The sequence below is a fragment of the Neisseria weixii genome (assembly GCF_042658245.1).
Lineage (GTDB): Bacteria > Pseudomonadota > Gammaproteobacteria > Burkholderiales > Neisseriaceae > Neisseria > Neisseria weixii.
In genome coordinates, this window is sequence record NZ_JBHSPY010000002.1 from 1 (window position 1) to 56,387 (window position 56,387).

The window sequence follows — 56,387 nt, forward strand, 5'->3', positions numbered from 1 at the left end:
ATGATTCGGGCTTGTTGGTGGAAGAAGCTGCTCATAAAAAAACGCCTCTGAATTCTTTAGGGGGAATTTAGGGGAGTTTTGGTTTTTTTGCAAAGGTTTCAGGCCGTCTGAAAATAATTTTTTCAGACGGCCTTTTTATTAAACGATTATTTCAAAATCGATGAAGAATTTTTATTTCCTTCCACAATCTTCAAGCCTGCAGAAACCAAGCTACCGATATCTGCCACGTTGGCCGGCATAATCAAGGTATTGTTTTCTTTAGCCAGTTTGCTGAAGGCTTCGACATATTGTTCGGCCACTTTCAAATTCACCGCTTCATTGCCGCCCGGGTGTTGCAACGCAGCGGCGACAGCGCGGATGGCATCGGCGTTGGCTTCGGCCACCAAGCGCAGGGCTTCGGCTTCACCTTGGGCGCGGTTGATTTGCGCTTCTTTTTGGCCGCGTGATTCGTTAATTGCCGCCTGCATTTCGCCTTCGGATTGTTGGATTTCGGCTTCGCGCTGACCGCTGGCCAAGTTGATTTGCTCGATTTTGCGGCCTTCTGATTCGGCGATGCGGGCGCGTTTTTCACGCTCGGCGGTGATTTGCGCCTGCATAGAGCGCAGAATTTCTTGCGGCGGAACCAAGTCTTTGATTTCGTAACGTAACACTTTTACGCCCCAAGAAGTGGCTGCTTCGTCCAGCGCCGCCACAACGATGCTATTGATTTCGTCGCGCTCTTCAAAGGTTTTATCCAATTCCATGCGGCCGATGACCGAGCGCAGGGTGGTTTGCGCCAATTGGGTGATGGCTATAACGTAGTTGCTGGTGCCGTATGAAGCCAATGTCGGGTCGGTGACTTGGAAATAGATGATGCCGTCGACAGTCAGCTGGGTATTGTCGCGCGTGATACAGACTTGGCTCGGCACATCCAGCGGAATTTCTTTTAACGTATGTTTGTAGGCCACGCGGTCGATAAAAGGAACCAGAATGCTCAAACCGGGATTGAGCACTTTGTGAAAACGCCCCAAACGCTCGACCACATAGGCTTCCTGCTGCGGCACGACCACAAAGGCTTTGAAGCCGAATACAATTACCGCTGCCAAAATCAGAATCGGGAAGCTGTATAAAATTTCCATATTTTATTCCTTAATGTGAATGGATTAATGTAAGTGAATCAATAAAATATTGCCGTTTTTGCCGGTAATCACGCCGGTTTGCGCAGTGGTGGCGGCCAGTGCATTTAAGGCCTGCGCCTGCCAATGTGTGCCGCGGTATATCACTTCGTAATAATCGGTGTGTAAATGGCGCGAAATCTGCACGGTTTGGCCGACATCGAGATCATTGGCAAGGTTTTCAATTTCATCCGGTTTGCGGTGTTTTTGAATCCAACCACGCGCCCACCAAATGCCTAAAGCAGATAAAACGGCGGCGGTTAGAATCGCGGCTACGGTGTTGGCGGTCAACCATGCCACCAAACCTGCGCCGAATAAAGCAGCGCTCACCACCATCAGATAAATCGTGCCGATGAAAAGCTCGAGTATCAGCAGGGTGGCGGCTAAGATAAACCAAATCATTGCGCGTCTCCTTATTATTGTTGTGGTCAAATCAATTAAATGTATCAAATAGCTTTGGAAATTCAAAGTTTTATAGCATATCTTTACATATTCATTCGAAATAAAAAGGCCCTCTGAATGTTTCAGACGGCCCCGTTTGAATCAGTTAGGGAAATAAAGCCTTATAAATCAAGTAGCCACCGAAGCATAGGAAAAAAAAACCGGAAAAATTATCCAAATAGCGGCTGTAGCGGCTGTAAAACCGTTTCACGGCTTGGCCGGAAAACAAAACCGCCAAACCGCTGAAGAAAACGATGGTTTCCACCCAAAGCAGCAGCAAGACACCGGCGATTTGCCACGTTTCGGTGATGTCTGCCAACACCGCCGACATCACGCTGCTGAAATAGACCACGATTTTGGGGTTGGAAAGGTTTATTAGCAATCCTTTTTTCGCTTCGTTTAACGGAGTGGCAGGCTTAGCAACCGCAGCGGCTTCGGCATTGCTGAAATCGGCGTTTTGCCGCACATTCACCATTTTCCATCCCAAATACATCAAATAGCTGCCGCCCAAACACATCAATACGCTGTTGAACATGGGGAAGGTTTTCAGCAGCAGCGACAAGCCGAGCATGGTAGCGCTGGCCCAAAACATCACACCGGTGACGATGCCCAATACGGCAAACACGGCATTTTTGCGGCCGTGTAAAGCGGCGGTGCGGGCGATGTAGAAAAAATCGGGGCCGGGGCTCATCATGCCGAGCAGGTGGATGATAATAATGTTCCAAATCATGGGGTTTTTCGTGGGCTTGGTGGGTATCAAAACCATTACAGGGTGGCTATAATAACATTTTCCGAATCATTCCGAATCGTTAGGATAAAAATCATGCAGAAATACGCCTTATTGTTATTGCCACTGCTGCTGGCGGCCTGTGGCGGCCAGCCTGATAAACCGGCCGATGAAGCCCAAGCCGGTGTGCCGCCGAAGCCTGTGTTTAAAGTGAAATATATTGATGAAGCTGCGATTAACGGTTTAGCATTGGGGGCAGCTCAATCGGGTAAAACGGTTGACGGCAAGCCCAACGCGGTTTACCCGATTGACGGTATGAGTGATGGCAATCAAGTCGGACTCGTCGGCGAGCGCAGCAACGATTTGGAGATGATTCGCGGCAAATGTATGGAAACCGATGGCGGTAAAAACATCGGCTGGCCCAAAGGCGGAATTTGCCATACTTTATTCGCCAAGCTGGTGGACAATGTGGCGGAAGACAGCGCAAAGCTGACCGATTATCTGATTGGTCATGCCGGTTTGAAATCATATTCCGAAAACAAATCAGGCTATGCTGCCGTACAAACCGGCCGCTATATTTTGGAAGCCGACAGCGATGGTGCATTTTTCTTCCGCCGCCGCAATTATTAATTTATTTTTCAGACGGCCTTAAAGTCAATGATCAGGCCGTCTGAAAACATTTTGAAAGGAGTCTTATGGAACAGCGCAAACTCGGACGCACCGGCATTGAAGTGAGCAAAATCTGTTTGGGTACCATGACATGGGGCGAGCAAAACACCGAGCAAGAAGCCCATGAGCAGCTGGATTACGCTTTGGCCAACGGCGTGAATTTCATCGATACGGCGGAAATGTATCCCGTACCGCCGGGTAAGGAAACGTATGCCACCACCGAGCGTTATATCGGTTCATGGATCAAAGCACGCGGCAAGCGCGATGATTTTGTGTTGGCCAGTAAAATTGCCGGTCCGACCGGCGCCAACCGTTTGGGAAGCTATATCCGCAACGGCAATGATTTTTCGCGCGCACAAATTTTGGAAGCCTGCGATGCCGGTTTGCAGCGCTTGAACACCGATTACCTGGATTTGTACCAATTGCATTGGCCGGAGCGCAAGGTGAATTTCTTTGGCAAATTGGGCGTGGCCGACTTGCCGGATAACGAAGCGTTTACCCCGATTGAAGAAATCGTCGACGCTTTGGGCGAATTGGTGAAGCAAGGCAAAATCCGCGCCTTCGGTTTGTCGAACGAAACGCCGTGGGGCACCATGCGCTATCTCAACCGACACGAGCAAAACGCTGATTTGCCGCGGGTGGCTTCGGTACAAAATCCGTATAACCTGCTCAACCGCAGCTACGAAGTGGGCTTGAGCGAAATTTCATTGCGCGAAGACATTCCGCTGCTGGCTTACTCACCACTAGCGTTTGGCGTGTTGACCGGAAAATACCGCCACGGCGCGAAACCCGAAGGCAGCCGCTTGGCCTTGTTTGAACGTTTCCAACGCTACACCAAGCCGAAAGCGGAAGAAGCGGTCGAACGTTACGCCAAAATCGCCGGAGATGCAGGTTTGACGCTGACGCAGTTGTCTTTGGCGTTTGTGACGCAGCAAGCATTTGTCGGCAGTAACATCATCGGCGCGACCACAATGGAACAATTATGCGAAAACATCGCCACAGCTGAGGTGGTGTTGGGCGAAGATGTATTGAATGCGATTAATGGCGTACATGCGGAAATAAGCAATCCTTGCCCTTAAGTATTAAGCAATGTCGCAAGGCCGCCTGAAAACAAATTAGGTTTTCAGACGGCCGAGACCGTTGCAAAACTTCGGATTTGAGTACGGTTCGAAGTTAGGGCAGCACAGAAAGCGCAGGCATCATGAAGACAGGCAAGCTTTCGAGCAGCGAATAACGGAGAAATGTGCCAAAGATGAAGATTTTGCAAGATCCCGGTCTTGATTACGTTAATATGAGAATGGCAGGCCGTCTGAAAATAATCGGAAAATAAATAGAATCATCACAAAGGAGAAATCATGGCATACCTGACTTACCGGTTAGTGCAAATCAGTTCGGCGGCGATTAAAGCGGCCGATGTTTATTATCATGATGCCGTCGGCTTGAAAATCCGTGAATTGCGTGTTTTGCGTTTGCTCCACGACATGCCCGGCAGTACGCCGACGGAGCTGCTGGAAAATTTGGAGTTGGATAAAACGCTGTTGTCTAAAAATTTGGCTGCGTTGGAGCAGCGCGGTCTGATACCCGCACGGTAGATGAGCGCGATAACCGCCGCCAATGTCTGCATTTGAGTAAACGCGGCGAAGAAGTATGGTTGGTGGCGGAAACCATCGGCCACAATTTGGAAAAAGAAATGTTTGCCGATTTATCCGATGAAGAGTGGATGCAATTGCAAAACCTGCTTGAGCGGGTATTGGAATCGTTTAATAAATGGCAGAAAAGTCATTCTAGAATGAAAATATAAAAAAGCCGTCTGAAATTCAGACGGCTTTGATTCTTTCAAACTTGAAAATGTACTGCTTTAAGCCAAATTTTACAAAGGTCTCGACTTGCTTATTTGATTTACAAAGTTTGCACATCAAAAGGTTGGTTGATTTTGTTCCATTGCTGGCTTTCGTATTCCAATGCCGAAGCAATCAAAGGATGCTTATCGAGCCAATCGGCACTGATGCGCAGCAAGACGCTTTGCTTGTCTTTATTGGTGCGGAACTGAAGTTGGTTCGGTAATTCGAGCGGCAGGCGTGCGCGGCAGAAGAGTGCGGCCAAGCGCAGCGATAAAATGGCGTACCACAGCATTTGATCGTCGCCGACAATGTCGGCCATTTTTTTCAAATCACCACGATGGCCGAGCACCAATTTCGACAAGATGATTTGTTCTTTGCGCGAAAAACCGGGCATATCGGCGTATTCCAAAATATAGGCCGAATGCTTGTGGTAGCCGGTGTGCGCGATGTCCAAACCGATTTCGTGCAGCAAACCGGCCCAGCACAGGAATTGCTTCCAATTGGCCAAATCCTGCACCGGCACATTCAGCGCCAAACACATATTTTCCATAAACGCTTGCGCCGTTTCCGATACGCGCTTGGCTTGGTTTTGGCTGACATGGTAGCGTTTTTGGAATTCGGCCGTGGTTTGGTCGCGCATATCGGCGTTTAATTTACGGCCGATGAAATCGTAGAACACGCCATCGCGCAATGCCGCTTCGGTAACCATCATTTTTATGATTTCCAGCTCCTCAAAAGCAGCCATCATCACGGCCAAACCGCCGGCGAATACTTCGGCGCGTTCAGGTTTCAAATCGTTCAACTTGGCTTTTTTCACCGAGCCGGCATCGATGATGCGGTCGGCAAGCTTTTTCATGCCTTCGTAAGTGATGTCGGATTCTTGCGGATATTCGGCAGCCAACACGTCACGGATGGATTTGGCCGAACCGGAAGTGCCGACGGCGAAATCCCAGCCGGTACGCTTCATTATTTTGCTGATGCGCTGGATTTCGTTGCGTGCGGCGGAAATGGCGGCTTGGAAATCTTTGGCAGTGATTTTGTTTTGGAAAAAACGCATGCTGTAGGTGACACAGCCTAATGCCAAACTTTCGGTGTTGGTCGGTTTCAGGTCTGATCCAATGATAAATTCAGTCGAACCGCCACCGATGTCGATAACCAACATGCGGTCGCCATTGGGCGGCAGGGTGTGCACCACACCGGTGTAAATCAAACGCGCTTCTTCGCGGCCGGCAATCACTTCAATCGGAAAGCCCAAGGCGGCTTCGGCTTTCGGGATAAATTGGGCGATGTTTTTGGCTACGCGGAAGGTGTTGGTGGCCACCACACGTACTTGCTCGGGCGGGAAACCTTGCAGACGCTCACCGAATTTGGCTAAGCATTCTAAGGCGCGCTCTTGCGATTCTTCGCTGAGGATTTTCTGCTCGTCCAAACCGGCGGCAAAGCGCACCATTTGTTTAAAAGAATCAATTACTTTCAGTTGGCCATTGTTGTTCTCACAGATTTGCAGGCGGAAGCTGTTGGAACCTAAGTCCACAGAAGCAAGAAGATTTGAGCTGGGAGCTGTCATAGGAGAGTGAATAGGGTGGGTGTGGAATGAAGACATTATGTTACATGGTGCAAAAAATACTGTCATCCCCTAATGTGGATATCCTTTGATTCAATGCAAAGATACTCATATAATAGGCCGTCTGAAAAAATAAACCGGAGATTCAGACGGCCTGTTAAAAGGTGCAAATCCTATATTCATAACATCTTTAAACACAATACGTTAGCTTATGGAAAAAACTGCTCATCTGATTGTCGAACCCTCTTTGTCACGCCGCCGCTTGCTGGTTGCGGGCGGCGCGTTGCTTTTTAGCCCTGCTTTGGCCGTTGCCGGTGCGCAACGGGAAGAAACTTTGTCGGATGACGTGGCTTCGGTGATGCGCGGCTCGATTAATAATGTCAACCCGGCACGTTTGATATTTGCTAATGCAGCTGAGGGCGAGCGCTGGCTGCAAACCATGTCGTCACGCATGGCCAGATTTGTGCCCGATGGCGTAGAACGCCGCCGTTTACTCATTAATATCCACTACGAAGCCAGCCGGGCCGGATTGGATCCGCAAGTGGTATTGGGCTTGATTGAAGTGGAAAGCGCATTTCGCCAATATGCCATCAGCGGCGTGGGCGCGCGCGGTTTGATGCAGGTCATGCCGTTTTGGAAAAACTATATCGGCAAACCTTCACACAATCTTTTCGACATCCGCACCAATCTTCGCTACGGTTGCACCATTTTGCGCCACTACAATAATGTGGAAAAAGGCAATTTGACGCGTGCTTTGGCGCGGTTTAACGGCAGCTTGGGCAGCAACAAATATCCCAATGCCGTTTTGGGTGCGTGGCGCAACCGCTGGCAATGGCATGGCTGATGGATTTCACATACGAAATCAGGCGGCTGCGATAAAGCAAATGCAAAGAAATTTGAATCCTGTATAATCTTTCCGTTAACGACAACGACTTTTTAGGTTTCAGACGGCCTGATGCTTCATGAGGCCGTCTGAAAAATAATGATGGCTAGAGATAACCGCATACAAATGTTTCCACACGAATGGCGTGCCAGTACGACGCTTTCGGGTGTTTATGCGCTGCGCATGCTGGGCATGTTTTTGGTGCTGCCAGTGTTGGCTTTGTATGCGGCAACCTTGCCCGGTGCAGAAAACAACAAAGCCTTAATCGGCTTGGCGATGGGCATCTACGGCTTGACGCAGGCATTATTGCAATTGCCGATGGGTATGGCCTCGGATAAGTTTGGCCGCAAAAAAGTGATTTACATCGGCCTGATTATCTTTGCTGCCGGCAGTTTCATGGCTGCAGTGGCCGATTCTTTACCCATGCTGGTGGTGGCACGCGCTTTGCAGGGGGCGGGTGCGGTGAGTGCAGCGGTGACGGCTTTATTGGCCGACTTGACGCGAGATGAAGTGCGCACCCGTGCTATGGCGATGATCGGTTTGAGCATCGGTTTGACTTTCTCTGTGAGCCTGGTGCTGGCACCGATGATGGCAGCCTGGGTTGGCGTGCAGGGTTTGTTTGCCCTGACCGGTGTGCTGACAGTAAGCAGCATAGGCGTGGTGGCATGGATGACGCCTAATCCCAAGCAGTCCCGCGTACACGATGATGCGCAGGCACAGCCGGCTCGGGTGGCCGAAGTATTGAAAAACCGCCAATTATTAAGTTTGGATTTCGGCATTTTCGCGCTGCACGTGGCGCAAATGGCGCTGTTTACTACCTTGCCGTTTGCCATGGAGGCATTGGGCTTGCATAAAACCCAACATTGGAAAGTGTATCTGCCGGCGACCATCATCGGTTTGGTATTGATGGTGCCTCTTATTATCGTGGGTGAAACACGCAATAAACTGAAACAAGTGTTTATTTTTGGTATTGCGTGTATCGCTTCGGCACAAATCGCTTTGATGTTCGGCTTGAGCTCCATTTGGCTCATTACGGCGTTTATGATTATTTATTTTATCGGTTTTAATGTGTTGGAAGCCAGTCTGCCGTCGATGGTGTCGAAAATCGCGCCGTCGGATTTGAAGGGTACGGCAATGGGAGTATACAATACCATGCAATCCATCGGCCTGTTTGCCGGCGGTATGGTTGGCGGGGTCTTGTTTCAGCATTACGGCTTCAACGGCGTGTTTGCCTTTTGCAGCGCGTTGATGTTGCTATGGTTGCTGGTTGCTTGGGTGTCACCTGCGCCCAAGCCTGTGAAGAATATTGCTTATGCGGTACAGCCGCAATGGCAGGGGCGAACCGACGCGCTTTACCATGCGCTGACCGGATTATCCGGTGTGGAAGCAGTGACGTTCAGCCAAGACAAACAAACCGTTTATATTAAAGCGCTGCAAAAAGGTTTCGACCTGCCGGCAGTGGAAAAAATCATTTCAGGAGATTGATATGTCATTGAATAAAGTCATCCTTATCGGCCGCTTGGGACGCGATCCGGAAGTCCGTTACATGCCCAACGGTGAGGCGGTGTGCAACTTCAGCGTGGCCACCAGTGAAACCTGGAACGACCGTAACGGCCAGCGCCAAGAACGTACCGAATGGCACAACATCACCATGTACCGCCGCTTGGCTGAAATTGCCGGCCAGTATCTGCGCAAAGGCAGCCAAGTGTATTTGGAGGGCCGCATTCAAAGCCGCAAATACCAAGGCAAAGACGGCATTGAGCGCACTGCTTACGACATCATCGCCAGCGAAATGAAAATGCTGGGTAGCCGAAATGACAATTCAGGCGGCGTACCTTATGATGACGGAGGCTATGATCAAGGCGGCTATCAAGGTTCTCAAGGCGGTTACCAACAATCTGCACCGCAGCACTCTTACCAATCTGCTCCGGCTCATCAGCAAGAAGCACCAAGCGCGCCACCGGCTGCACAGGCACGCCGCGCGCCAACTGCACCGGCTGCTCCGGTTGACGATATTGACGACGATATTCCGTTTTAATGATTGGCACAAGCAGACAGCCCGACAAGATCGATTCAATTTGTTTCAGACGGCCTGTGCTTGTGTGACCAATAAGCCACGAATCACCTTGAAATCCCTTTTTAGCATTGCGGTTTTCAGGTTTGGTGGTACAATAACACTATTCAATTTTTACGAACAAGCCGCCGAACACAGGCGGCTTGTATTTTTATTTTGCGCCCGCGGTCTGACCGACCGTGGGCGTGACACCATCAATGAAGAAACGTATAAACGCTTTGCGGAGAACATACCATGCAAAAAATTCCATTGACCGTGCGCGGTGCAGAATTATTGAAACAAGAATTACAATACTTGAAAAGCGTTGCCCGTCCGGAAGTGATTGAAGCGATTGCCGAAGCGCGTTCGCACGGTGATTTGTCGGAAAACGCGGAATACGAAGCCGCCAAAGAACGTCAAGGTTTCATCGAAGGCCGTATTTCCGAATTGGAAAACAAACTTTCTTTGGCACACATCATCAACCCGGCTGAAATCCATGCCGAAGGCAAAATCGTGTTCGGCAGCACCGTGACTTTGGAAGATTTGGAAACCGAAGAGCAGGTTACCTACCAAATCGTCGGTGAAGATGAAGCCGATATTAAAGAGCGCAAAATTTACGTCGGTTCGCCGATTGCCCGTGCTTTAATCGGCAAAGAAGAGGGTGATATAGCAGAAGTACAGGCGCCGGGCGGTGTGCGCGAATACGATATTATTTCGGTGCAATATATTTAATTAATCAAAGATTCGATTACGGATTATCAGGCCGTCTGAAAGGATTTGTTTTCAGACGGCCTGAGACCTTTGGAAATCCTCAGGTTTGAGTGCTGTTCGAAGTTATAATAGTGCAGAAAGTGAAGATATATCAATCGGATAGGCAAGCTTTCGAGTAGTGCATAACGAAGAAATGCGCTAAAAATAGAGATTTTGCAAAGGTCTTGGTCTGAATCAAAGGAGGGCAGTATGAATAAATCGGTTGTTGCGTTAGCCGGCATATGGCTGGGCATGCAAATGATGGCGGGCTATATCGCTGCGCCGGTGTTGTTTGAAATTTTGCCTAAATTACAGGCCGGTGCGATTGCGGGAGAGTTGTTTAATGTGGTGTCTTGCACGGGTTTGGTGGTTTGGGCGCTGGTGTATTTTGCCGGTAAACGTGTAGCAGCGGCGCACAATATACGCTCGATAAACGGCAAGTTGATTGCAGCATTGTGGCTCGGTTTGGCTGTCAATCAATTTTTGGTCACGCCGGTGATTGAAGCGCATAAAACCCAAACTACCAATTGGCTGCTTAGCTTAACTGGCGGTTCATTCGGTATGTGGCACGGTATTTCCAGTTTGATTTATATGATTTGCGCGATTTTGGCATTGGTGCTGATTTGGCGGATTTCTGCTCTTGAATGGAAATGAATTAATGAATTGGAAAATCAAAAGGCCGTCTGAAAATCATTTTTTCAGACGGCCTTTATAATGCAATTGTTTAATCGGCTTACATTTCTAAGTTTTTACGCCATAAAACCAATAATTTGCCAATGTGTTGCACCAATTGTGCGTCCACTGCTTCGCACAATGCATTGCAGATTTCTACGCGCTCTTGACGGTCGTCACCCAATACGCGCACTTTAATCAATTCGTGGGCGGTGAGCGCGGCATCGGTTTCTTTGATTACAGATTCTGTCAAACCGTGTTGGCCGATCATCACCACCGGATTCAGGTGATGCGCGCGGGCTTTGAGTTCCAAAATTTCTTTGGTGCTTAATTTATCGTCAGACATGTTTGTATTGCTTAAATTAAAAAATAATAATCTGATATTGTACGCGATTTAACGGCGGGCTGCGAGAAAATAACGTACAATAGCGCCATTCAATTTTCACATTCACACACTATGGCAGTACGTTCCAAATCCTCCAAAGCATGGCTCAACGAACATGTGAACGACCATTATGTCCACATGGCACAAAAAGACGGCTATCGTGCGCGTGCAGCTTATAAGCTTTTGGAAATCAATGAAAAAGACAAGCTCATTAAGCCGGGCACGATTTTGGCTGATTTAGGCAGCGCACCGGGCAGTTGGTCGCAGGTGGCGGCCAAATTAGTTGGTAAAAACGGCCAGGTATTTGCTTTGGATATTTTGCCGATGGATGAAATCGACGGTGTTTCATTTATTCAGGGGGATTTTCGCGAGGACGATGTGTTGGCGCAATTTGAGTCGCTGTTGGATAATCGCCCCTTAGACCTTGTAATTTGCGATATGGCACCCAATATGTCGGGTAATGCCGTGACCGATCAGGCCAAGAGCTTTTATTTATGCGAATTGGCTTTGGATTTTGCTGTCAACCATTTGAAAACAGGCGGTGATTTTTTGGTTAAAGTATTTCAGGGCACAGGCTATCAGGAATATCTGGCGGCCATGCGGGAAATTTTTGCCGTGGTGCAAACGCGCAAGCCTGAGGCTTCCCGCAATCGTTCCAGTGAGATTTATTTATTGGGCAAAAATAAACGCTGACAATATGGGCAGCGTGCATTAAAATCGTTTCTTTCGTTTACCTTTATATATGGAGCCTGATTCAGTGGGGAATACCATTAAACATGTATTGGTCTGGTTGGTGCTGGGTGTCTGCCTTATGGCGGCATTCAATGCCATTAATGACAAGCAGGAAAATAAACAACAAATCGAATATTCGCAGTTTATCCAACAGGTAAACAACGGTGAAGTGACCAGCGTGAATATCGAAGGTTCGGTCGTGAGCGGTTATCTGATCAAAGGTGAGCGCGCCGATAAAACTTCGTTTTTCACTAATGCGCCGCTTGACGATAAGCTGATTCAGACTTTATTGGATAAAGATGTCCGCGTCAAAGTGACACCTGAAGAAAAACCGAGCATGCTCGGCAGCTTGTTCTTCAGCCTGTTGCCGGTATTGCTGTTGATCGGTGCATGGTTCTACTTCATGCGTATGCAAAGCGGTGGCGGTGGTAAAGGCGGTGCGTTTTCATTCGGTAAGAGCCGCGCCAAATTGTTGGATAAAGATGCCAACAAAGTGACTTTTGCTGATGTGGCCGGTTGCGATGAAGCCAAAGAAGAAGTTCAGGAAATTGTTGATTACCTCAAAGCGCCAACCCGCTATCAAAGCTTGGGTGGCCGTGTGCCGCGCGGTATTTTGCTGGCCGGTAGTCCGGGTACAGGTAAAACCTTGCTGGCCAAAGCAATTGCCGGTGAGGCAGGTGTGCCGTTCTTCAGCATTTCCGGTTCGGATTTCGTGGAAATGTTCGTCGGTGTCGGTGCCAGCCGTGTGCGCGATATGTTTGAACAAGCCAAGAAAAATTCGCCTTGCATCATCTTTATTGATGAGATTGATGCCGTAGGTCGCCAGCGTGGTGCCGGTTTGGGTGGTGGTAACGATGAACGCGAACAAACTTTGAACCAGTTGCTGGTTGAGATGGATGGCTTTGAAAGCAATCAAACCGTGATTGTGATTGCCGCAACCAACCGTCCGGACGTATTGGACCCTGCTTTGCAGCGCCCGGGTCGTTTCGACCGTCAAGTCGTGGTGCCGTTGCCGGATATCCGTGGCCGCGAGCAGATTTTGAAAGTGCATGCTAAAAAAGTGCCTTTGGATGAGTCGGTTGATTTGACTTCATTGGCGCGCGGTACCCCGGGTTTCTCCGGTGCCGATTTGGCCAACTTAGTGAACGAAGCAGCTTTGTTTGCCGGTCGCCGCAATAAAATCAAAGTCGATCAAAGCGATTTTGAAGATGCCAAAGACAAAATCTACATGGGTCCTGAGCGCCGCTCAATGGTGATGCATGAAGATGAAAAACGTGCGACGGCTTACCATGAATCGGGTCATGCCATTGTTGCCGAGAGCTTGGATTTCACCGATCCGGTGCATAAAGTCACCATTATGCCGCGCGGCCGAGCCTTGGGCTTGACTTGGCAGTTGCCGGAACGCGACCGCATCAGCATGTATAAAGACCAAATGCTGAGCCAAATCGCGATTCTGTTTGGTGGTCGTATTGCCGAAGATATTTTTGTCGGCCGTATTTCTACCGGCGCTTCCAATGACTTCGAGCGCGCTACGCAAATTGCCCGCGAAATGGTTACCCGCTACGGCATGAGCGATAAAATGGGTGTAATGGTTTATGCAGAAAATGAAGGTGAAGTGTTCTTGGGCCGCAGCGTGACCCGTTCGCAAAACATTTCCGAGAAAACCCAGCAAGATGTGGATGCCGAAATCCGCCGTATTTTGGATGAGCAATACGCCGTGGCCTATAAAATCTTGGATGAGAACCGAGATAAAATGGAAACCATGTGTAAAGCACTGATGGATTGGGAAACCATCGATCGCGATCAGGTATTGGAAATCATGGCAGGCGAGCAGCCTAGTCCGCCAAAAGATTACAGCCACAATTTGCGTAAAGATGAGTCTGAAGAAGAAAAAGGCGAGCCGGAGCAGGTGATGGTGATTACGCCTGAAGGTCCGCAAACCGAAGTGCAAAATGTGAAACCTGAGCATTCTTCCAGTAATGATTCGGGTGTGAGCAAGCCATAACCGGTATATGAAACGGCAGCGTCAACGCTGCCGTTTTTTTCATATCCGAAACAATCGAGGCGAAGTAAAAATAACATAAATATTGAAGATTATTCCTTCAGGCCGTCTGAAAAGACCGGCAAATTCGTTTATAATGGTACTTTTGCTAAGCTTAATTCCACCATGAAAACAGTAGAAAAAAGCGTGTTGGTGTTACACAGCGCCAAGCAGATGTTTGAGTTGGTTGACCGGGTGGAGGATTATCCGAAATTCCTGCCGTGGTACAGCAAAACCGAAATCATCGGGCGCACCGATACCGAATTGAAAGCGCGCCTGTTTATGGACTATATGGGCGTTCGTCAATCGTTTGCCACGCATAATCACAATGTTCCCGGTCAAGAAATCAAAATGGATTTGTTGGAAGGGCCGTTTAAAACCCTGCGCGGGACATGGCGGTTTGTTGATTTGGGTGATGATATGTGCCAAATTGAATTCAAATTAGAATACGAATTCAACAGTTCGATTTTATCGGCGATGATTTCGCCGGTATTTAATCATCTGTCCGGCACCTTGGTGGACGCATTTGTTAAAGAGGCTGACCGCCGCTATGCTTAACATTGAAATCGTGTACGGCTTGCCCGACAAGCAAGTGCTGAAAACCATGCGGGTAGCCAAGGGCTCCACCATTCGTCAAGCTGTCTTGCAAAGCGGTTTGGAAAAGGAGTTTCCCGATTTGGATTTGCATTCGGCCAAGCTCGGCATTTTCGGGAAACTGACCAAAGACGATACCCTATTGCGCGATAAAGACCGCATTGAAGTGTATCGACCTTTGTCGATTGATCCGAAAGAAGCGCGAAGACAGCGTGTACAAAATCAGGAAGATTGAAGTTTGAGGCCGTCTGAACCATTCAATTTCAGACGGCCTTCGTAAGAAACACACACCAACGAGAAAATTATGTCTACCCCAATCAAAATGATCGTCGGTCTGGGTAACCCCGGTAAAGAATATGAAGCAACCCGTCACAATGTCGGCTTTTGGCTGCTGGATGAATTGGCGTGGCAATGGAAGGCGACGTTTAAAGAGGAGAAAAAATTCTTCGGGGAAGTGGCGCGGGTGAGCCGTTCGGAAGGTGATGTTTGGCTGATTAAGCCGATGATGTTTATGAACCGTTCCGGTCAGGCGGTGGCGGCCTTGGCACAGTTTTACAAGATTGAACCCGAAGAAATTCTGGTGGTGCACGATGAACTCGACATCGAATGCGGCCGCATTAAATTCAAGCTCGGCGGTGGTAATGGCGGCCACAACGGCTTGAAAGACATTCAAGCCCGATTGGGTACGCCGAATTTCTACCGCCTGCGTCTGGGCATTGATCATCCGGGCGATAAGGCGTTGGTGCCGGCTTACGTGTTGAACAAACCGAGCGCCGAACACCGCCAGCTGATTGAAGATTCAGTCAATAAATCCATCAAAGGCATACCGCTGCTGACTGCGGGTGAATTTGAAGAAGCTCAGCGTTTTTTACACAGTCGATAACCCTATATTTCAGACGGCCTAAACCATGAGAGAATTGATTGATTTGATTGAAACCGAAAGCGTTGGCACAGTCGAAGAAACGCTTGATTTTTTATTATATGAGTGCAGCTTGGATGATGCCCCAAGCCGAGAAGAAGTGGTGCAATGGTGTGATTTGCTAAACGGGCGCGGTGGTAAATTCGTGCGCTTGGCCAAAATCTGCCAAATATGGCTGGACGAAGAGGGTGAAAATGACCTTGCCGCGCAATAAATTTACCACATTGGCCGCGCTTTGGTTTGCCGCGATCATTTATTCACTGCTGTTTCGTGAATCAACAGGCGGTGTGCCACCGTTTCCGAATTTCGATAAAGTGGCGCATTTTGCTTTGTTTTTCGCACAATTTTGGCTGCTGGCCAAAGCATATATGACCGATAAACGGCCGATTCCGTATCGAGGCCTGATGATTTTTGCTGTGGTGTTTGCCGCAGCCAGTGAGTGTGGACAGGCAATGTTTACGCAAACACGCGAAGGCTCGTTTTGGGATGCGGTCGCTGATGTGTGCGGCGCAGCGGCAGCTTTGTGGTTTGCCCGAAAAATCAAGCAGGCCCAAACTTTGAAATCACCTGATTAGTCTTTGATTGTAAATCATATTAATAATAATGAGGCCGTCTGAAGGGCTTTAAAAATTTCAGACGGCCTTAAGGAAACATGATGAACAATACTCCGTTTATCCAACGCCGCCAGCTCGTGCTGCAACAAATCGGCAGCGAAGGCGTGGCGGTTTTGTTTGCTTCGCCGGAACAACGCCGCAGCAACGATACTGAATTCCCGTTCCGTCAAGACAGCTATTTTCATTACCTGACCGGATTTGACGAGCCGCAAGCGGTGTTGTTGTTGGATGGTGCGACGCAAAAAAGCATTTTGTTTTGTCGCGAAAAAGATGCTTTAAGCGAAATTTGGCATGGTTTCAGATATGGGCCTGAAGCGGCGCTGGAAGTTTTCGGTTTTGATGAAGCCTATGCCAACAGCGAATGGCCGGCGAAACTAACCCAAGCACTGCTGAATAAAAAGAGCCTGTATGCCTTGTGGGGCTTATATCCCGAACACGATAAGGAAGTGATGGCCAACTGGCACAGCGTGCAGCAAAGTGCCGGCCGCCGTATTCAAACCAATACTTATGCACCGGAAAATTTGGCCGATTTGGCGACGCTATTGGACGGTATGCGGCTGATCAAAGACGAACATGAAATTGCACTCTTGAAAAAAGCAGGTGAAATCAGCGCATTGGCGCATATCCGAGCCATGCAGAAAACACGCCCGGGTATGAATGAGCTGCAAATCGAAGCGGAAATCCTGTACGAATTCATGTGTCATGGTGCGCGCTTTCCGTCTTACAACAGCATTGTGGCAGGAGGTAAAAACGCGTGCTGCCTGCACTATGTTGACAACAAAGATGCGTTGCAAGACGGTGATTTGCTGCTGATTGATGCCGGTGCCGAATACGCTTTTTACGCCGGCGACATCACGCGTACTTTTCCGGTAAACGGTAAATTTACCGCGGCGCAAAAAGACATTTACGAAGTCGTGTTGACCGCCAATGAAGCGGCTATTGCCGCCGTGAAACCGAATGTCGATTGGCGTGAGATTCACCTGATTGCGTTGAAAATTTTGGTACAAGGCTTGATTGATCAAAAATTATTGCGCGGCACGGTTGACGGCAACATTGAATCGCAAGCCTATCAGCGCTTCTACATGCACGGCTTGGGTCATTGGGTCGGCTTGGATGTGCATGATGTCGGCAAGCGCTGGCATGATGGCAAGCCTTTATTGCTGCGGCCGGGCATGTGCAGCACCATCGAGCCGGGCTTATATATTGCCGCGGCCGATGATATTCCTGAAGCCTTCCACAATACTGGTATCCGCATTGAAGACAATGTGTTGGTAACCGAAAGCGGTTGTGAAAATTACACTGTGTTGGCACCGAAAAGGGTGGCGGATATTGAAGAAGTGATGCGCGAGTAGGTCGAAACCTTTACAAAACTCCTTCAAAAGCTAGCACACAAAAAACCGACGTCATTCCCGCGCAGGCGGGAATCCATTTTAAATCATAGCAAATTGTTGAATAAAATAGGTTTCTTGGATGGTGCGATGGATTCCCGCCTGCGCGGGAATGACGGCTTTAGGGTTTTATTGGTGGTTCTTGAGGTTTTGCACGTATCTCAGACCATCCGAAATTGAATACCGCGGAAAAGGCCGTCTGAAGCATTAAGTTTCAGACGGCCTCATTTTGATTAATTCATTTACAAAATCATTTTCCGAATCGATTCAGCTACCGCATTGCCTAATATTTCATTGCCAAATTCATTGAAATGCAGCCCGTCGCAGACAGTCAGCGCGGTTAAGTCCTGTACAAACATCAACCCATATAAATCATTAATGGCAAAACCGAATTCATGTGCCAAGTCTTGGGCTATTTGGTTATAGGTTTGAACATCTTTCAGATAGCGGCGCGATGATTTGGTGACATTGTGTACGCTTTGCAAAAAAGGTGTGCTTGCCCAATAATTTGTGCCCCGGCTTGCCGCAAGCGGCTAAAAATGTGTCGCAGATTGGCTTGGTAGGTTTGGAGATTGGTTAAGGGCTTGTGGCTTCCGACATTGTAGCGGATGTCGTGCAGACCGCAGTTTAGGTGAATAATATCCCCGGCCTGTGCGCCTTGCGTCCATTGTTCGATATGCCGCAACACATCATGTGATGAGCGGCAATTGTTGACCGGTGAGAGAACAGCGACATCGGGTAGGGCAGCTTGCACCGTAGCTTCATAGCCCAGTCGGATTGAGTCGCCAATAAGATAAACCGTCATGTTTCCCCCCTGCTGTTAAGGCCGTCTGAAATAATTAACATTATAATATTAATTATTTCAGACGGCCTTAACATGGGTTAAATCACCAGGCCGGGTTTTGTAAAGCTTATTTGGCTTGATGATTTTGACGATAAAAATCAATTAATTGTTTGGCTTGCAACATGGGCAGACCAAAGCGGTCGGCCACGGCTTTTAAATCTTTGATTTCTACGCCGGTAAGGTTTTTGCTGATCCATTCAAATGTATCCGGTTTGCTTTTGATGTGTTCCAAATAAGCCTGTTTGCGTTTCCAATTGCGCGACCATACCAATAATACGGTAAAAATCAACAACGCAATTAAAAAGATATTCATTGCGGCCATCATTTCCATGGTCGGGTTTCCATCAAAAAATAAAAGCGATTATAAACGAAAAAAGGCCGTCTGATACACACAGTGTTCAGACGGCTTCCGACCTTTTGGATACGGCATCAGTCAATTTTCACGTGTTTCAAACGTAAAGCACTGGTTAATACCGATACCGAGCTCATTGCCATGGCCGCACCGGCAATCACCGGGCTGAGAAAACCCAAAGCGGCCAGCGGGATGCCGAGAATATTGTAGAAAAAGGCGAAAAACAGGTTTTGCTTGATGTTCTTCAAAGTGGCGCGGGAAATGAGCAGGGCATCGACCAATTGGTTAACCGAATACTGCATCAGCGTGGCCGAAGCGGTGTGTTCGGCCACATCGGCGCCGCCTTTCATGGCAAAGCTGACATTAGCGGCAGTCAAAGCAGGGGCATCGTTGATACCGTCGCCGACCATGGCGACAACTTTGCCTTCGTCTTTGAGTTTTTGCACCGCCGCCGCTTTATCGCGCGGACTCATGTTGCCGAACGCGTGTTCAATGTCCAGTTGCGTGGCGATGTATTCGACGGTATTTTGATTGTCGCCACTCATCACATACACCTCGATATCATGTGCTTTCAGACGGCGTATTGCTTCGGCGGTGTCGCTTTTCAGTGCATCAGCTAAGGCGAATGCGCCGACAGGGCGGTCGTCAACCGATACCGCTACCAGGCTGGCAATTGGCCATACGCCGTCTAAATCAGCCGGTAAGGTCAAATTGGCGTAATTGGTTTTGCCGACTTTCACCAAGCCCAAACCGCTGATTTTTGCGGAAATGCCGGCGCCGACTACCGTTTGTGCCTGACTGGTTGGCGGTAAATCCAAATTGCGCGCTAAGGCAGCCGAAACAATCGCGTTGGCAAGCGGATGAGTCGCATTTTGCTCGACGGCAGCGGCGATGCGGAACAAATCATCTTCGTCAAAACCGCTATCCAGCATCAGATAAACCGCCGCCACTTGCGGTCGGCCTTCGGTGAGCGTGCCGGTTTTGTCGAACACCACGGCGTTGACATGTGCCGATTCCTCCATCGAGGCGGCATCTTTAAACCAAATGCCGTGTTTCACCGCTTTGCCCATGCCGACCATAATCGCTGCCGGTGTGGCCAAACCCAGTGCGCAGGGGCAGGCAATCACCAACACGGCCACCGCATGCATCAAGCCGGCCTGCCAATCGCCTTTTAGGCTCCATGTGAGCGCGAACGTAAGCAGCGAAATGCCGACCACCACCGGCACAAACACCGCCGCTACTTTATCGGCCATGCGCGAAATCGGCGCTTTGCTGCCTTGCGCCTCGGAAAGCGCGTTCATCATGTCGCCCAGTAAAGTGTGGCTGCCTAATTGCGTAGCGCGGTAAATCAAGCTGCCGTCGGTGACCAGCGCACCGGCCAAAACCTTGCTGCCTTGTTGTTTCATTTCGGGATTGGATTCACCGGTCAGGTGGCTTTCGTCTGTCCAGCCGCTGCCGCTTTCGACCACGCCGTCAGCGGCAATGCGCTCCCCATGGTTGGCGCGCAGCATATCGCCGGTCTGCACTTGGTCTAAAGACAATGAGTGCCATGTCCCGTTGCGCTGAACATTCACTTTGCTTGGCGTGAGTTTCAGCATCAGCGATAAGCTGTTGAGGCTGGATTTTTTGGTACGATGTTCCAAAAATTTACCCAGCGACACAAAGCCGATTACCATCACGCCCGCTTCAAAATACACATGCGCCATGCCGTCGTGCCCCATGCCGCGGTGTTGGAACATCATATACACCGAATAAAGATAAATCGACACCGTGCCGGTGGTGACCAGCACATCCATGTTGGCCAAGCCGCCCTTAATCGAAGCCCATGCGCTTTTGTAGAACGGAATCGCGAGCCAAAGCTGCACAATGCTGGCTAAGGCAAATTGCCACATGACAGGCATCATCCAATCGTGGCGGCCAATCATCATGCCTGACATGCCGATGAGGAACGGGGCATTAATGGCCAGCAACAGCCACAAACGCCATCCGATATGCACTGGTTCGCCGCTGTCGGCTTTAGGCAGCGTATCAGTTTTTTGTTGCGCGCCGAAACCGGTTTTTTCGATGATTCGCGTGATGTCGGCTATTGAACTGCGGCTGTCGTCAAAGACGACCTGCGCTTCTTCGCTGGCAAAATTCACACCCGCGCTTTCGATAAAGTCTTTTTTGTTCAATACTTTCTCAATGCGTGAGGCGCAAGCTTGGCAGGTCATGCCTTCGATTTGGAAACGGACTTTTTGTTTCATTTTCGTTGTCCAGTTAATGACGAGATATAGAAAGCTTAAACCTTAATGATGGGTTAAAGTCAAGCATTCCCAAAGATAAAGGCCGTCTGAAAATCCTGTTTTCAGACGGCCTTGAGCATATGATCAAAGCGAAGCATCAAAGCCGCCGTCTTCAATCGCTTCGATTAAAGCATCGACATTGGTTTTGGTGGCATCGAATTCAATCACGGCGCTTTTGTTTTCCAAGCTCACTTCGGCTTTGGCAACGCCGTCGGTGTTTTCCAAAATGCGGGTTACGCTTTTCACGCAGCCGCCGCAGGTCATACCTTCTACGTTTAAGGTGATGCTTTCCATGATTTTTCCTTTCGTTTGCTTGTTAGGTTATCAAAATATAAACCTTAACATGGGGTAAGGGTCAAGTGTTGTTTCAGACGGCCTATCTATCTTATAAAGATCATATGAAATATTTGAAATCAAAATAAATATAGGCAATTGTTATTGTTTTAATTATTGTGTGAAGGGAGTAGAATAACGCCCCTGTTTTGATAGGGAAGATTAAGATTATGTCGGCAGCAAAAGAGAAAAAACAATGGCTGAGCGTGTTGGCCTTGGCGGTGGGGGCGTTTATTTTCAACACCACCGAATTTATTCCGATTGCACTGTTGAGCGACATTGGCCAAACCTTCGGTATGGCCTCCACCGAAGCCGGTATTATGCTGACCGTGTATGCGTGGATCGTGGCGTTGTTGTCACTGCCGCTAATGCTGGCCACCAAAAATTTTGAACGCCGCAAGCTTTTGCTGGTTTTGTTTGCTGTGTTTGTAGTCGGGCATTTGTTGTCTTTTTTCGCATGGAATTTCAGCGTGTTATTTGTCAGCCGGATTTGTATTGCTCTGACGCACGCGGTGTTTTGGTCGATTACGGCGTCTTTGGCCGTGCGGGTTGCGCCGCAAGGCAAAAGCACACAGGCGCTGGGTTTGTTGAGTACCGGTACGGTGATGGCGATGGTGATGGGTATTCCGCTGGGGCGGGTGATTGGACAGTTTTATTCGTGGCAAATCAGCTTTTTGCTGATCGGCGTTTGTGCTGCGGTGGTGATGATTGTGCTGGCGAAAAATTTGCCCTTGCTGCCGAGTGTGAATTCCGGCTCATTGAGCAGCCTACCTTTACTGGTAAAACGCAAAAATCTAATGCTGCTGTACGGCTTTACCATTTTGATTATTACTGCGCATTTTACCGCGTATAGCTATATCGAGCCGTTTGTGCTGCAAATCGGCGGCTTTAAGCCGGAGCAGGTAACGATTGTGTTGGGCCTGTATGGTGCAGCCGGTTTTGTGGCTTCGTTTGTGTTCGGTAAATGGTTTGCCAAGTTCCCGCGCCAATTCTTTATCGGCGCAGCGGCCTTTGTGGTATTGATGACGGCTTTGCTGTGGCCGTTGGCCGGCTCGGCATGGGCGGTGTATGTGTTGTGTTTTGTCTGGGGATTGGCCATCAGTATAGTCAGCTTGTCGATGATTGCCAAAGTGTTGAACTTTGCTTCTGATGCCACCGATGTTGCCACGTCGATTTATTCGGGGCTGTATAATGTTGGTATCGGCGACGGTGCGCTGTTGGGGCATTATGTCACCGTTTGGCTGGGTTTGGGCAGCATTGGATTTATTGGGTCGGGCACGGCATTGTTAGCGGTGGTATTGGCTTATATTTTGATCAAACGCGATGATTTTATGAATAAATCGGTTTGAAACCCACACAATAAAGGTCTCAGGCCGTCTGGAAAGGATGAACTACACCCCAAAAGTTGGAACCCAACTTTTGGGGTGTAGTTCACTAATCTTTAAAACGGCCTGATTACTGCTATACATATTTGCGCATTAATTCGCATTTGACTTTGACATGTTCGTTTAAAGGCAGCACCGCTTCGCCTAAGGATTCGTAGCCGTTTAAGCGGTAAAACGGCACGGAATTGAGCGAAGCGTAAAGTTTTAAAAAGCTCAAGCCTGCGTCGTGCGCCAATTCCTCGGCACGCTGCAGCAGCGCCGTGCCTAAGCCTTTGTTGTGCATTAAAGGATGGACATAGAGCGCGTCAAGTTGGGCTTCTTTGAAATCGACTTGGAAAAAGCCTTGAATTGCGTCACGGTATTCCACCACCCACAAGGCCTTGGTTTTATCGGCCATCGTGGCGTGATAGCTTTCCATACCGAGCAATTTTTCCCATGCCTGCAATACGCGTTCGTTGTAACTGCGGATACAGGTATATTGAACGGCATGCAGATGCGCGCTGTGAATGAAAGGGCAGTCTTTTTCGGTAGCGGGGCGGAGCACGGTGAAGAGATTCATGGCAGGGTTCACATTACAACGTTCAGACCGCCTGTAATACCGAAAGGCCGTCTGAAAAATCAACAATCGGTAGGATGATTATAGCAGGAACACGGCATATTCAGACGGCCTTGCGGCAGAAATTTTTGTCAGCGCCATTCGCTTTTGAAATGCTTGCGCAACACGAAAAACATAATGCCCATGCAGCTGAGCATCACAATCAAATCACCGAATGCGGTGAATTCGCCCCAATACCGGCCGCCGGCAAACACAAAGGCAAAAAAAGCATGCAGCGCGGCCAGCAGGAAAAACATGCCCGCCCAAGCCCAATTGAGTTTCTTCCAGCCATCGGCCGAGAGCACCAATACCGAATCAAACATTTTTTGCACGGCAGAGCGGCGGTCGTTGAAGAAAAAGTGCGACACCAGCATGCCCAGGCCGAATGCGGCATTGAGCAATACGGCTTTCAGGCGGATATAGTAATCATCGCTTAACGCCAGCGTCACACCGCCGAACACCACCGTCATGGCCAATACAAGCCATTGCTGGCGCTCCAGACGGAATTTCTGTTTCACCAGTTGATAGCCGTACACCAACACTGTGGCGATAATCAAACCGGCGGTAGCGGCTAAAACGTGGTTATTGTCGCTGCCCGCCGCGCCGGTAAGTTGCAGCAGCGGATGGTTGGTATCGGTCGGCTCGACGGTTTTATAAAGGTAGAAAAAAACAATCAGGGGCAGGAAATCAAGTAAAGCTTTCATAAGATGGGGGAACTTAGGGTTCAGACGGCCTGAGACCTTTGCAAACTCCCCATCTTTGGTACATTTCTTCGTTATGCGCTGCTCGAAAGCTTGCCTATCTTCATGATATGTCTTCGCTTCCTGCTCTGCTCTAACTTCGAACTGTACTCAAATCCGGGGTTTTGCAAAGGCCTCAGTCTTTGGTTTAAATCATGGACAAAAGATTTAAGGCCGTCTGAACAGTCAATAAAAAATGTCGGATATAGAATCAGACCCGATGCAGACGTTTTCAGACGGCATATTGTAGCGCAAATGCCGTCTGAAAACAGAAAACGATTGTAAAGCCCTTAAGCGCGTTTCAATGTGGCGTGTAAGGCTTGGGCTTTTGCAAAAGCCGCATCGGCATCCTTGGCTAAAGCGACAAAATGCCCCATTTTGCGGCCTGCACGCGCGGCTTTCTTGCCGTAAAGGTGCAGGAAAGAAGCCGTATCACTTTGCAGCGGCAGCCAATCCGGTTCGCTGCCGTCGTCGCCCCACACATCACCCAAAATATTCGCCATGCAGCAGGCCGAGAGCAGGCGGGTGTCAGCCGGCGGCAGATTGCACATTATGCGCACTTGCTGTTGAAATTGGCTGACCGCACAAGCGTCGATGGTGTGGTGACCGGAGTTGTGCGGACGCGGTGCGATTTCGTTGACCACCAATTCATGCGTGTCGCCGACGACAAACATTTCCACCGCCAACACACCGATATAATCCAATTCATCGGCCAAACGCTGCGCCATCCGCCGCGCCTGTTGCTGAATGTCGGCACTCAAACGCGCCGGAACAATAGAATAGGCCAGAATGCTGTTCTCGTGAATATTTTCTGCGGGGTCGAAGGTTTGCACATTGTCGCTGCTCAGACGGCAGACCACCACTGAAATTTCGCCGCGCAAATCAACCATTTTTTCCAACACACAATCTACGCCGCCATGCTCGGCAAAAGCGGCTTTCAGCTCATCCAAGGTTTTCACGCGGATTTGGCCTTTGCCGTCGTAACCGAGTGTGGCGGTTTTTAAAATACCCGGCAAAAATGCTGCGCTCTCTTCAGTAATGTCTTCTGTTTTACAGACGGCCTGATACGGCGCAGTTTTCAAACCGGCCTTTTGAATCCACGCCTTTTCCTGAATACGGTTTTGCGCCACCGCCACACAATCGCCGCTCGGGGAAACATTGGTGTGGTTGGCTAAAAAGCGCATGGCATCGGCATTGACGTTTTCAAATTCAGTCGTCACCGCCGCGCATTGGGCCAATTCGGCTAAGGCAGCCTGATCATCAAATGGTGCGCAAAGATGGAGGTCGGCAAATTCTGCTGCCGGTGCATTGGGATCAGGATCAAGCACGGTGACTTGATAGCCCATGGTTTTGGCAGCGATGGTGAACATACGGCCGAGCTGGCCGCCGCCGAGAATACCGAGCATAGCAGGAGGAAGGATAGGGTTGTTTTTCATAGCAGGGTTGTTTGATAAAAATAAGATTAAAATCGGCTGAAACAGTTTAGATGCTATCAGCTGACAATATTGTCCAAGCCCAACAGTTTATCCGTACTGCCGGCCACAGGTTGGAACGCAACGCCCAAGCGGTTCCATGCGTTGATGGTGCCTGAAACCGCTTATTGTTCAAATGTCGCAGCAATTCATTCTGCCGGGCGATTATCGTTTTACCATCGGGCTACTTACCACCGCACCGACAATTTGACCATCATGCAACAATGATACCTGCCTTACAAAGGCAAAATATTCGGCGTTGCCAGCATGGGCGGAGTACCTTGATTCACAAAACCTTCAAATCATTTTGACGGTGCTTTGAGATAAGCGGCGGTTTCAGGCTTTGTCCCCGGCGACATCGTATGTGATGAAAGTGGTGCCGTTTATCCGCGCAAATGCAAGCAAGTGACCACTGCTTTTGACAACGGCAATAGCCAGATTAAAGCTTCCCAGCCTGACTTACAATAATTGTTGTGCGACCTTAAGGGGGCAATGTCGGGGTGAGGTTGAATTTTTGTTTCGTGAGTGAATCCCGCAGATAAAATTTTAATGATAGGCTCGGTTGAGACGGACTGAAAATGCACGACATTTTGTGTAACTCTCCCAATCAGTTTGCAACATTTAATTATCCAAGCCTTCCTGTACCATTTGCGCGGCACGTATCACGGCGCGCGCTTTGTTTTGTGTTTCCTGCCATTCGGATTCGGGCACGGAATCCGCCACTACGCCTGCGCCGCTTTGTACATAAAGCGTATCGTTTTTAATCACGGCGGTGCGGATGGCGATGGCTAAGTCCATGTCGTTGTTGAAGCTCCACACGCCCACGGCGCCGCCGTAGATGCCGCGTTTGCTCGGTTCGACTTCTTCGATGATTTCCATGGCGCGGATTTTCGGTGCGCCGGATAAGGTGCCGGCAGGGAAGGTGGCGGCGAGAATTTCCATATTGGTGATGTCCTCTTTCAGACGGCCTTCGACATTGGAAACGATGTGCATCACATGGGAATATTTTTCCACCACCATTTTGTCGGTAACACTGACTTGGCCGGTTTGGCTGATGCGGCCGACATCGTTGCGGCCGAGATCAATCAGCATGACGTGTTCGGCGATTTCTTTGGCATCATTCAATAAATCTTGCTCGTTGGCCAAGTCTTCGGCAGGGGTTTTGCCGCGCAGGCGGGTGCCGGCAATCGGACGCACGACCACGGTGTCTTGTTCGCGGCGCACGAGAATTTCCGGCGAAGAGCCGACAATATGGAAATCGTCAAAATCGTAATAAAACATATACGGTGACGGATTGAGCGTGCGCAGGGCACGGTAGAGTGAGAGCGGGCTGTCGGTATAGGGCATGGTCATGCGCTGGCTGGGCACGACCTGCATGCAGTCGCCGGCAAAGATGTATTCTTTGATTTTATCGACACAGGCTTTGAAAGGCGCCTCGCCGAATTCGCTGGTCGGTTGGGTGGTGGCGCTGCCTAGAGATAAGGGAATGGCGCAGCTTTGGCGCAATTGGGTGCGCAAGTCTTCCAAGCGTCCGCGTGCGGCTTCGTAGCCGTTGGTTTGGCTTGGGTCGGCATAGACAATCAGGTAGATTTTGCCGGAAAGGTTGTCGATTACCGCCAATTCTTGCGACAGCATCAGCAAAATATCCGGTGTGCCCAGTGGGTCTGCTTTGGGCGGATGTTTCAGGCGGTGGGCAAAATGTTCGAAATTATAGATGGTTTCATAGCCGAAATAGCCGACCAAACCGCCGGTAAAGCGTGGCAGGCTTGGAATTTCAGGCGTTTTGAAACGTGCATGGAAGGCTTCGATAAAGGGGAGCGGGTTACCATCGTATTGTTCGACAATTTCGCCGTTGAGATACACACCGACATGTCTGCCGCCGGCTTTTAAATAATGATGGCAAGGCAGACCGATGAAGGAATAGCGGCCGAAACGTTCGCCGCCGACCACGGATTCCAGCAAATAGGTAAAGGGTTTGTTGGCCAGCTTGAGATAGAGCGACAAGGGCGTGTCAAGATCGGCGAGGACTTCCTGCACTAATGGAATGCGGTTGTATCCTTGTGCGACTTGGGCTTGATATTCTTGTTTGCTGATCATGTTCAGACGGCCTTACCTGAAAAATGCGATGCGTGTATGCAGCGAAATGGTTGATGTTAAAGAGTGCAAAGAGTATAGCAGCTTATGGGGGTATTGTTAACCGATTTGCCGATGCGGCAAAGGCCGTCTGAAGCAAAAAAATAAACACCGTTTTGATGGAAAACGGTGTTGGTTAAAATCAGAAACTGGAAGCCGTATCGATTTTGGTTTGGCGTGCGCGCTTGAATTTAATGAAATAGCCGAGGGCAACCGGAATCAGTGCCAGAATGATTTTAAATGTCCAGCTTGCATACCAAGGCTTGGCCACCACAATTGCATGGCTTTCCGTGCCCGGTACGATGAAATCCTTAATCGCAAACCAATCGAGAAACGGCCACCAGCAAGCCACCAATAAGCCTAAGAACCAAGGCCATATCATGCGGCTCAAATCACGCTGCCACAAGACGAAACACACCACTGCCCAAAGCAGGGTAAAGCCGGTAATCACTAAAGAGGTGTAGGTGTCGGCACCGAAATAGGTGGTGAGAAAATAGGTAAAAGCGACCCACAATAATCCTAAAACGAATACGATGAATTCTTCAGGACGTTTGAACATTCGGTTTCTCCAAAATAGCGCATATTGTATCAACTTGATGAGTAGAGAATACTATACCTGAAAAGCGTTTTTGTGAAGATGATTCTGGCGCGCGTTTCAGACGGCCTGATTTTTCAGATAAAAAGAACTATGGCAAAATATTGCTACTTTGAATACCTCAAACGGAACCTGTCATGCGCCAAAAAATCATCACCACCGGACACTCAAGCGGTTTAGGCAAAGCCTTGGCCGCACATTATTTGAATACCGGTGCGGCCGTATTGGGGATTACCCGACGCGGATTGCCTGCACAAAACGGTTTGCAGCAAGCGGCGTTGGATTTGGCCGACACGGAAAAATTAAACACATGGCTGCAAACCGGTGAGATTGAAGGTTTTATGCAGGATGCCGATGAGTTGGTGCTGATTAATAATGCCGGTACGGTTCCGCCAAGCGCGATATGTGGCAGGCAGAGGCCGTCTGAAATTGCGGCAGCGGTGAGTTTGAACATTACTGCGCCTTTATTGTTAAGCAACCATGTTTTGGCGGTAAAAGCAGAAAGCCAGACGGTTAAAATGGTGCACATCAGCAGCGGCGCAGGGCGCAATGCTTATCAGGGTTGGAGTATTTATGGTGCGGCCAAAGCGGCTTTAGATCATCATGTACGCTGTGTGGAAGCGGAAAATCACTACAATGTGAAGGTGTGCAGTATTGCGCCCGGTGTGGTCGATACCGACATGCAGGCGCAGATTCGGGCTCAAGACGGTGATGACTTTCCGATTTTGCCGCGTTTCCAGCAACTTCATGCTAAGCAGGAATTGAGTTCGCCCGAATCCGCAGCGAAAATCATTGCCGAAATGATTGCCGATGTAGATTTCGGGGATGAAATTATTCAAGATGTCCGCACATGGCAATCATTGAAACAGACTTTTCAGACGGCCTTATTGCAAACACCTTACAAAACAGGCCGTCTGAAATAAAATAAGGAACATCAAATGAGTATGGATTTTCAAGCCACATTAAAAGCTTTGGGCAAACAAGCGAAAAAAGAAGCCGAGCAGCGTAAAATCGAAGCGGTGGAAGCAAAAAAGCGTGAAGAGGAGCAGGTTGATTTTGCCAAGGCGGCCGGTGCCGTGACGCCTTTGAAAAATTCGCAACGCTATGAAGCACCTCGTCCGAAAACCACCATCAAACCGCGTCCGAAAGCGGAAAACGATTTGGCGGAAGAAGATTATTTCTATGTCGGCCAAGGTGGTTGGGATGAGCCGCCGGCCACCTTCAGTAAAAACGGCCAAGGCAAAAATGACATCCAACGCCTGCGCAACGGCCATTATCCGGTGGTGGCTGATGTGGATTTGCACGGTTACACGCAGGAAGAAGCGCAGCAAGTGTTGAACGAATTTATCGAATTTACCAAAAAGCGCGGCGTATGCGGTGAAATCGTGCATGGCAGTGGGTTGGGTTCGGCGGGTTATAAACCTGTTTTGAAAAACCTGACCCGCCGCTGGTTAATGCAACATCCGGATGTGTTGGCTTATGTCGAGCCACGTCAAGGGAATGATGGTGCGGTACGGATTTTACTGAAACGTCCGCGTCGCGAAGAAGAATAAGCTCGCGATATGACTGGTTTCATCTCAAGCAGATGTACAAGGCCGTCTGAAAGCCAACAGGTTTTCAGACGGCCTTGATTTGTTTGGCATACAAATGAAAATTTTATCTATTTAAATCTTTACGCTTTTTTGCTTGCAAAATGAGAGCCAAAGTGAAGGCACTCTTTTTCTTAAATGATGGTTTCAATGCTTGAATTGAAAATAAAATATTCGATTTATTTCGATTATGAATTTTTTAGAAAATTGCACAAATGTTCAGACTCAAAAATTTTGATTTTTATTGAATAATTCATCGGATTGGTTTGCCAGTCGGCATAAATACTGATACGATTTAAGGCGTCTTTTTAAGTAGGGTAAGTTTTGACAAATGCTGTCATAAAGTAGCATTGGTAAATTCTGCCTGTAAATCAGATATTTGGACGGTAAATCCGTCATATTATTTCACTTGAATATTCGATTTTGAAAATCAGGTTTTCTAAATTGAAAATATACGAATTGACTCGAACCGATACTTCGATGTCGGTGTTTGTAACCCAATATAAGGATACTGATATGTCCACTCAATTGCACGATGTAGATCCGATTGAAACACAGGAATGGTTGGATGCATTAAGCTCGGTTTTAGAAACTGAAGGCACCGAACGCGCCCACTTCCTGCTGGAAAATCTGGTGAAATACACCCGTCGTCGCGGCGTTCATATGCCGTTTGACGCCACCACTGCTTACTTGAATACCATTCCGGTGGGTAAAGAGCAGAAATCTCCGGGTAACCATGAATTGGAACACCGCATCCGCTCGGCAATCCGTTGGAATGCAGCTGCCATGGTGTTGCGTGCAGGTAAAAAAGATTTGGAATTGGGTGGCCATATCGCATCTTTCCAATCAGCTGCCACGCTGTATGACGTAGGTTTCAACCACTTCTGGCGCGCTAAAGGCGAAGGCGAAGAAGGCGATTTGATTTTCTTCCAAGGCCACGCTGCGCCGGGTATTTATGCACGTGCATTCGTTGAAGGCCGTTTGACTCAAGAACAACTGGACCATTTCCGTCAAGAAGTGGACGGTAAAGGTATTCCTTCTTACCCACACCCGCACTTGATGCCTGATTTCTGGCAATTCCCTACCGTATCGATGGGCTTGGGTCCATTGATGGCGATTTACCAAGCGCGTTTTTTAAAATACTTGGATTCACGCGGCTTGAGCAAAACCAAAGGCCGTAAAGTTTGGGTATTCTGCGGCGACGGTGAGATGGATGAACCGGAATCTCAAGGCGCCATCGCATTGGCAGCCCGCGAAGGTTTGGACAATCTGATTTTCGTCATCAACTGTAACTTGCAACGCTTGGACGGTCCGGTACGCGGTAACGGTAAAATTATCCAGGAATTGGAAGGGAACTTCCGCGGTGCCGGTTGGAACGTACTGAAAGTGATTTGGGGCAGCAAATGGGATGCCTTGTTGGCGCGAGACACCACCAATGCATTGAAACAACGCATGGAAGAAGTGTTGGACGGCGACTACCAAACCTACAAATCTAAAGACGGTGCGTATGTGCGCGAGCATTTCTTCAATACGCCTGAATTAAAAGCCTTGATTGCCAACATGTCTGACGAAGAAGTTTGGGCTTTGAACCGCGGCGGTCACGATCCGCACAAAGTTTATGCGGCTTACTATGAAGCGGTAAACAACGCCGGTGGCCGTCCGACTGTGATTTTGGCGAAAACCATCAAAGGCTACGGTATGGGTGCTTCCGGTGAAGGTCAAAACGTTGCCCACCAAGCCAAAAAAATGGACGTGAAATCGTTGAAACAATTCCGTGACCGTTTCGGCATCGATGTGACCGACGAGCAAATCGACAGCGGCGACTTGCCATACTACCGCTTTGCTGAAGACAGCGAAGAAATGAAATACTTGCGCGAACGCCGTAACGCCTTGGGTGGTTACCTGCCGCAACGCAATCCGAACAACGAAGCCTTGCCGATTCCTGAGTTGAGCGCGTTTGACGGTCAATTGCAATCAAGCGGCGATCGCGAATTCTCGACTACCATGGCGTTTGTGCGTATCTTGTCAACCTTGTTGAAAGACAAACAAATCGGCAAACGCGTAGTACCGATTGTGCCGGATGAAAGCCGTACCTTCGGTATGGAAGGCATGTTCCGCCAATACGGCATTTGGAACCCTAAAGGCCAACAATACACGCCGCAAGATAAAGACCAGTTGATGTTCTATAAAGAGTCGGTTGACGGTCAGATTCTGCAGGAAGGCATTAACGAACCGGGTGCGATGGCAGACTGGATTGCTGCGGCAACTTCATACGCCAACAGCCGCTATGCCATGATTCCGTTCTACATCTACTACTCAATGTTCGGTTTCCAACGCGTTGGCGACTTGGCATGGGCTGCCGGTGATATGCACGCACGCGGCTTCTTGTTGGGCGGTACTGCCGGTCGTACGACCTTGAACGGTGAAGGCTTGCAACACGAAGACGGCCACAGCCAAATCCAAGCCGATTTGATTCCAAACTGCGTATCTTACGATCCTACTTTCCAATACGAATTGGCCGTAATTATTCATGATGCATTGCGCCGCATGTATGTAGAAAACGAAGACGTGTTCTACTACCTGACGTTGATGAACGAAAACTACACCCACCCAGCCTTGCCGCAACGCAAAGGCATTGAACAAGAAATCTTGAAAGGTATGTATTTGCTGGAAGAAGGCGGCAAATCCGACAAGAAAGTTCAATTGATGGGTTCGGGTACCATTTTGCAAGAAGTGATTGCCGGTGCGAAATTGCTGAAAGAAGATTTCAGTGTCGAAGCCAACGTTTGGTCTTGCCCTTCGTTCAACGAGTTGCACCGCGATGCCATGGAAGTAGAACGCTACAACCGTCTGCATCCGCTGGAAGAAGCCAAAGTGCCGTTTGTGGCGCAACAATTGAAAGGCCATGAAGGTCCGGTCGTTGCCGCTACCGACTACATCCGCAGCTTTGCAGAACGCATCCGCGCCTACATTCCGAATGGCTTCCACGTGTTGGGTACCGACGGTTTCGGCCGTTCCGACAGCCGTGCAAATCTGCGCCGCTTCTTTGAAGTTGACCGCTACAACGTAGCCGTTACCGCTTTGGCTGCCTTGGCCGATGAAGGTAAAGTAAGCAAAGAAACCGTACAGAAAGCCATTGAAAAATACGGTATCGCTACCGATACCGCACCAAGCTGGAAACGCTAAAAAGTTTCAGACGGCCAAATCATAAGGCCGTCTGAAAAAAGATTTTGAGTGTCTGTTCTTATTCAAAATCAAGCGTCAAACATGTAAGGCTGTTGTTTCAGACGGCCTTATGATTTGAGGCCGTCTGAAAACAAACGTATCTGTTTCAAAAAAACCTTACTGCGACGATAAGCGTTGCAGCACAACTAAGGAATAAAACGATGAGTCAAATCGTAGAAATTAAAGTACCCGATATCGGTGGCCACGAAAACGTGGACATTATTGCCGTAGAAGTTAAAGCCGGCGACACCATCGCCGTTGACGATACCCTGATTACTTTGGAAACTGACAAAGCCACCATGGATGTACCTGCTGATGCCGCAGGTGTGGTGAGAGAAGTAAAAGTAAGCGTTGGCGACAAAATTTCCGAAGGCGGCGTGATTTTGCTGGTAGATACCGGTGCTGAGGCTACTGAAGAAAAACCGGCGGCTGCCGAAGCGCCTAAAGCTGAAGAAGCCAAAACAGAAGCGCCTGCCGCTGCCCCGGCTCAAGCCGCTGCACCTGCCGCTGCCGGTGGTACGGTAACCGTAGCTGTGCCGGATATCGGCGGTCATGAAAATGTTGATGTCATTGCCGTTGAAATCAAAGCCGGCGACACCGTGGCCGAAGACGACACGCTTATTACGTTGGAAACCGACAAAGCGACTATGGATGTGCCATCTACTGTTGCGGGTGTGGTGAAATCTGTGTTGATTAAAGTTGGCGACAAAGTATCTGAAGGTTCGGCAATTATTGAAGTTGAAGTTGCCGGTGGCGCACCTGCTGCCGCAGCACCTAAAGCCGCTGAAGCTGCCCCTGCCCAAGAAGCCCCTAAAGCAGCAGCTGCTCCTGCACCTACTGCTGCTCCTGCACCGGTTGCCGCTTTCGGCAGCACACCGGTTGATGAAGCCGCTTTTGCCAAAGCACACGCAGGTCCTTCAACGCGTAAATTGGCGCGTGAACTGGGTGTGGACTTGGGCCAAGTAAAAGGTACCGGCTTGAAAGGCCGTATTGTTGGCGACGACATTAAAGCATTCGTCAAAGCCGCTATGCAAGGCGGTGCGGGCAAAGCGGCTCCTGCTGCAGCCGGTGCTTCTTTGGGCGGCGGTTTGGACTTGTTGCCATGGCCGAAAGTGGACTTCAGCAAATTTGGTTCGGTTGAAGTAAAAGAGTTGTCGCGCATCAAGAAAATTTCCGGCCAAAACCTGTCGCGCAACTGGGTGATGATTCCGCACGTGACCCAACACGACGATGCCGACATGACCGAGCTGGAAGAATTCCGCAAACAGCTCAACAAAGAGTGGGAGCGCGAAGGCGTGAAACTGTCGCCTTTGGCCTTTATCATCAAAGCCTGTGTTAAAGCGCTGCAACAGTTCCCCGAATTCAACTCTTCGCTCGACGGCGATAATCTGGTGCTGAAAAAGTACTACCACATCGGCTTTGCGGCGGATACGCCCAACGGCTTGGTGGTGCCGGTGATTAAAGATGCCGACAAAAAAGGCCTGAAAGAAATTTCGTTGGAATTGGGCGAACTGAGCAAAAAAGCCCGCGATGGTAAGCTGAAACCGCAGGAAATGCAGGGCGCAAGCTTCACCATTTCCAGCTTGGGCGGCATCGGCGGCACCTACTTTACGCCGATCGTAAATGCGCCCGAAGTGGCGATTTTGGGCGTATGCAAATCGCAGATCAAACCGGTGTGGAACGGCAAAGAGTTTGCGCCGCGCCTGATGTGCCCGCTGTCGCTCTCTTACGACCACCGCGTGATCGACGGCGCTGCCGCCTGCCGCTTCACCACTTTCCTGGCGCAAGTGCTGGCCGACTTCCGCCGCGTATTGGTGTAAGGCAGATTCAGACGGCCTGCCGGACACCGCAGGCCGTCTGAATTTATCCGCATCATGCATGATTAACGAACAGAAAGCCATTCATGACACTGGAAGAAGCATATCGCCGCTGCTGTGCGGTTCGCTAGGCCTATCACGGCTTGGAACAGAAACATCACGGTTCGGTTTGGTCGGTCGAAGAAGATTTGCTGGCATTGGGTAACGATATCGGTAATCTCAATCGGCTGGTAATGACGCGGCAAGGGCGTTATTACGATGAAACGCCTTACTGTTTGGAAAACAAATTGGCCGAGAATATCTGGTGGCTGCTGGAGTTGGCCGGCCGTTTGGATATTGATATCGTACAGCAAATGCAGAATTTCTTAAGCAAAAAAGAGGCATTGCTGGGTATTCGGGTCGACTCCGGCGTTTTGAGCCAAACGCAGGAACAATAAGCCGCTATTTGGAAAAATGCCGGACATCAGTTTTTCAGACGGCCTATTATATATTATGAAAGTTTGAACATGAGCTTAATCGAATTGAAAGTCCCCGACATCGGCGGACACGAAAACGTAGACATCATCGCAGTGGAAATCAAAGTCGGCGACACCGTGGCGGTGGAAGACACCCTGATTACTTTGGAAACCGACAAAGCCACCATGGACGTGCCTGCCGAGGCTGCGGGTGTGGTGAAAGAAGTGAAAGTCAAAGTCGGCGATAAAATTTCCGAAGGCGGCTTGATTGCGGTAATCGAAGCCGAAGGCGCAGCTGCTGAAGCACCAAAATCAGAGGCTCCTAAAGCCGAAGCGCCTGCACAAGAAGCGCCTAAACAATCTGCACAGGCACCACAAGCCGCGCAATTTGCCGGTACTGCTGATGCCGAATACGACGTAGTAGTATTGGGCGGCGGCCCCGGCGGCTATTCAGCTGCCTTTGCCGCAGCAGACGAAGGCCTGAAAGTGGCGATCGTTGAGCGCTACAGCACCTTGGGCGGTGTCTGCCTGAACGTGGGCTGTATTCCTTCAAAAGCCTTGTTGCATAATGCGGCAGTGATTGACGAAGTACGCCACTTAGCGGCCAACGGCATTAAATATCCTGACCCTGAACTGAACATCGACATGCTGCGCGCCTACAAAGAAGGCGTGGTTAACCGCTTGACCACCGGGCTGAAAGGCATGGCCAAAGGCCGTAAAGTTGATGTGATTCAAGGCGAAGGTCAATTTGTCGGCCCCAACCACATGGAAGTGGCGTTGACCACCAGCGATGAATACGAGCAAGCCACGCAAACCGGTGAGAAGAAAACGGTTGCGTTCAAAAACTGTATCATCGCAGCGGGCAGCCGTGTAACTAAATTGCCGTTTATCCCTGAAGATCCGCGCATTTTCGATTCAACCGGCGCGCTGGCATTGAAAGAAGTGCCAGGCAAAATGTTGATTATCGGTGGCGGCATCATTGGCTTGGAAATGGGTACGGTATACAGCACTTTGGGCACACGTTTAGATGTGGTTGAAATGATGGACGGCCTGATGCAAGGTGCCGACCGCGACTTGGTAAAAGTATGGCAAAAAGCCAATGAATACCGCTTCGACAATATCATGATCAACACCAAAACCGTGGCGGTTGAAGCCAAAGAAGACGGTGTATATGTGACTTTTGAAGGTGCGAATGCGCCGAAAGAGCCGCAACGCTATGATGCCGTGTTGGTGGCCGCAGGCCGTGCGCCTAACGGTAAACTGATTGGTGCGGAAAAAGCCGGTGTGGCTGTGACCGACCGCGGCTTTATCGAAGTCGACAAACAAATGCGCACCAATGTGCCGCACATCTATGCCATCGGTGATATCGTCGGCCAGCCTATGTTGGCGCACAAAGCCGTTCACGAAGGTCATGTTGCCGCGGAAAACTGTGCCGGTCACAAAGCATTCTTTGATGCACGCGTGATTCCGGGGGTTGCCTACACTGCGCCTGAAGTGGCTTGGGTAGGTGTAACCGAGTTGTCTGCCAAAGCCGAAGGCCGCACAATCACCAAAGCCAACTTCCCTTGGGCAGCTTCAGGCCGCGCGATTGCCAACGGCTGCGACAACGGCTTTACCAAGCTGATTTTTGATGCCGAAACCGGCCAAATTATCGGTGGCGGTATCGTTGGTCCAAATGGCGGCGATATGATCGGTGAAATCTGTTTGGCTATTGAAATGGGTTGTGATGCCGAAGACATCGGCAAAACCATCCATCCGCATCCGACCTTGGGTGAATCCATCGGTATGGCTGCTGAAGTGGCGTTGGGTATTTGTACCGACTTGCCGGCGCAGAAGAAAAAATAATAGGTACAGGGCAGCATGGATTGCTGTCTAATCCTATGAAACACAAGGCCGTCTGAATTTTCAGACGGCCTTTTTGATTTGTTGCCCATACTTGTCAAGCAGCATTACCTTCTTGAAACCATTTCAATTCATCACGCAGTGTCACCACTTCACCGATAATCATCAAAGCAGGAGGCGCGTTTTCTGCCATTTGCGGCAGATCTTTCAGATGGCCTGTTTGCACCGATTGGTTCGGCAGGGTGCCGTTGGAAATGACGGCAACGGGCGTGTTTTCGCTGCGGCCGTATTCAATTAGTTTTTCCGCAATGACTGAAGCGCGCAATGTGCCCATATAGATCGCTAAGGTTTGGCGGCTCAATGCCAAAGTGCGCCAATCGGGTTGGTCGCCGTCGTGTTTGCTGTGGCTGGTAACAAACAGTGCACTCTGCGCGCAATCGCGATGTGTCAGCGGAATACCGGCATAGGCAGTCGCGCCCAAAGCGGCGGTGACGCCCGGTACAATGCGGTAGGGCACACCGGCTTCATGCAATACCTGCGCTTCTTCGCCGCCTCGACCGAAGACAAACGGATCGCCGCCTTTTAAGCGTACTACACGGAGACCTTGCAAAGCGTATGTCACCAATAATTGATTGGTTTCTTCCTGCTGCACATGGTGGCAGCCCGCGCGCTTGCCGGCGCTGATTTTTTCGGCATCTTTGCGCACCATACCCAGAATTTCATCAGAGACCAAAGCATCGTACAACACAATATCTGCCGCCTGAATCGCCTGCAAAGCATGAATGGTCAACAAACCGGCATCGCCCGGACCCGCACCTACCAAGACCACTTCGCCTTTCGCAGGTCGGTAGCCGTCAAGCTGGGCGGATAATTCGGCTTCGGCCGCGTCAAGGTTGCCTTGTGCGGTCAAAGTATTAAAGCAGCTGTCGAACAGGTGTTCCCAAAAACGGCGGCGGTGTTCCATGCCGTCGATTTTTTCCTTGACACGGCTGCGCCATTTGCCTGCGATGGCCGCCATTTTACCGGTATGCAACGGCAGCAGCGTTTCGATGATTTGCCGCCATTTTCGTGCCAACACAGGCGAGGTGCCGCCGCTGGAAATGGCGATTTGAATCGGGCTGCGGTCAATAATAGCCGGTACGATATACGAACATAAACCGGCAGTATCGACCGTATTGCAAAATTTGCCGCGTGTTTCAGCCGCATGAAAAATACGTTGGTTGAAGCCGTGGTCATCGGTAGCGGCAACGGCTAAAAACACATCGTCCAAATAAAAATCGTGAAATACGCCGCCCAGCCAAATAATCCTGCCTTCGCTTTGCCATGCCTGAAAAGCCGGATTCAGCTTTTGCGCCACCACGCGCACAACGGCACCGGCTTTCAACAGGCTTTCCGCCTTGCGTTCGGCAACTTTGCCCGCACCCACCAGCAAAACGGTGCGGCCGTGCAAATCGGCAAAAATCGGATAATGGCTCATGGTGGGTTCTTTCTTATTTTGATAAGGCCGCATGTTAAAGGCCGTCTGAAAAAATAGGAAAGAATCGATTTTGCTTATCTTATGGTGTTTGGTTATAAGTTGGAGCGATGTATGGACAAGGCTGGTTTTACAGCCAATTGAGCAGCATCTGCCAGCCTTGTTCCAGCAGCACAAACAGGTTTTGAATCAGCCAAGCACAAGCCGCGCCCACAGCCGCAATCCCAACCACCGCAAAAATGGCTTGGCCGCGAACTTTGCGGATAATCTGCGGATTATTTTGGCTGAAGCCTTCTACCAGTAGAAAATTGCGTTTGTAAGAGCGGTGGAAAAAGTCCAAAGCCGTACCGATTACCGGAATCAAACCGATCAACAAATCCAGCAGGCTGTTGAAAATCACCACCAGGGTGAGCGGAATCGAGCGGGTTTTAAACAGCGAAATACACAAACACCAAATTGAATGTTTGGCTGAACACATCGCCCGCTACAGGAAACAGTCCGATAAAGCCGTCTAGATAATAATCATCAAGATAACGCTTGAGTAGGTGGCTTAAACGGTAGCTTCGGCTGTTTTCAATATCGGGGCGGGTAAGAGTAGTGTTCATGAGTGCTTTCGTGAAAAACAAAATAGGCCGAGACCTTTGCAAAACTCCCTGAAAAGCCACGGCACCAAGAATCGACGTCATTCCCGCGCAGGCGGGAATCCATTTTTGAGCATGGCAAGCCATTGAATAAAATAAGTTTCTGAAATTTTAAAATGGATTCCCGCCTGCGCGGGAATGACGGCTGTTTGGGTTTTTATTGGTTCATGAGGTTTTGCAAAGGTTTCAGGCCGTCTGAAAACTTCAGACGGCCTGTATATGGCGTATTTTAAACGGCTTTCAAGCGGTAGAGGCAGGTGGTTTCGTGCGCGCGGGCAAAAGCAAGCGGGGCGTCGGCGTTGGAGGCTTTGCCGTGTTGCGGTTTGGTATGCAACACATCGATGATTTCTAAAGAAGCCGCCTGAAACCATGAGCGTAAATCATCGGGCTGGCGCAGGTGTAAATGTTCGGCCAAGTCGGAAATAATCAACCATGCTTCACCGCATTCGTTTAAATGTGTAGCCACCCCGTTGAGAAAAGCTTTGAGCATGCCGTGATCGGTATCATATAGGGCAGTTTCGATGGGGGACGTCGGTTTGGCGGGCAGCCACGGCGGATTACAAACAATTAAATCGGCGCGTCCTTCGGGAAACAGGCTCACCGTCTGAATTTCAACTTGTCTTTCATAGCCGAGATGACGGATGTTTTTTACAGCACAAGCGATGGCTTGCGGGTTGGTATCGGTGGCGGTGATGCGGGCGATGCCGCGTTTGGCCAATAAGGCAGCAATCACGCCAGAGCCTGTGCCGATGTCAAAGGCCGTCTGAAAGTTTGGGTTCAGCGGTACCTTGGCGATTAAGTCCAAATATTCGCCGCGTAACGGTGAAAACACGCCGAAGGGTACGTGGATTTTGCCGCCTAAGGCTTCGAGATGAATACCTTTCTTATGCCATTCATGTGCACCGATAAAACCGAGCAACTGATTCAACGGCAATAAAAAAGCGCGGTCATTTTCTTTGCCGAACACGTCCAACAGCGCAGGGCGGATGTCGGGCGAGCGGGGAATGTTCAGCGTAAACCCTGCGCCGATTTCTACTGCCAACATATTGATTACGCGGCTTTGCTGCGCCTGCTGCATGCGGTGGGTATGAAAGGCCGTCTGAATATCTGTTGGAACTTTCCTAGGTTTTTTCGGTTTGCGTACACGTTTTTTTACCGCAGCCAACACCTGCTTGGCTTGGTGAAAATCGCCCGCCCAAACTGTAGCGGTGTGTTCGTAGGCAGCTTTTAATACGGTATCGGTGTTGGCATCGTGCAGATAAACTGCTTTTTTCGGCGGCTTTTGCGTGCTTTGGTTGAGCCATTCGATTTCGGTATCTTGAGAAGTAGGAATCAGCGAATTCATGGGAAAACATATATTTGCAGAGATTGAGAGTGTACTATACTTTTCATACGGCCTCATTAATAATGAACAAATTAGACAATATGTATAATAATTTTCGTATTTTTAAAAGAACTATCTGCTTTTAAGTAAAAAATATTGTCGTTTTGTCCAATTTGCGTATAATGCTTTTCAACCGAACTAAAAAATTTCCAAAGTTTTAGACAAGGAACATCATGCAACTGGACATCGACCGCTTGGTCGCTTATTTCGGCGGTGTGAATGCGTTGGCCGAGGCGCTGAAACAACACGACCCTGAAAATGCCGCAACCACAGCTGCCATCTACAAATGGCGCACCCGAGGCTCGTTGCCTTTGGCGCAATTGCAAAAATTAACCGCCCTAGCCGAAGCACAAGGCCGCCGCTTGGATTTGAATGCTTTTTTACAAAAACAAGATTCTCTGGAGAGAAATGATATGACACAAACAAACCGCGTAATTATTTTTGACACCACTCTGCGTGACGGCGAGCAGTCCCCCGGTGCAGCCATGACTAAAGAAGAGAAAATCCGCATTGCCCGCCAATTGGAAAAATTGGGTGTCGATGTGATTGAAGCCGGTTTTGCCGCAGCCAGCCCGGGCGATTGGGATGCGGTGAATTCGATTGCTAAAATTATCACCCAATCAACGGTTTGTTCATTGTCTCGTGCGGTTGAAAACGACATCCGCAAAGCGGGTGAAGCGATTGCTCCTGCACCGAACAAACGCATCCACACGTTTATCGCAACCAGCCCGATCCACATGGAATACAAGCTGAAAATGAAGCCGAAGCAAGTGGTGGAAGCTGCGGTGAAAGCGGTGAAAATCGCCAAAGAATACACCGATGATGTTGAATTCTCTTGTGAAGATGCATTGCGCAGTGAAATTGACTTTTTGGCCGAAATCTGTGGTGCGGTGATTGAAGCCGGTGCGACTACCATTAATATTCCGGATACCGTAGGTTACTCGATTCCTTACAAAACCGAAGAATTTTTCCGCGAACTGATTGCCAAAACCCCGGGTAGCGACCGCGTGGTTTGGTCGGCACATTGTCACAACGATTTGGGCTTGGCCGTAGCCAACTCATTGGCCGCCCTGAAAGGCGGTGCGCGCCAAGTGGAATGTACCGTCAACGGTCTAGGCGAGCGGGCGGGCAATGCCTCCATCGAAGAAATCGTGATGGCCTTGAAAGTGCGCAGTGATTTGTTCGGCTTGGAAACCGGTATCGACACCACTCAAATCGTGCCTTCTTCCAAACTGGTTTCGACGGTAACCGGCTATCCGGTTCAACCAAACAAAGCCATCGTCGGTGCCAATGCGTTTGCCCACGAATCGGGTATTCATCAAGACGGCGTGTTGAAACACCGCGAAACCTACGAAATCATGTCGGCCGAATCAGTAGGTTGGGCAACCAACCGACTGAGCCTGGGTAAATTGTCCGGCCGCAATGCCTTCAAAACCAAGCTGCACGAATTGGGCATTGAATTGGACAGCGAAGAAGCACTCAACGCTGCATTTGCACGCTTTAAAGAGCTGGCCGACAAAAAACGTGAAATTTTCGACGAAGATTTGCACGCTTTGGTGTCCGATGAAATGACGTTGGCGACCGAACAATACAAATTCATTTCGCAAAAAATCCATACCGAAACCGGCGAATTGCCGACTGCGGAAATCGTGTTCAGCGTAAATGGCAGCGAACACCGCGCGACGGCCAATGGTTCAGGCCCAGTCGATGCAATTTTCAAAGCCATTGAAAGCGTGGCACAAAGCCAAGCGACTTTGCAGATTTATTCAGTGAATGCCGTGACCCAAGGTACTGAAAGCCAAGGCGAAACGTCGGTTCGCCTGCAACGTGGCGATCGCGTGGTGAATGGTCAGGGCGCGGATACCGATGTATTGGTAGCCACCGCTAAAGCTTATCTGTCGGCATTGAGCAAATTGGAATTTGGCCAAGCCAAACAAAAAGCGCAGGGTAGTGGTTTGATTTAAGCTTTTAAATAAAGCCCAATGCGAACAGGCCGTCTGAAATGAAATTTCAGACGGCCTGTTATTATTTTAAGGATTAAAAATTTATATAAAAATCAGATATTTATTTTATGGTTATCATAATATTTGAGGCTGTATTAGATTCAATAACAATGGTGTAAACCTTAGCTTGTCGTTTTAGAATACCAAAAACAGCTACTTGACCACCAGCGCCACGACCGCATTTGCCCATGCGTTGTCCGCCAAAATAACTTTCATCTAACTTACCAGAACCACCAAAAACTTTATCAGCCTGAAGCTCTAAATGGTAAGCGATAACTTGACGGATTTTGCGATAGAACAGAGCTGCTGCATTGGGATTAATTTCCAATAAATTAGCAGCTGCACGAGCGGTAACTTCAAGTATAAAAAATTCAAGTAGCTTCTTTTGTACTTTTTTATTTAATTTATAGTTTGTTATAGCGGATTTATTTAATTTTCGGTATAAGGCAGCAAGTCGAAGACAGTCAAGTAGTACGGCAAGGCGCAGCAACGCCGTAGCGAAAGTTAAGTTAATCCGCTATATCTTCATTTTTAAAGGGCAAGATAACTGTTAATCTAATACAGTTCTAAAAAAACCGTCTGAAAAGCAGAGATATTTTCAGACGGCCTTTCTTTTGCCCGGATTAAAAGTTCATCGGTACTTCCATCAGCAAGATTTCGCTGTTGCCGATGGATTCGACGGTAAAGTTGTCGGTTTCCCAAATGCCCAAGCCGTCACGCGTTGCCAATTCTTGGCCGGCAATTTTGGCACGACCTTCAATCACAAAAGCGTAAACACCGTTATCGGCTTGCTTGAGTTGATAGGTTTTTTTGAGGCCGTCTGAAAATTTAGCCAGCGAAAACCAAGCATCTTGGTGTATCCATACGCCTTCATCGTCGGGATTGGGTGAAAGAATTTGTTGAAAATCTTGCTGTGCAATGTCATTTGCCAGTGTGATTTGCTGGTAGCGCGGGGTAACATTTTTCTCACGTGGAAACACCCAAATTTGCAGGAATTTGACGTCTTGATCAGGATTGGGGTTCATCTCGCTGTGGGTTATGCCGGTTCCGGCGACATCACTTGAATGTCGCCGCTGCGGATAACGCAGCCGTTGCCCATGCTGTCGCGGTGAGCCAAATCGCCGGATAAGGGGATAGAGATGATTTCCATATTGTGATGCGGATGCGTGCCGAATCCCATGCCGGCGGCAACGTGGTCATCGTTGATGACACGCAAGGCACCGAAGTTCATCCGTTGGGGATTATGGTAGCCGGCAAAACTGAAGGTATGACGGCTGTGCAGCCAGCCGTGGTGGGCTTCGGCGCGCGTATAGGCGGCATGGTAAACAGTTTTCATATTATGCTTTCTGTGATGGATTGATCGGCATGATATGTTTTGTCATGAATTAAATCTAGCAGTCAAATATTGAAATAACTTTTCCTGAGAAGAAATAATAAAGGCCGTCTGAACATTCAGACGGCTCTGTTTGATCTATCTTAGAGCAAGATGATTTAATCTTCCAGCGTCATTGCCAAAACAGTTTGCTCTTGTTTGGCTCGGAAATCTGCCAATTTTTGTGCCAATTCAGCGTTTTCGTTCGCCAGCAAAGAAATGGCGAACAATGCAGCATTGGCCGCACCGGCTTCGCCAATCGCAAATGTGGCTACCGGCACGCCTTTGGGCATTTGCACGATAGACAGCAAAGAATCTTCACCGCGTAAATATTTGCTCGGCACCGGCACACCCAATACCGGTACGGTTGTTTTTGCAGCAACCATCCCCGGTAAGTGTGCCGCACCGCCCGCGCCGGCAATAATCGCTTTGATGCCGCGCTCGCGCGCGGTTTCGGCGTATTCAAACATCAAATCCGGTGTTCGGTGTGCGGAAACGACACATGCTTCAAATTCCACGCCGAAATCTTTTAGAAATTGCGCAGCCTGCTGCATCACCGGCCAATCGCTGTTGCTCCCCATAATAATGCCGACTTGAACCATGATTTTTCTCCAAAAATAAAATAAAAATTTCAGACGGCCTGCATAATGCAAAAGGCTGTCTGAAAACCGTTTAGCGTTGTTTAATTCGGACTGCGGCGCGTTTGGCGGCCTCGCTCTCAGGATAAGTCTGAATCAGTTTACGCCATGTGCTGCGGGCGATGTCTTTTTGCTGCATGTTGTATTGGCAATGACCGATGCTGAAGAGTGCTTCCGGCGCCTGCGCGCTGTCGCGGAAACGGTTGGCATAGCGGCCACCGATTTCAATCACCGATTCACAATTGCCGATGCGTTGTTGGCTTTGCAACAGCAAATACATATTACGGCGCGCCGCTTCGCTGCCGTTGCCGCCGTCTGCGCCGCGCAATACCGCTGCAGCCGCCACATAATTGCCGCGTTGGTAGTATTTCAGGGCCTGGTTATACAGACGGGTTTCATTCAGCGCCACTGCATCGGCATCGCTGACGGCGACACTGTTGTTTTTCAGATAAGCCGCTTTGAGTTTGTTATCATTCAAACGCCGGGTGGTGGCCGGTTTTTTAACCGTAATAATCGGTTTGGCTGTCGGTTTGGCCGGGTGGATTTTATTCACACGCTCGAGATGCTCTATGCGCGTTTGCAGCGTACCCATTTCGCGCTCTAAACGCGCCACCTGAATGCCCAATTGGTCAATTTGTGTTTGTTGGTTTAGTTGCGGATAGGGAATGCCCTTTGGCGGCTGCAGTGGCGCGCCCGGAATATCCGGCAGAATGAAGGATTCTCCCTCATAATCAGCAGGCCGGTTAGCAGCGCACGCGCTTAAGATGAGTGCGGATAAAATGGTAAGGATAAGCTTGGGAGTAGTCATTTTATTTTTTTAATAACAAGGTTAAGCCGTCACCCACGGGCAGGGTAATCGGCACAATGCGGTTATCGTGCGGTAGATTGCGGTTGAATTGCTGCAAAATATGCAGGCTTGGTGGGGCATTATCAGGCGCTTCGTGAATCACGCGGCCATTGAGCAACACGTTGTCAATCGCCACCACGCCGCCGCTGCGTACCAACTGCAGGCAACGTTCGAAATATTGCGGTGTTGGCGGTTTGTCGGCATCAATTAAGGCTAAATCGTAACTGCCGCTTTTGCCTTGGGCGATTAAATCGTCCAATGTGAGCAAAGCAGGTTGCAGATGCAGGCTGATTTTATGTGCCACACCGGCAGCCTGCCAAGCTTCGCGGGCAATGTCGGTAAAGGTTACATTGATGTCACAGGCAGTAATGCGGCCGGTTTCGGGCAGGGTTAAGGCCATAGCCGTGCTGCTGTATCCGGTAAATACGCCCACTTCCAGATAGTTTTCCACTTTGAGCAAACGCGCCAGCCAAGCCAGCAAGGCCGCTTGCTCGCGCGCAATTGCCATTTTACCTAAGCGGTGATGCGTCGTGCGCCCGCGTAAAGCCGCAAGCACGGGATGCTCTGCTTCGCCGATGGCGTTGAGATAATCCTGCAATTCGGGTGCGATGTTGTGCGTGTGGGTGGCCATGCCGTCTGAATCATCAATTTTGGTAGTAAGTATACGGTTTTTTTGCCACTTTTGCCGCTTCAAAACCGGCTTGCTCTTCAGGCTTGAGTTCGACATCCCACAATAAATCGCGGTTGGCCAAACGCTCTTGCTCCAGCTCAGGATTGTCGGCAACCAATTGGTCTAAAAATTGGGTGGCATCGGATTTGTAGTGATACATTTTTGTTGCTCCAAAGGCGCGTAAAATGTGTTAAGGCCGATATTATAGCTGATTTTGTTGGGGGAAACAGGGTTTCGGGTATAATGGCGGATTATTGTTGCAAAACGGCGGTTTAAGGTGTTTTGCAGTTTGAATTTTAAATGTAAGGCCGTCTGAAACCTTTGCACAATACTTTGCCCACAGAATATTGTGCAAAGGTTGCTTTCAACCGTCAGCGTTTCAGACGGCCTCAATTGAAAAGAATTTTGAGTATGTTGAAAAAATGGTTGCACAAAGTTTTGCCGTCGAAAGCGGGCAAAGCGGTGCAAAAAACGGTTTTACCGTATAGCGAACACCGCATCAGTGCGGATATGTTGAGCTTTGCTGCCGAAAAAGTGGTGAAGCAATTGAGTAAAGAAGGCTTTCAAGCCTATGTGGTGGGCGGTGCGGTACGTGATTTGTTGTTGGGCGTGGAACCGAAAGACTTTGACGTTGCCACTGACGCCACGCCCGAGCAAGTGCATAAAATTTTCCGCCGCAGCCGCATCATCGGCCGCCGTTTTCAAATCGTGCATGTGATGGTCGGCCCCGAAACCATTGAAGTGACAACGTTTCGCGGCGGTGACAAAGCCGTGCAAAACGCGCATGGCCGCATCATAAAAGACAACACCTACGGCAGCATCGAAGAAGATGCCATGCGCCGCGATTTCACCTGCAATGCGCTTTATTATGATCCCATCCGCGAAGAAATTCTCGATTTTCACCAAGGTGTCAGCGATATTGCCGATCGACAATTGGTGATGATCGGCGACGCGGCGGAGCGTTATCAAGAAGATCCGGTGCGCATTTTGCGTGCGGTTCGCCTATCGGGCAAACTCGGTTTTGATGTGGAAGGACACACCGCCGCCCCGATTCCGCAATACGCAGGCCGTCTGAAAAACGAGCCGGTGGCGCGCTTGTTTGACGAAATCATGAAGCTGCTGTTTTCCGGTCACGCCCGCCAATGCCTGCAAAAGCTCAATACTTTAGGCGTGAGCAACGATATTCATCCGCTGCTCACCGCTTTGAAATCCGCCGATAAAGCCGAAAACCGCATCATTGCCATCGCCCTGAAAAATACCGACGAGCGTTTGCGCGCCGACAAATCCGTGTCGGTCGGTTTCGTATTGGCGGCGATTTTATGGCCGCAGCTTAACGCTTATTGGCAGGAATATCAGCAGCAAGGCCAAAAATCAGCACCGGCCTTAAACGATGCCATCACTACTTTGCGTGACACGGTCGAAAAAGGCTGGGGCGTGCCGCAACGCTTTTCCGCCACCATGCGTGAAATCTGGCAGTTGCAACCGCAATTTGACAATATGCGCGGTGCCCGTCCGCATAAATTATTAAGCCAGCCGCGTTTTCGCGCCGCTTACGATTTTCTCGTGCTGCGCGGTCAAGCCGGCGAAGTGGACAACGATACCGTGCAATGGTGGACAACCTTCCAACATGCCGACGACGAAACCCGCAGTCAAATGAGCATGGCCGCGCAACAACGCCAGCAGCAGGAACATCGCGGCAACGGCGAGGCGCAAAAACGCAAACGCCGTCGCAAGCCGCGGAAGAAAACGGTTGCGGTTGAATGATATCAGCTGGAAGCAACTAAACATGCCGTCTGAAAGGTTGAAGTTCAGACGGCTTTTCTTTCGCCGCATTTTGTAGTTTGATTTGATACGCTCGACAGGCTGTTCAGATTTAGAAGATGTTGAATCATGCACCCATCTGCCTACTTCATCTGTTTGCCATGCTTGTTTTTAGGGCTGTCTGAAGCTTTCAGACGGCCTTGTTATTCAATCAGCAATCATATCAAATTCAATTCTTTACTGGCCACGCAAAAATAACGCATCCAACTCCTTCAAAGTCAGTTTTACCCAAGTCGGGCGGCCGTGGTTGCATTGGTTGCTGCGCGGTGTGTTTTCCATGTCGCGCAACAGGGCATTCATTTCGGGAATGGTGAGCTGTCGGCCGGCACGCACGGAGCCGTGGCATGACATGGTGGCTAAGATTTGGTTTTCGCGCGCGGCAATGGTTTGGCTCTCGCCGGTCTGTGCCAATTCTTGCAACACGTCTTTGGCCAGCGCTGCGACATCGGCTTTGCCGAGCATATTCGGCACGGCACGCACGGCGATGGTGTTGCCGCCCATGTCGGACATATCCAAGCCGAAGGCCTGTAATATTTCGGCATGGTCGGCAAGGGTGGCGCATTCTTCGTGGCTGGCGGAGAAGGTGACGGGAATCAGCAGCCGCTGGCTTTGCAGGCTGCCGAGATTATCGCGCTGGCTTTTCATTTTTTCGTAATTCACGCGCTCGGCCGCGGCGTGCATATCGATCAGCAGCAGGCTCTCTTCGGCTTGGGCAAGAATGTAAATGCCTAATAGTTGGGCGATGGCAAAACCCAGCGGCGGCGTTTCGGGGCGGCTTAGGCCGTCTGAAAGCGGATTGGATGCTGCAGAACTATGTTGCTCCATACCGCCAAATCGGGCTTGCTCGAATTGCGCCAATTCGATGTCGTCAGGCCCGGTTCGCTTAAATAATTCGGCATAGGTGTTCATTGCCGCTTGGCTTTCGCGCAAAGACAACGAACGCTGCTGCGGCACGCGTGCGGTCTGATAAGGCATAGGCGCAGTTTTGCCGGAAGAGGATGGCAGGCCGTCTGAAACATTCGGACGGGCAATATCGGCATAGCTGGTGTGAAACGCTTGGTTTTCCCGCCGGACGGAATGTTCAGACGGCATATCGCTTGCTGTGTTCTCCGATTCAGACGGTTTGTTCACGCCCCGCATATCGTGCAAAATACCGCCGGCGTTGGTCACGCTTTCGGTTTGGTCGGCGCGGGTATCGGCCAAGGCTTTGTTGAGCGTGTGGAAAACCAATTGGTGCACCTGCTGGCTGTCGCGGAAACGGATTTCGGTTTTGGTCGGATGCACGTTGACATCGACCGCTTCCGGCGGCAAATCGAGAAACAGCACAAAGGCCGGGGTGAGCGCATTGTGCAATACATCGCGGTAAGCCTGTTTTACCGCGTGCATGATGACTTTGTCTTTCACAAAACGGTGATTGACGAAGCAATATTGTTTGTCGGTTTTGCCCTTGGCAAAAGTCGGTTTGGCAATCGCGCCGTATAAACGCAAAGCGCCGTTACCGCTGCCGATTTCCAGCGAGGCCGTCTGAAAATCATCGCCGACAATCGCCTCAATACGCTGATTCAGGCTTTGAGTTGGATAATGGAACACGCTTTTACCGTCGCGCTTGAGTGAAAAGGCGATGTGCGGATGCGCCAAGGCCAAGCGCTCGAGCATGGTGGCGCAATGGGCGTATTCGGTGTTTTCCGATTTGAGAAACTTGCGCCGTGCGGGCGTGTTGAAGAAAAGTTCGGCCACTTCGATGCTGGTACCGACAGGATGCGCCGCTGCGCTTGGTTCGCTGATTTTGCCGTCTTCCGCTTTCACTTGGTTGGCATGTGCGCTGCCGGCTTGGCGGCTGGTTAAGGTCAGGCGCGATACTGAAGCGATGCTGGCCAAACCTTCGCCGCGAAACCCCATGCTGGCGACATGTTCCAAATCATTTAAGCTCTTAATTTTACTGGTGGCATGGCGGTGTAGCGCCAATTCAATGTCATCGGCGTGGATACCCGAGCCGTTGTCGGTGACACGAATCAAGCGGATGCCGCCGCCGGAAAGCTCGACATCAATCGCCGTCGCACCCGCATCAATACTGTTTTCAACAATTTCTTTCAACGCATTGGCAGGCCGTTCAACCACTTCGCCGGCGGCAATTTGGTTGACAAGATGATCGGGCAGGGCGGCAATTCGGGACATGGCAATTTTCCGTGTAAAAAACTTAAAATCAGAATGGCGATTATAGCAAAAGGCCGTCTGAAAAACTGTTCAGCTTTTCAGACGGCCTTTAAACCATCAAAACTAAATTATTAATCTTTCCACCATACGCCGTAAATCGGGCGGGCAAAGTGTGCCAAAACAGCAATCATACAAATCTCAATCGAAACCGACCAGTAAACATGACCTAAGAATTCGCTCCACAATTCGGCGGCGTTCAGATTCCACAGCCAACCGTTCACGCCTTCAGGCGCGTAAGCCGGATAGCGGAAGCCGAACATCGGAATCAAAGCGCCATGCATAACCACGGTGATGATGATGCCGTATAACGCGCCGTACCATGCACGCATTTTCGACCAATACATCGAACCGACTACATAAACAAATGCGAACACAAAGCTAAACAGCCAGTGATACAGCGTCACCGCGCCTAAAATGCTGTTGCCTTGAAACATGTAATCCAAGGAATGCTGGTTAAGCCCAACCAGCCAAGCCACGCATCGATATTGGCACCCGGCGGCGAAATTTCGCCCGGCATACGCGGCGGCATGTTTACTTCTGAGCCCCATTTCACCAAAGAGCTAATGAAACCACCGATTAAGGTTGTCCATAAAATTACTTTACCATTGACATTACGCTGAGTACTCATTTTATTTTCCTTCAATTTAGCGTGGATAATGATGTAACTTTATTTCGGAATAGGGGCTTTGTCGATTAATATAAGAATTATTATTGATTTAAGTCAACTAAAATACAAAAGAATGTTATCCTAATAAATCAATAATTACAATATTTTACTTAAAATGCTGAACAATACGGATAGATATTATTGATGTCATGTAAATAATAGTAATTATTTGATATAAATGAGATGTAGTCGCAGAAAAGCCGTCTGAAAAATAAAGTGTATTTTCAGACGGCCTCAGTGAATAGCTACGCGGATAATTACAGTCCCAATGCTTCGGCATGAAATTCGATGTGGCTGTCGATAAAGCTGGCAATGAAGAAATAGCTGTGGTCATATCCTTCGCGTTGTTTGAATTGAACGTTAAATCCATTACCGCGGGCAGCGTTGACAAAGGTTTCCGGTTGTAATTCTTTCGGATAGAACTGGTCGGCATCGCCTTGATCGATCAGAATAGGCAGTTTTTTTGAGGCCGTCTTAACGAGGGCGGTGCTGTCGTAGGCTTGCCATGCGGTTGGATTATCGCCCAAATAGGCGGCGAAGGCTTTTTGCCCCCACGGTGTTGCGCTCGGGTTCACAATCGGTGCAAAGGCAGAAACGGCAGCGTAGCGCTCGGGATTTTTCAAGGCAATTTGCAATGCGCCGTGGCCGCCCATGCTGTGGCCGAAAATACTGCGCTGTGCGGTGACCGGAAAATTGGCTTCAATCAAAGCGGGCAGCTCTTCGACTATATAGTCGTACATGCGGTAATGTTCTGCCCAAGGCGCTTGCGTGGCGTTGACATAGAAACCTGCGCCTTTGCCCAAGTCGTAGCCTTCGTCATCGGCCATGTTGTCGCCGCGGGGCGAAGTGTCAGGCATGACCAAGGCAATGCCCCATTGTGCAGCACAGCGTTGCGCGCCGGACTTTTGGGTAAAGTTTTCATCGTTGCAGGCCAAACCTGAGAGCCAATACAACACCGGCACGCGGTAGCCTTGCAGCACTTGGGGCGGCAGATAAATGCTGAAAGTCATGTCGCAGTGATTGACACTTGATGCGTGGCGGTAGCGCTCTTGCTGACCGTTGAACATTTTATTGCGTGAAATCAATTCGAGTGCAGACATCATGTCTCCTTATGTTTAATCAGTTGTTTTTCAGACAGCCTTGTTTGATTTCAAGCCGTCTAACTATTTATGGCGTATTTCCCAACATTGATGGATTTTTTTGTTGCGGAAATCATCGGGAACAGATTGTTTGCTTACATCTTTCACGGTGTATTTTTCGCTGACTTCGGGATTCAGTTCAAAGCTGCGTAAATTGTTTGAAAAATACATCAGGCCGTCTGAAGCAAGCAGCTTCATGGCGCCGTTGATTAAGGTCATCTGGTCGCGCTGGATGTCGAGAATATCGAGCATTTTTTTGCTGTTGGAAAAGCTCGGCGGATCCATCACAATCAGGTCAAACTTTTTGCCTTCGGCTTCGGCGCTTTTCAAATATTGGAACACATCGGCGCGTACGATTTTGTGTGTGGCCAAGTTGATGCCGTTTAATTCAAAATTGCGTTTGGCCCAATCGAGATAAGTATTGGATAAATCGACGGTTTCACTGCTGACGGCGCCGCCGGTTGCGGCGTATACGGTAAAGCTGCCGGTATAGGAAAACAGGTTTGAAAAGCGTTTGCCTTGCGCGCTGTCACCGACTTTTTTGCGGGTGTTGCGGTGGTCAAGAAAGAGGCCTGTATCTAGATATTTATCGAGATTGACCCAGAAGCGGCGTCCGTTTTCGCTGATGATGAAATCTTCGCCGGATTTACCGGTTTTCTCATATTGCTGCGTGCCTTTTTGGCGCTCACGGCGTTTGAGGTGGATTTGCCCGGGCGCAAAGCCGGTGACAAAACCAACGGCTTCCAAAACATCGTCCAGCCATGCCTCATATTCTTCCGGCTGCATCAACCAGCCGGTGTCGTATTCCTGCAAATGGATGTGGTCGCCATACACATCGATGGCAAAGGGAAATTGCGGAATATCGCGGTCGTAGATGCGCCAGGCTTCGATTTGGTTGCGTTTGGCCCATTTCATCAGGTGTTTGATGTTTTTGCCCAAGCGGTTGGCGAATGGTGTGATGTCGGTCATTTTCAGACGGCCTGCTGAATAAAATGGCTATTTTACGCCAATTAACGTATTTGTGCTTGACCGAATATGGCGAAGTCTATATTATCCGCCATTCGTCTTTATTTTTTATGAAGCCATCGTCTTCAAACCTATTAACCGGTATTCTGCCGTGTTTCTTATATCTTTTTGCTTTCACGCATATTTGCAGGTTGTTGTCGATGTTAACTTACAAGCCAAAGGGCTTGCGACAACCTTGTAACTTATTCCCGTTACTTATCCTTTGCTTCAGGCCGTCTGAAATGTTCAGTCGGAAGTTGTTGTTGTGTCTTTAGGATAGTCATGTCTATTAAATTTGTTGATTTAAATCTCGATAAAAATATTTTGTCTGCGTTGCAAAGCGTGGGTTACGAATCCCCAACCCCGATTCAGGCGCAGTCGGTGCCGGTGGCTTTGGAAGGCAGCGACATCATGGCCTCGGCGCAAACCGGCTCGGGTAAAACTGCCGCATTTTTACTGCCAACCTTGCAACGCTTGACCAAACGCAGCGAAAAAAACGGTAAAGGACCGCGCGCTTTGGTGCTGACTCCGACTCGTGAATTGGCCGCGCAAGTAGAGAAAAATGTGCTGACTTACGCGCAAAACATGCGCTGGTTCCGCACGGTCAGTATTGTTGGCGGTGCCTCTTTCGGCTATCAAACCCGTGCTTTGAGCAAGCCGGTTGACTTGGTGGTAGCTACGCCGGGACGTTTGATGGACTTGATGAGCAGTGGCAAAATCGATTTCGACCGCTTGGAAGTGTTGATTCTGGACGAAGCCGACCGTATGCTGGATATGGGTTTCATCGACGACATCGAAACCATCGTTGAAGCCACGCCGGAAGACCGCCAAACTTTGTTGTTCTCTGCAACTTGGGACGGTGCTGTCGGCAAATTGGCGCGTAAACTGACCAAGAACCCGGAAGTGATTGAAGTTGAACGTGTTGACGATCAAGGCAAAATCGAAGAACAATTATTGTATTGCGACGATATGCGCCATAAAAACCGCTTGCTCGACCATATTTTGCGCGATGCCAATATCGATCAGTGCGTGATTTTTACCTCAACCAAAGCCATGACCGAAGTTTTGGCTGATGAGCTGTATGAAAAAGGTTTTGCCGCCAACTGTTTGCATGGTGATATGCCACAAGGCTGGCGTAACCGTACCTTAATGGATTTACGCAAAGGCCGTTGTAAAATCTTGGTGGCGACCGATGTGGCTGCGCGTGGCATCGATGTACCGACCATCACACACGTGATTAATTACGATTTGCCGAAGCAGGCAGAAGATTATGTACACCGTATCGGACGTACCGGCCGCGCGGGCCGTACTGGTATTGCAGTGACGTTTGCCGAAGTGAACGAATACATTAAAGTACACAAAATTGAAAAATACATCGACCGCAAATTGAATGAAGTGACCGTGGAAGGCATGGAACCGACCCGCAAACGCAAATCTACCGGCGGTAAACCGAAAGGCAACGGCGGCCGATTTACCAAAGGCGGCTACGGTGATCGTGACCGTAAATTTGGTGATCGCAAAGGCGGTAAACCTCGCGGCGAAGGTGGCTTTGCTGGAAAGACCCGCAGCGAACGCAGTGACGACGGTTTTAAACCACGCAGCGAAGGCTTTAAAAAATCAGAAGGCTTTAAAAAGAGCAGCTCGGATTTTAAAGGAAAACGTAAAGCAGGCGGTGATTTTGGCGGTAAAGGCGGTTACGGTAAATCAAGCCGTCCGGCAGCTAAATGCGGGTAATTGGCTCAAGGCCGTCTGAAAATAAAAGGAATGCGGTTTTCTGCATTCCTTTTTTTTATATAACCGATTAGATAATCTACCGTAGCGATCAAAACAATAGAAAAAAGAACCGCATTGCGGTTCTTTTTTCTTGTATTAACTGCCTTGTAATTTCAAACGTTGGCCGGGCGTAACAGTACGGGTATTTTTGTTCCAGCGGCGAATATCATTGACATTTACATCGAACCGGTTGGCGATGGTGTTCAAAGTATCACCTTTGCGCACAGTGTAAGCTACGCTTTTTACTTTAGCTGCATTGGCTTTTGGCTTCGCAGCAGCAACACGTAATAATTGGCCTTTACGAATGTTGTTGCCTTTGATGTTGTTGGCGGTAATCAAGTCGGCTACGCTCAAATTATAGCGTTGCGAAATATTGTACAAAGTATCACCTTCAGCTACGCGGTGCATGCCGCCGGCAACGGTTTGTGTTGATTCGGCTGTTTTAGCGCGCGCCAAACGGGTAGCAACGCGTTGTTGCTGTTTTGCTTTATTTTCAGCCAATCGTGTTGCGCGAGCTTTCGCTGCATTTTCTTGCTCATTCAGCTTGTCAACGGTTTCTTGAACAATTTCTGCGGCCTGAATGCGCGAAGTAGAATCTTGTACCAAAGCCATCAAAGAATCAGTATCTTGGTTAGGCTCTTCAGCTTGCTGACCTTGAGTCGGCAGCGGCAACGGCTCAGTCAAAGCCACTTCTGCTGTAACCGGTTCCGGTGTAGCGTTGAGGGCGATTTCAACTGCTTTTTCAGTTGTCGTGTCTGCTGCGTTGGCAACTAAGCCTGAAGCCAAGCTCATTGGTGCAGGAGCTGATGGTTTCGCTTCTGCAACAACCGTTTCGGTTTGTGCAATAGCGGCAATCACTTCAACCGGATCAGGGGTAGGCTCAACAGATGGCGGTTGTGGTGTAGCCGCGGCAATAACAGCTTCAGTAGTAGGCGTGGCACCATATCCAGCCTGTGTTCGGCTGACAAAATCAATCGATTTGCTTGATTTGGCAGTCGGGGTCACGATATTGGCAGCAAAAGTATCGGCTACTTTGGCGTTGCTGGCCAATTGAATCGGTGCCATTTCAGGCATATTTGAACGGTAAGTATCCGGCGTATTGTCGATGTCAATGAAATTAATCGACGTGTTATTGTCACTGCTTAAACTGTTTTTCGCCACCAAAATGCTGCGTCCGCCAGACAGTGAATGACCGCTGATGCCGTTTAAACGTTTGATTTCGGCCACGCTCATGCCGGTTTCCGCAGCGATATCGCTCAATCGTGTATTGTTGAAGGAAGTGTATACATCCCAAGACAGTAAAGTTTCCGGTTTGGCGTTACGGTAGTTTTTTTCAAAGGTTTCAGCGGCGCTGGCCGGTAATAATAATTTGCGGTCGGGTTTAGGAATGAACACCGGTGCATTAAACGCGGGATTCAATACTAAAAATTCGCTTTCGCCAATGTTAGCCAAACGGGTAATGGCGCTGTGGTCAATCGGTCGGTCAATGTCAACTGCTTTGAAATATGGCTGATTGCTGATTTCGCTGACATTCATGCCGTAAGCTTGCGGATTGGCAACAATGTTACGCACAGCCAATAATTTCGGCACGTAATTGCGTGTTTCGTTCGGCATACGTAGGTTTTCGTAAGTTGGTTCCAAGCCTTGCGC

58 protein-coding genes and 1 pseudogene (1 of these 59 running past the window's edge) are annotated in these 56,387 nt (G+C 49.4%); 27 read left to right on the top strand and 32 right to left on the bottom strand.

Going from position 1 to position 56,387, the window contains the following annotated elements; translation table 11 throughout:
- Positions 1-146: 146 nt before the first annotated feature.
- The 3 genes from ACFPVS_RS01805 to ACFPVS_RS01815 all read right to left on the bottom strand — a co-directional run bounded on the left by ACFPVS_RS01805 (position 147) and on the right by ACFPVS_RS01815 (position 2,325).
- Entirely contained in the window at positions 147-1,118 is a 972-nt protein-coding gene (locus tag ACFPVS_RS01805; RefSeq protein ID WP_096295305.1) for an SPFH domain-containing protein, read from the bottom strand.
- Positions 1,119-1,142: 24 nt separating this feature from the next.
- A complete protein-coding gene (locus ACFPVS_RS01810; RefSeq protein ID WP_096295304.1) occupies positions 1,143-1,556 on the bottom strand; it encodes an NfeD family protein in 414 nt (137 codons plus the stop codon).
- A gap of 145 nt (positions 1,557-1,701) precedes the next feature.
- On the bottom strand, positions 1,702-2,325 hold the full coding sequence (locus ACFPVS_RS01815) for a LysE family transporter (RefSeq protein ID WP_199721089.1): 624 nt from the start codon (positions 2,323-2,325) through the stop codon (positions 1,702-1,704).
- A 93-nt stretch (positions 2,326-2,418) separates the two neighbouring features.
- On the opposite strand from ACFPVS_RS01815, the gene ACFPVS_RS01820 reads away from it, so the two are divergent.
- The 4 genes from ACFPVS_RS01820 to ACFPVS_RS01835 all read left to right on the top strand — a co-directional run bounded on the left by ACFPVS_RS01820 (position 2,419) and on the right by ACFPVS_RS01835 (position 4,792).
- A complete protein-coding gene (locus ACFPVS_RS01820) occupies positions 2,419-2,952 on the top strand; it encodes a hypothetical protein (protein ID WP_198345240.1) in 534 nt (177 codons plus the stop codon).
- 65 nt (positions 2,953-3,017) lie between these two features.
- Complete coding sequence (locus ACFPVS_RS01825) at positions 3,018-4,070, top strand: NADP(H)-dependent aldo-keto reductase (RefSeq protein WP_096295303.1); 1,053 nt, start codon at positions 3,018-3,020, stop codon at positions 4,068-4,070.
- 276 nt (positions 4,071-4,346) lie between these two features.
- On the top strand, positions 4,347-4,583 hold the full coding sequence (locus ACFPVS_RS01830; RefSeq protein WP_198345239.1) for a MarR family transcriptional regulator: 237 nt from the start codon (positions 4,347-4,349) through the stop codon (positions 4,581-4,583).
- 32 nt (positions 4,584-4,615) lie between these two features.
- Complete coding sequence (locus ACFPVS_RS01835; protein WP_198345238.1) at positions 4,616-4,792, top strand: hypothetical protein; 177 nt, start codon at positions 4,616-4,618, stop codon at positions 4,790-4,792.
- 98 nt (positions 4,793-4,890) lie between these two features.
- Here ACFPVS_RS01835 and ppx read toward each other — a convergent pair whose 3' ends face one another.
- On the bottom strand, positions 4,891-6,399 hold the full coding sequence (gene ppx / locus ACFPVS_RS01840) for an exopolyphosphatase (RefSeq protein ID WP_096295302.1): 1,509 nt from the start codon (positions 6,397-6,399) through the stop codon (positions 4,891-4,893).
- Between the two features lie 208 nt (positions 6,400-6,607).
- Between ppx and ACFPVS_RS01845 the strand changes: the two genes are divergently transcribed.
- The 5 genes from ACFPVS_RS01845 to ACFPVS_RS01865 all read left to right on the top strand — a co-directional run bounded on the left by ACFPVS_RS01845 (position 6,608) and on the right by ACFPVS_RS01865 (position 10,736).
- Positions 6,608-7,240, top strand: coding sequence for a lytic transglycosylase domain-containing protein (locus tag ACFPVS_RS01845; RefSeq protein WP_096295301.1), 633 nt, complete (start codon positions 6,608-6,610; stop codon positions 7,238-7,240).
- 141 nt (positions 7,241-7,381) lie between these two features.
- Positions 7,382-8,764: an MFS transporter gene (locus tag ACFPVS_RS01850; RefSeq protein WP_378595370.1), complete on the top strand. Its 1,383-nt coding sequence runs from the start codon at positions 7,382-7,384 to the stop codon at positions 8,762-8,764.
- 1 nt (position 8,765) lies between these two features.
- Positions 8,766-9,317 carry a single-stranded DNA-binding protein gene (locus ACFPVS_RS01855; protein ID WP_096295300.1) on the top strand — a complete coding sequence of 184 codons (552 nt, stop codon included), beginning with the start codon at positions 8,766-8,768 and terminating at the stop codon, positions 9,315-9,317.
- A 270-nt stretch (positions 9,318-9,587) separates the two neighbouring features.
- Positions 9,588-10,064: a transcription elongation factor GreA gene (gene greA, locus ACFPVS_RS01860; RefSeq protein ID WP_096295299.1), complete on the top strand. Its 477-nt coding sequence runs from the start codon at positions 9,588-9,590 to the stop codon at positions 10,062-10,064.
- A gap of 228 nt (positions 10,065-10,292) precedes the next feature.
- Positions 10,293-10,736, top strand: coding sequence for a DUF4149 domain-containing protein (locus ACFPVS_RS01865; protein ID WP_096295298.1), 444 nt, complete (start codon positions 10,293-10,295; stop codon positions 10,734-10,736).
- Positions 10,737-10,815: 79 nt separating this feature from the next.
- Here the strand turns inward: ACFPVS_RS01865 and yhbY are convergent, their stop codons facing one another.
- A complete protein-coding gene (yhbY, locus tag ACFPVS_RS01870) occupies positions 10,816-11,100 on the bottom strand; it encodes a ribosome assembly RNA-binding protein YhbY (protein WP_096295297.1) in 285 nt (94 codons plus the stop codon).
- 111 nt (positions 11,101-11,211) lie between these two features.
- Between yhbY and ACFPVS_RS01875 the strand changes: the two genes are divergently transcribed.
- The 8 genes from ACFPVS_RS01875 (at position 11,212) to pepP (ending at position 17,391) form a co-directional block, all read left to right on the top strand.
- Positions 11,212-11,832: an RlmE family RNA methyltransferase gene (locus ACFPVS_RS01875; RefSeq protein WP_123803729.1), complete on the top strand. Its 621-nt coding sequence runs from the start codon at positions 11,212-11,214 to the stop codon at positions 11,830-11,832.
- Positions 11,833-11,896: 64 nt separating this feature from the next.
- The gene (ftsH, locus tag ACFPVS_RS01880) at positions 11,897-13,876 is read left to right on the top strand and encodes an ATP-dependent zinc metalloprotease FtsH (protein ID WP_232507388.1); all 1,980 of its coding nucleotides are present in this window, start codon (positions 11,897-11,899) and stop codon (positions 13,874-13,876) included.
- A 162-nt stretch (positions 13,877-14,038) separates the two neighbouring features.
- Positions 14,039-14,470 (top strand): type II toxin-antitoxin system RatA family toxin, encoded by a 432-nt coding sequence (locus tag ACFPVS_RS01885; protein ID WP_096295295.1) that lies wholly within the window; start codon positions 14,039-14,041, stop codon positions 14,468-14,470.
- On the top strand, positions 14,463-14,741 hold the full coding sequence (locus ACFPVS_RS01890; RefSeq protein WP_096295294.1) for an RnfH family protein: 279 nt from the start codon (positions 14,463-14,465) through the stop codon (positions 14,739-14,741). The genes ACFPVS_RS01885 and ACFPVS_RS01890 overlap by 8 nt, the downstream gene beginning before the upstream one ends.
- Before the next feature lie 69 nt (positions 14,742-14,810).
- Complete coding sequence (gene pth / locus ACFPVS_RS01895; RefSeq protein WP_096295293.1) at positions 14,811-15,389, top strand: aminoacyl-tRNA hydrolase; 579 nt, start codon at positions 14,811-14,813, stop codon at positions 15,387-15,389.
- A 25-nt stretch (positions 15,390-15,414) separates the two neighbouring features.
- Positions 15,415-15,639 (top strand): dioxygenase, encoded by a 225-nt coding sequence (locus tag ACFPVS_RS01900; RefSeq protein WP_096295292.1) that lies wholly within the window; start codon positions 15,415-15,417, stop codon positions 15,637-15,639.
- Positions 15,620-16,000 carry a VanZ family protein gene (locus ACFPVS_RS01905; protein WP_096295291.1) on the top strand — a complete coding sequence of 127 codons (381 nt, stop codon included), beginning with the start codon at positions 15,620-15,622 and terminating at the stop codon, positions 15,998-16,000. Before ACFPVS_RS01900 ends, ACFPVS_RS01905 begins: the two co-directional genes overlap by 20 nt.
- Positions 16,001-16,077: 77 nt before the next feature.
- Complete coding sequence (gene pepP / locus ACFPVS_RS01910) at positions 16,078-17,391, top strand: Xaa-Pro aminopeptidase (protein WP_378595270.1); 1,314 nt, start codon at positions 16,078-16,080, stop codon at positions 17,389-17,391.
- 278 nt (positions 17,392-17,669) lie between these two features.
- Here the strand turns inward: pepP and ACFPVS_RS01915 are convergent, their stop codons facing one another.
- The 4 genes from ACFPVS_RS01915 to ACFPVS_RS01930 form a co-directional block, all read right to left on the bottom strand.
- Positions 17,670-17,912, bottom strand: a complete 243-nt coding sequence (locus ACFPVS_RS01915) for an SGNH/GDSL hydrolase family protein (protein ID WP_232507386.1) — start codon at positions 17,910-17,912, stop codon at positions 17,670-17,672.
- A 426-nt stretch (positions 17,913-18,338) separates the two neighbouring features.
- Entirely contained in the window at positions 18,339-18,602 is a 264-nt protein-coding gene (locus tag ACFPVS_RS01920; RefSeq protein ID WP_123803725.1) for a hypothetical protein, read from the bottom strand.
- A gap of 98 nt (positions 18,603-18,700) precedes the next feature.
- Entirely contained in the window at positions 18,701-20,869 is a 2,169-nt protein-coding gene (locus tag ACFPVS_RS01925; protein WP_378595272.1) for a heavy metal translocating P-type ATPase, read from the bottom strand.
- 123 nt (positions 20,870-20,992) lie between these two features.
- Positions 20,993-21,202: a heavy-metal-associated domain-containing protein gene (locus ACFPVS_RS01930; RefSeq protein ID WP_096295289.1), complete on the bottom strand. Its 210-nt coding sequence runs from the start codon at positions 21,200-21,202 to the stop codon at positions 20,993-20,995.
- A 209-nt stretch (positions 21,203-21,411) separates the two neighbouring features.
- Between ACFPVS_RS01930 and ACFPVS_RS01935 the strand changes: the two genes are divergently transcribed.
- Positions 21,412-22,590: a sugar transporter gene (locus tag ACFPVS_RS01935; RefSeq protein WP_378595274.1), complete on the top strand. Its 1,179-nt coding sequence runs from the start codon at positions 21,412-21,414 to the stop codon at positions 22,588-22,590.
- Positions 22,591-22,702: 112 nt separating this feature from the next.
- Here the strand turns inward: ACFPVS_RS01935 and ACFPVS_RS01940 are convergent, their stop codons facing one another.
- The 6 genes from ACFPVS_RS01940 to ACFPVS_RS01965 all read right to left on the bottom strand — a co-directional run bounded on the left by ACFPVS_RS01940 (position 22,703) and on the right by ACFPVS_RS01965 (position 28,125).
- Complete coding sequence (locus tag ACFPVS_RS01940) at positions 22,703-23,185, bottom strand: GNAT family N-acetyltransferase (RefSeq protein WP_096296119.1); 483 nt, start codon at positions 23,183-23,185, stop codon at positions 22,703-22,705.
- A gap of 128 nt (positions 23,186-23,313) precedes the next feature.
- Entirely contained in the window at positions 23,314-23,925 is a 612-nt protein-coding gene (locus ACFPVS_RS01945) for an inner membrane-spanning protein YciB (RefSeq protein WP_096295288.1), read from the bottom strand.
- 326 nt (positions 23,926-24,251) lie between these two features.
- Positions 24,252-25,397 carry a 5-(carboxyamino)imidazole ribonucleotide synthase gene (locus ACFPVS_RS01950; protein WP_096295287.1) on the bottom strand — a complete coding sequence of 382 codons (1,146 nt, stop codon included), beginning with the start codon at positions 25,395-25,397 and terminating at the stop codon, positions 24,252-24,254.
- Between the two features lie 372 nt (positions 25,398-25,769).
- Positions 25,770-25,886 carry a heme-binding protein gene (locus ACFPVS_RS01955; protein ID WP_096296118.1) on the bottom strand — a complete coding sequence of 39 codons (117 nt, stop codon included), beginning with the start codon at positions 25,884-25,886 and terminating at the stop codon, positions 25,770-25,772.
- A 168-nt stretch (positions 25,887-26,054) separates the two neighbouring features.
- Complete coding sequence (trpE, locus tag ACFPVS_RS01960) at positions 26,055-27,530, bottom strand: anthranilate synthase component I (RefSeq protein ID WP_096295286.1); 1,476 nt, start codon at positions 27,528-27,530, stop codon at positions 26,055-26,057.
- 178 nt (positions 27,531-27,708) lie between these two features.
- Entirely contained in the window at positions 27,709-28,125 is a 417-nt protein-coding gene (locus tag ACFPVS_RS01965; RefSeq protein WP_096295285.1) for an MFS transporter, read from the bottom strand.
- 173 nt (positions 28,126-28,298) lie between these two features.
- On the opposite strand from ACFPVS_RS01965, the gene ACFPVS_RS01970 reads away from it, so the two are divergent.
- From ACFPVS_RS01970 to lpdA, 6 genes are all read left to right on the top strand, one after another.
- Positions 28,299-29,084, top strand: a complete 786-nt coding sequence (locus ACFPVS_RS01970) for an SDR family NAD(P)-dependent oxidoreductase (protein WP_096295284.1) — start codon at positions 28,299-28,301, stop codon at positions 29,082-29,084.
- A gap of 15 nt (positions 29,085-29,099) precedes the next feature.
- Positions 29,100-29,714 carry a Smr/MutS family protein gene (locus ACFPVS_RS01975; protein ID WP_096295283.1) on the top strand — a complete coding sequence of 205 codons (615 nt, stop codon included), beginning with the start codon at positions 29,100-29,102 and terminating at the stop codon, positions 29,712-29,714.
- Positions 29,715-30,266: 552 nt separating this feature from the next.
- The gene (gene aceE / locus ACFPVS_RS01980) at positions 30,267-32,936 is read left to right on the top strand and encodes a pyruvate dehydrogenase (acetyl-transferring), homodimeric type (RefSeq protein ID WP_096295282.1); all 2,670 of its coding nucleotides are present in this window, start codon (positions 30,267-30,269) and stop codon (positions 32,934-32,936) included.
- Between the two features lie 200 nt (positions 32,937-33,136).
- Positions 33,137-34,795 (top strand): dihydrolipoyllysine-residue acetyltransferase, encoded by a 1,659-nt coding sequence (gene aceF, locus ACFPVS_RS01985; RefSeq protein WP_096295281.1) that lies wholly within the window; start codon positions 33,137-33,139, stop codon positions 34,793-34,795.
- Positions 34,796-34,935: 140 nt separating this feature from the next.
- Positions 34,936-35,229: a nucleoside triphosphate pyrophosphohydrolase family protein gene (locus tag ACFPVS_RS01990; protein WP_232507385.1), complete on the top strand. Its 294-nt coding sequence runs from the start codon at positions 34,936-34,938 to the stop codon at positions 35,227-35,229.
- Between the two features lie 69 nt (positions 35,230-35,298).
- Positions 35,299-37,092, top strand: coding sequence for a dihydrolipoyl dehydrogenase (lpdA, locus tag ACFPVS_RS01995; RefSeq protein WP_378595281.1), 1,794 nt, complete (start codon positions 35,299-35,301; stop codon positions 37,090-37,092).
- Positions 37,093-37,186: 94 nt separating this feature from the next.
- On the opposite strand, the gene cysG is transcribed toward lpdA, so the two are convergent.
- The 4 genes from cysG to ACFPVS_RS02015 form a co-directional block, all read right to left on the bottom strand.
- A complete protein-coding gene (gene cysG / locus ACFPVS_RS02000; protein ID WP_096296117.1) occupies positions 37,187-38,566 on the bottom strand; it encodes a siroheme synthase CysG in 1,380 nt (459 codons plus the stop codon).
- A 127-nt stretch (positions 38,567-38,693) separates the two neighbouring features.
- The gene (locus tag ACFPVS_RS02005; RefSeq protein ID WP_157742733.1) at positions 38,694-39,011 is read right to left on the bottom strand and encodes a DUF4112 domain-containing protein; all 318 of its coding nucleotides are present in this window, start codon (positions 39,009-39,011) and stop codon (positions 38,694-38,696) included.
- A complete protein-coding gene (locus ACFPVS_RS02010) occupies positions 38,992-39,168 on the bottom strand; it encodes a DUF4112 domain-containing protein (RefSeq protein WP_148083939.1) in 177 nt (58 codons plus the stop codon). The genes ACFPVS_RS02005 and ACFPVS_RS02010 overlap by 20 nt, the downstream gene beginning before the upstream one ends.
- A gap of 265 nt (positions 39,169-39,433) precedes the next feature.
- Positions 39,434-40,549, bottom strand: coding sequence for a methyltransferase (locus ACFPVS_RS02015; protein WP_123803711.1), 1,116 nt, complete (start codon positions 40,547-40,549; stop codon positions 39,434-39,436).
- 212 nt (positions 40,550-40,761) lie between these two features.
- Here ACFPVS_RS02015 and ACFPVS_RS02020 point away from each other — a divergent pair, with 212 nt between their 5' ends.
- The gene (locus tag ACFPVS_RS02020; RefSeq protein WP_096295279.1) at positions 40,762-42,552 is read left to right on the top strand and encodes a 2-isopropylmalate synthase; all 1,791 of its coding nucleotides are present in this window, start codon (positions 40,762-40,764) and stop codon (positions 42,550-42,552) included.
- A 115-nt stretch (positions 42,553-42,667) separates the two neighbouring features.
- On the opposite strand, the pseudogene ACFPVS_RS02025 reads toward ACFPVS_RS02020, so the two are convergent.
- The 7 genes and pseudogenes from ACFPVS_RS02025 to ACFPVS_RS02055 form a co-directional block, all read right to left on the bottom strand.
- Positions 42,668-43,009: pseudogene (locus tag ACFPVS_RS02025) on the bottom strand (IS1595 family transposase); the annotation flags it as partial.
- Positions 43,010-43,214: 205 nt separating this feature from the next.
- Positions 43,215-43,616, bottom strand: a complete 402-nt coding sequence (locus ACFPVS_RS02030) for a pirin family protein (RefSeq protein WP_232507384.1) — start codon at positions 43,614-43,616, stop codon at positions 43,215-43,217.
- Positions 43,617-43,627: 11 nt separating this feature from the next.
- On the bottom strand, positions 43,628-43,927 hold the full coding sequence (locus ACFPVS_RS02035) for a pirin family protein (protein ID WP_232507383.1): 300 nt from the start codon (positions 43,925-43,927) through the stop codon (positions 43,628-43,630).
- Positions 43,928-44,082: 155 nt separating this feature from the next.
- Entirely contained in the window at positions 44,083-44,565 is a 483-nt protein-coding gene (purE, locus tag ACFPVS_RS02040) for a 5-(carboxyamino)imidazole ribonucleotide mutase (RefSeq protein ID WP_123803710.1), read from the bottom strand.
- A 70-nt stretch (positions 44,566-44,635) separates the two neighbouring features.
- Positions 44,636-45,409, bottom strand: coding sequence for a tetratricopeptide repeat protein (locus tag ACFPVS_RS02045; protein ID WP_096295278.1), 774 nt, complete (start codon positions 45,407-45,409; stop codon positions 44,636-44,638).
- A gap of 1 nt (position 45,410) precedes the next feature.
- Positions 45,411-46,079 (bottom strand): class I SAM-dependent methyltransferase, encoded by a 669-nt coding sequence (locus ACFPVS_RS02050; RefSeq protein WP_096295277.1) that lies wholly within the window; start codon positions 46,077-46,079, stop codon positions 45,411-45,413.
- 13 nt (positions 46,080-46,092) lie between these two features.
- Complete coding sequence (locus ACFPVS_RS02055) at positions 46,093-46,278, bottom strand: DUF3460 family protein (RefSeq protein ID WP_096295276.1); 186 nt, start codon at positions 46,276-46,278, stop codon at positions 46,093-46,095.
- 251 nt (positions 46,279-46,529) lie between these two features.
- On the opposite strand from ACFPVS_RS02055, the gene ACFPVS_RS02060 reads away from it, so the two are divergent.
- Complete coding sequence (locus ACFPVS_RS02060) at positions 46,530-47,882, top strand: polynucleotide adenylyltransferase PcnB (protein WP_096295275.1); 1,353 nt, start codon at positions 46,530-46,532, stop codon at positions 47,880-47,882.
- Positions 47,883-48,116: 234 nt separating this feature from the next.
- On the opposite strand, the gene mutL is transcribed toward ACFPVS_RS02060, so the two are convergent.
- From mutL to ACFPVS_RS02085, 5 genes are all read right to left on the bottom strand, one after another.
- Positions 48,117-50,114, bottom strand: coding sequence for a DNA mismatch repair endonuclease MutL (gene mutL, locus ACFPVS_RS02065; RefSeq protein ID WP_096295274.1), 1,998 nt, complete (start codon positions 50,112-50,114; stop codon positions 48,117-48,119).
- 110 nt (positions 50,115-50,224) lie between these two features.
- Positions 50,225-50,587, bottom strand: a complete 363-nt coding sequence (locus ACFPVS_RS02070) for a DUF1440 domain-containing protein (protein ID WP_232507588.1) — start codon at positions 50,585-50,587, stop codon at positions 50,225-50,227.
- Positions 50,563-50,781, bottom strand: a complete 219-nt coding sequence (locus ACFPVS_RS02075; RefSeq protein ID WP_198345236.1) for a hypothetical protein — start codon at positions 50,779-50,781, stop codon at positions 50,563-50,565. The genes ACFPVS_RS02070 and ACFPVS_RS02075 overlap by 25 nt, the downstream gene beginning before the upstream one ends.
- 296 nt (positions 50,782-51,077) lie before the next feature.
- Positions 51,078-51,920: an S-formylglutathione hydrolase gene (gene fghA / locus ACFPVS_RS02080; RefSeq protein WP_096295273.1), complete on the bottom strand. Its 843-nt coding sequence runs from the start codon at positions 51,918-51,920 to the stop codon at positions 51,078-51,080.
- A 63-nt stretch (positions 51,921-51,983) separates the two neighbouring features.
- A complete protein-coding gene (locus tag ACFPVS_RS02085; protein WP_096295272.1) occupies positions 51,984-52,928 on the bottom strand; it encodes a class I SAM-dependent methyltransferase in 945 nt (314 codons plus the stop codon).
- Positions 52,929-53,246: 318 nt separating this feature from the next.
- On the opposite strand from ACFPVS_RS02085, the gene ACFPVS_RS02090 reads away from it, so the two are divergent.
- On the top strand, positions 53,247-54,698 hold the full coding sequence (locus ACFPVS_RS02090) for a DEAD/DEAH box helicase (RefSeq protein WP_123803706.1): 1,452 nt from the start codon (positions 53,247-53,249) through the stop codon (positions 54,696-54,698).
- Positions 54,699-54,833: 135 nt separating this feature from the next.
- Here ACFPVS_RS02090 and ACFPVS_RS02095 read toward each other — a convergent pair whose 3' ends face one another.
- Positions 54,834-56,387, bottom strand: the 3' portion of a protein-coding gene (locus ACFPVS_RS02095) for a LysM peptidoglycan-binding domain-containing protein (protein WP_096295271.1). The gene runs 627 nt beyond the window's last position; only the last 1,554 of its 2,181 coding nucleotides appear in the window; its start codon lies off the right edge, out of view — the gene reads right to left on this strand; it ends in the stop codon at positions 54,834-54,836.

Excerpts from the sequence above, each read along its gene's own strand:
- trpE (WP_096295286.1), bottom strand. The coding sequence starts at position 27,530 with ATGATCAGCAAACAAGAATATCAAGCCCAAGTCGCACAAGGATACAAC.
- pepP (WP_378595270.1), top strand. The coding sequence starts at position 16,078 with ATGATGAACAATACTCCGTTTATCCAACGCCGCCAGCTCGTGCTGCAA.
- aceE (WP_096295282.1), top strand. The coding sequence starts at position 30,267 with ATGTCCACTCAATTGCACGATGTAGATCCGATTGAAACACAGGAATGG.
- ACFPVS_RS01805 (WP_096295305.1), bottom strand. The coding sequence starts at position 1,118 with ATGGAAATTTTATACAGCTTCCCGATTCTGATTTTGGCAGCGGTAATT.
- ACFPVS_RS01900 (WP_096295292.1), top strand. The coding sequence starts at position 15,415 with ATGAGAGAATTGATTGATTTGATTGAAACCGAAAGCGTTGGCACAGTC.
- ACFPVS_RS01905 (WP_096295291.1), top strand. The coding sequence starts at position 15,620 with ATGACCTTGCCGCGCAATAAATTTACCACATTGGCCGCGCTTTGGTTT.
- ACFPVS_RS01820 (WP_198345240.1), top strand. The coding sequence starts at position 2,419 with ATGCAGAAATACGCCTTATTGTTATTGCCACTGCTGCTGGCGGCCTGT.
- ACFPVS_RS02075 (WP_198345236.1), bottom strand. The coding sequence starts at position 50,781 with ATGAGTACTCAGCGTAATGTCAATGGTAAAGTAATTTTATGGACAACC.
- ACFPVS_RS02030 (WP_232507384.1), bottom strand. The coding sequence starts at position 43,616 with ATGAACCCCAATCCTGATCAAGACGTCAAATTCCTGCAAATTTGGGTG.
- ACFPVS_RS02070 (WP_232507588.1), bottom strand. The coding sequence starts at position 50,587 with ATGTTTCAAGGCAACAGCATTTTAGGCGCGGTGACGCTGTATCACTGG.
- ACFPVS_RS01930 (WP_096295289.1), bottom strand. The coding sequence starts at position 21,202 with ATGGAAAGCATCACCTTAAACGTAGAAGGTATGACCTGCGGCGGCTGC.
- ACFPVS_RS01970 (WP_096295284.1), top strand. The coding sequence starts at position 28,299 with ATGCGCCAAAAAATCATCACCACCGGACACTCAAGCGGTTTAGGCAAA.
- ACFPVS_RS01885 (WP_096295295.1), top strand. The coding sequence starts at position 14,039 with ATGAAAACAGTAGAAAAAAGCGTGTTGGTGTTACACAGCGCCAAGCAG.
- ACFPVS_RS01850 (WP_378595370.1), top strand. The coding sequence starts at position 7,382 with ATGGCTAGAGATAACCGCATACAAATGTTTCCACACGAATGGCGTGCC.
- ACFPVS_RS01940 (WP_096296119.1), bottom strand. The coding sequence starts at position 23,185 with ATGAATCTCTTCACCGTGCTCCGCCCCGCTACCGAAAAAGACTGCCCT.
- ACFPVS_RS02060 (WP_096295275.1), top strand. The coding sequence starts at position 46,530 with ATGTTGAAAAAATGGTTGCACAAAGTTTTGCCGTCGAAAGCGGGCAAA.
- ACFPVS_RS02090 (WP_123803706.1), top strand. The coding sequence starts at position 53,247 with ATGTCTATTAAATTTGTTGATTTAAATCTCGATAAAAATATTTTGTCT.
- fghA (WP_096295273.1), bottom strand. The coding sequence starts at position 51,920 with ATGTCTGCACTCGAATTGATTTCACGCAATAAAATGTTCAACGGTCAG.
- yhbY (WP_096295297.1), bottom strand. The coding sequence starts at position 11,100 with ATGTCTGACGATAAATTAAGCACCAAAGAAATTTTGGAACTCAAAGCC.
- ACFPVS_RS01855 (WP_096295300.1), top strand. The coding sequence starts at position 8,766 with ATGTCATTGAATAAAGTCATCCTTATCGGCCGCTTGGGACGCGATCCG.
- aceF (WP_096295281.1), top strand. The coding sequence starts at position 33,137 with ATGAGTCAAATCGTAGAAATTAAAGTACCCGATATCGGTGGCCACGAA.
- cysG (WP_096296117.1), bottom strand. The coding sequence starts at position 38,566 with ATGAGCCATTATCCGATTTTTGCCGATTTGCACGGCCGCACCGTTTTG.
- ACFPVS_RS01945 (WP_096295288.1), bottom strand. The coding sequence starts at position 23,925 with ATGAAAGCTTTACTTGATTTCCTGCCCCTGATTGTTTTTTTCTACCTT.
- ACFPVS_RS02045 (WP_096295278.1), bottom strand. The coding sequence starts at position 45,409 with ATGACTACTCCCAAGCTTATCCTTACCATTTTATCCGCACTCATCTTA.
- ACFPVS_RS01845 (WP_096295301.1), top strand. The coding sequence starts at position 6,608 with ATGGAAAAAACTGCTCATCTGATTGTCGAACCCTCTTTGTCACGCCGC.
- ACFPVS_RS02010 (WP_148083939.1), bottom strand. The coding sequence starts at position 39,168 with ATGAACACTACTCTTACCCGCCCCGATATTGAAAACAGCCGAAGCTAC.
- ACFPVS_RS02085 (WP_096295272.1), bottom strand. The coding sequence starts at position 52,928 with ATGACCGACATCACACCATTCGCCAACCGCTTGGGCAAAAACATCAAA.
- lpdA (WP_378595281.1), top strand. The coding sequence starts at position 35,299 with ATGAGCTTAATCGAATTGAAAGTCCCCGACATCGGCGGACACGAAAAC.
- ACFPVS_RS02015 (WP_123803711.1), bottom strand. The coding sequence starts at position 40,549 with ATGAATTCGCTGATTCCTACTTCTCAAGATACCGAAATCGAATGGCTC.
- mutL (WP_096295274.1), bottom strand. The coding sequence starts at position 50,114 with ATGTCCCGAATTGCCGCCCTGCCCGATCATCTTGTCAACCAAATTGCC.
- ACFPVS_RS01935 (WP_378595274.1), top strand. The coding sequence starts at position 21,412 with ATGTCGGCAGCAAAAGAGAAAAAACAATGGCTGAGCGTGTTGGCCTTG.
- ACFPVS_RS02050 (WP_096295277.1), bottom strand. The coding sequence starts at position 46,079 with ATGGCCACCCACACGCACAACATCGCACCCGAATTGCAGGATTATCTC.
- ACFPVS_RS01810 (WP_096295304.1), bottom strand. The coding sequence starts at position 1,556 with ATGATTTGGTTTATCTTAGCCGCCACCCTGCTGATACTCGAGCTTTTC.
- ACFPVS_RS01865 (WP_096295298.1), top strand. The coding sequence starts at position 10,293 with ATGAATAAATCGGTTGTTGCGTTAGCCGGCATATGGCTGGGCATGCAA.
- ACFPVS_RS01925 (WP_378595272.1), bottom strand. The coding sequence starts at position 20,869 with ATGAAACAAAAAGTCCGTTTCCAAATCGAAGGCATGACCTGCCAAGCT.
- ACFPVS_RS01950 (WP_096295287.1), bottom strand. The coding sequence starts at position 25,397 with ATGAAAAACAACCCTATCCTTCCTCCTGCTATGCTCGGTATTCTCGGC.
- ACFPVS_RS02035 (WP_232507383.1), bottom strand. The coding sequence starts at position 43,927 with ATGAAAACTGTTTACCATGCCGCCTATACGCGCGCCGAAGCCCACCAC.
- ACFPVS_RS01920 (WP_123803725.1), bottom strand. The coding sequence starts at position 18,602 with ATGGAAATGATGGCCGCAATGAATATCTTTTTAATTGCGTTGTTGATT.
- ACFPVS_RS02055 (WP_096295276.1), bottom strand. The coding sequence starts at position 46,278 with ATGTATCACTACAAATCCGATGCCACCCAATTTTTAGACCAATTGGTT.
- ACFPVS_RS01875 (WP_123803729.1), top strand. The coding sequence starts at position 11,212 with ATGGCAGTACGTTCCAAATCCTCCAAAGCATGGCTCAACGAACATGTG.
- ACFPVS_RS01830 (WP_198345239.1), top strand. The coding sequence starts at position 4,347 with ATGGCATACCTGACTTACCGGTTAGTGCAAATCAGTTCGGCGGCGATT.
- ACFPVS_RS01965 (WP_096295285.1), bottom strand. The coding sequence starts at position 28,125 with ATGTTCAAACGTCCTGAAGAATTCATCGTATTCGTTTTAGGATTATTG.
- ACFPVS_RS02020 (WP_096295279.1), top strand. The coding sequence starts at position 40,762 with ATGCAACTGGACATCGACCGCTTGGTCGCTTATTTCGGCGGTGTGAAT.
- ACFPVS_RS01815 (WP_199721089.1), bottom strand. The coding sequence starts at position 2,325 with ATGATTTGGAACATTATTATCATCCACCTGCTCGGCATGATGAGCCCC.
- ppx (WP_096295302.1), bottom strand. The coding sequence starts at position 6,399 with ATGACAGCTCCCAGCTCAAATCTTCTTGCTTCTGTGGACTTAGGTTCC.
- ACFPVS_RS01975 (WP_096295283.1), top strand. The coding sequence starts at position 29,100 with ATGAGTATGGATTTTCAAGCCACATTAAAAGCTTTGGGCAAACAAGCG.
- ACFPVS_RS01825 (WP_096295303.1), top strand. The coding sequence starts at position 3,018 with ATGGAACAGCGCAAACTCGGACGCACCGGCATTGAAGTGAGCAAAATC.
- purE (WP_123803710.1), bottom strand. The coding sequence starts at position 44,565 with ATGGTTCAAGTCGGCATTATTATGGGGAGCAACAGCGATTGGCCGGTG.
- pth (WP_096295293.1), top strand. The coding sequence starts at position 14,811 with ATGTCTACCCCAATCAAAATGATCGTCGGTCTGGGTAACCCCGGTAAA.
- greA (WP_096295299.1), top strand. The coding sequence starts at position 9,588 with ATGCAAAAAATTCCATTGACCGTGCGCGGTGCAGAATTATTGAAACAA.
- ACFPVS_RS01890 (WP_096295294.1), top strand. The coding sequence starts at position 14,463 with ATGCTTAACATTGAAATCGTGTACGGCTTGCCCGACAAGCAAGTGCTG.